This is a genomic window from Achromobacter sp. 1014246743 (assembly GCF_059760725.1).
Map to the genome: position 1 here is coordinate 1 of NZ_JCBANA010000016.1, position 57,671 is coordinate 57,671.

The 57,671-nt window shown below is 67.6% G+C and carries 42 protein-coding genes and 1 pseudogene (1 of these 43 running past the window's edge); 15 read left to right on the forward strand and 28 right to left on the reverse strand.

The window, feature by feature from the left end; genetic code table 11:
* The 9 genes from treZ to AC6LJ2_RS09035 form a co-directional block, all read right to left on the reverse strand.
* Positions 1-1,546: malto-oligosyltrehalose trehalohydrolase (gene treZ / locus AC6LJ2_RS08995; RefSeq protein WP_498151208.1), on the reverse strand; the 1,546-nt coding region annotated here is incomplete at its 3' end.
* Complete coding sequence (gene glgX / locus AC6LJ2_RS09000) at positions 1,543-3,654, reverse strand: glycogen debranching protein GlgX (protein ID WP_498151209.1); 2,112 nt, start codon at positions 3,652-3,654, stop codon at positions 1,543-1,545. The genes glgX and treZ, both read right to left, overlap by 4 nt.
* Positions 3,655-3,656: 2 nt before the next feature.
* Complete coding sequence (glgB, locus tag AC6LJ2_RS09005) at positions 3,657-5,615, reverse strand: 1,4-alpha-glucan branching protein GlgB (RefSeq protein WP_498151210.1); 1,959 nt, start codon at positions 5,613-5,615, stop codon at positions 3,657-3,659.
* The gene (gene treS / locus AC6LJ2_RS09010; protein ID WP_498151211.1) at positions 5,612-8,992 is read right to left on the reverse strand and encodes a maltose alpha-D-glucosyltransferase; all 3,381 of its coding nucleotides are present in this window, start codon (positions 8,990-8,992) and stop codon (positions 5,612-5,614) included. Before treS ends, glgB begins: the two co-directional genes overlap by 4 nt.
* Positions 8,985-12,209 (reverse strand): alpha-1,4-glucan--maltose-1-phosphate maltosyltransferase, encoded by a 3,225-nt coding sequence (locus AC6LJ2_RS09015; protein ID WP_498151212.1) that lies wholly within the window; start codon positions 12,207-12,209, stop codon positions 8,985-8,987. Before AC6LJ2_RS09015 ends, treS begins: the two co-directional genes overlap by 8 nt.
* A gap of 11 nt (positions 12,210-12,220) precedes the next feature.
* Complete coding sequence (gene glgA / locus AC6LJ2_RS09020) at positions 12,221-13,789, reverse strand: glycogen synthase GlgA (protein ID WP_498151213.1); 1,569 nt, start codon at positions 13,787-13,789, stop codon at positions 12,221-12,223.
* A gap of 158 nt (positions 13,790-13,947) precedes the next feature.
* Positions 13,948-14,976: a lysylphosphatidylglycerol synthase domain-containing protein gene (locus tag AC6LJ2_RS09025; protein ID WP_498151214.1), complete on the reverse strand. Its 1,029-nt coding sequence runs from the start codon at positions 14,974-14,976 to the stop codon at positions 13,948-13,950.
* Positions 14,973-16,175 (reverse strand): cardiolipin synthase ClsB, encoded by a 1,203-nt coding sequence (gene clsB, locus AC6LJ2_RS09030; protein WP_445657012.1) that lies wholly within the window; start codon positions 16,173-16,175, stop codon positions 14,973-14,975. Before clsB ends, AC6LJ2_RS09025 begins: the two co-directional genes overlap by 4 nt.
* A complete protein-coding gene (locus tag AC6LJ2_RS09035) occupies positions 16,172-16,942 on the reverse strand; it encodes an endonuclease/exonuclease/phosphatase family protein (RefSeq protein ID WP_263913602.1) in 771 nt (256 codons plus the stop codon). Before AC6LJ2_RS09035 ends, clsB begins: the two co-directional genes overlap by 4 nt.
* Positions 16,943-17,154: 212 nt before the next feature.
* Between AC6LJ2_RS09035 and ku the strand changes: the two genes are divergently transcribed.
* Together ku and ligD are read left to right on the forward strand one after the other, a co-directional pair.
* Positions 17,155-18,123 (forward strand): non-homologous end joining protein Ku, encoded by a 969-nt coding sequence (gene ku / locus AC6LJ2_RS09040; RefSeq protein WP_498151215.1) that lies wholly within the window; start codon positions 17,155-17,157, stop codon positions 18,121-18,123.
* A 2-nt stretch (positions 18,124-18,125) separates the two neighbouring features.
* The gene (gene ligD, locus AC6LJ2_RS09045; RefSeq protein ID WP_498151233.1) at positions 18,126-20,717 is read left to right on the forward strand and encodes a DNA ligase D; all 2,592 of its coding nucleotides are present in this window, start codon (positions 18,126-18,128) and stop codon (positions 20,715-20,717) included.
* Between the two features lie 115 nt (positions 20,718-20,832).
* Here ligD and mqo read toward each other — a convergent pair whose 3' ends face one another.
* Complete coding sequence (gene mqo, locus AC6LJ2_RS09050) at positions 20,833-22,545, reverse strand: malate dehydrogenase (quinone) (protein WP_263913605.1); 1,713 nt, start codon at positions 22,543-22,545, stop codon at positions 20,833-20,835.
* Positions 22,546-22,970: 425 nt separating this feature from the next.
* On the opposite strand from mqo, the gene galU reads away from it, so the two are divergent.
* From galU to AC6LJ2_RS09065, 3 genes are all read left to right on the forward strand, one after another.
* The gene (gene galU / locus AC6LJ2_RS09055; protein WP_263913606.1) at positions 22,971-23,804 is read left to right on the forward strand and encodes a UTP--glucose-1-phosphate uridylyltransferase GalU; all 834 of its coding nucleotides are present in this window, start codon (positions 22,971-22,973) and stop codon (positions 23,802-23,804) included.
* 87 nt (positions 23,805-23,891) lie between these two features.
* Entirely contained in the window at positions 23,892-24,107 is a 216-nt protein-coding gene (locus AC6LJ2_RS09060) for a hypothetical protein (RefSeq protein ID WP_263913607.1), read from the forward strand.
* A 48-nt stretch (positions 24,108-24,155) separates the two neighbouring features.
* Complete coding sequence (locus AC6LJ2_RS09065) at positions 24,156-24,587, forward strand: hypothetical protein (RefSeq protein WP_498151216.1); 432 nt, start codon at positions 24,156-24,158, stop codon at positions 24,585-24,587.
* A 22-nt stretch (positions 24,588-24,609) separates the two neighbouring features.
* Here AC6LJ2_RS09065 and AC6LJ2_RS09070 read toward each other — a convergent pair whose 3' ends face one another.
* Together AC6LJ2_RS09070 and AC6LJ2_RS09075 are read right to left on the reverse strand one after the other, a co-directional pair.
* The gene (locus AC6LJ2_RS09070; RefSeq protein WP_498151234.1) at positions 24,610-25,977 is read right to left on the reverse strand and encodes an amino acid permease; all 1,368 of its coding nucleotides are present in this window, start codon (positions 25,975-25,977) and stop codon (positions 24,610-24,612) included.
* Positions 25,978-26,254: 277 nt separating this feature from the next.
* Positions 26,255-27,289 (reverse strand): DUF1254 domain-containing protein, encoded by a 1,035-nt coding sequence (locus AC6LJ2_RS09075; RefSeq protein ID WP_445657006.1) that lies wholly within the window; start codon positions 27,287-27,289, stop codon positions 26,255-26,257.
* A gap of 508 nt (positions 27,290-27,797) precedes the next feature.
* On the opposite strand from AC6LJ2_RS09075, the gene AC6LJ2_RS09080 reads away from it, so the two are divergent.
* On the forward strand, positions 27,798-28,730 hold the full coding sequence (locus AC6LJ2_RS09080) for an N-carbamoyl-D-amino-acid hydrolase (protein ID WP_445657005.1): 933 nt from the start codon (positions 27,798-27,800) through the stop codon (positions 28,728-28,730).
* A 36-nt stretch (positions 28,731-28,766) separates the two neighbouring features.
* On the opposite strand, the gene AC6LJ2_RS09085 is transcribed toward AC6LJ2_RS09080, so the two are convergent.
* Positions 28,767-29,723, reverse strand: a complete 957-nt coding sequence (locus AC6LJ2_RS09085; protein ID WP_263913610.1) for a LysR family transcriptional regulator — start codon at positions 29,721-29,723, stop codon at positions 28,767-28,769.
* A gap of 330 nt (positions 29,724-30,053) precedes the next feature.
* A complete protein-coding gene (locus AC6LJ2_RS09090) occupies positions 30,054-30,953 on the reverse strand; it encodes a LysR family transcriptional regulator (protein WP_263913625.1) in 900 nt (299 codons plus the stop codon).
* A gap of 145 nt (positions 30,954-31,098) precedes the next feature.
* On the opposite strand from AC6LJ2_RS09090, the pseudogene AC6LJ2_RS09095 reads away from it, so the two are divergent.
* From AC6LJ2_RS09095 to AC6LJ2_RS09115, 5 genes and pseudogenes are all read left to right on the forward strand, one after another.
* Positions 31,099-31,944 (forward strand): annotated as a pseudogene (locus AC6LJ2_RS09095) (hydroxymethylglutaryl-CoA lyase); the annotation flags it as partial.
* 192 nt (positions 31,945-32,136) lie between these two features.
* Positions 32,137-33,312 carry a CoA transferase gene (locus AC6LJ2_RS09100; RefSeq protein ID WP_263913670.1) on the forward strand — a complete coding sequence of 392 codons (1,176 nt, stop codon included), beginning with the start codon at positions 32,137-32,139 and terminating at the stop codon, positions 33,310-33,312.
* Positions 33,313-33,353: 41 nt separating this feature from the next.
* A complete protein-coding gene (locus AC6LJ2_RS09105; RefSeq protein ID WP_498151217.1) occupies positions 33,354-34,355 on the forward strand; it encodes a Bug family tripartite tricarboxylate transporter substrate binding protein in 1,002 nt (333 codons plus the stop codon).
* A gap of 120 nt (positions 34,356-34,475) precedes the next feature.
* Positions 34,476-36,860 (forward strand): catalase, encoded by a 2,385-nt coding sequence (locus AC6LJ2_RS09110; RefSeq protein WP_498151218.1) that lies wholly within the window; start codon positions 34,476-34,478, stop codon positions 36,858-36,860.
* 146 nt (positions 36,861-37,006) lie between these two features.
* Positions 37,007-37,207 (forward strand): hypothetical protein, encoded by a 201-nt coding sequence (locus AC6LJ2_RS09115; protein ID WP_263913628.1) that lies wholly within the window; start codon positions 37,007-37,009, stop codon positions 37,205-37,207.
* Between the two features lie 99 nt (positions 37,208-37,306).
* Here the strand turns inward: AC6LJ2_RS09115 and AC6LJ2_RS09120 are convergent, their stop codons facing one another.
* The 7 genes from AC6LJ2_RS09120 to AC6LJ2_RS09150 all read right to left on the reverse strand — a co-directional run bounded on the left by AC6LJ2_RS09120 (position 37,307) and on the right by AC6LJ2_RS09150 (position 43,332).
* Positions 37,307-37,564, reverse strand: coding sequence for a hypothetical protein (locus tag AC6LJ2_RS09120; RefSeq protein WP_445657003.1), 258 nt, complete (start codon positions 37,562-37,564; stop codon positions 37,307-37,309).
* A gap of 213 nt (positions 37,565-37,777) precedes the next feature.
* Positions 37,778-38,788 carry a transketolase family protein gene (locus AC6LJ2_RS09125; protein WP_498151219.1) on the reverse strand — a complete coding sequence of 337 codons (1,011 nt, stop codon included), beginning with the start codon at positions 38,786-38,788 and terminating at the stop codon, positions 37,778-37,780.
* A complete protein-coding gene (locus tag AC6LJ2_RS09130; protein ID WP_263913631.1) occupies positions 38,785-39,648 on the reverse strand; it encodes a transketolase in 864 nt (287 codons plus the stop codon). The genes AC6LJ2_RS09125 and AC6LJ2_RS09130 overlap by 4 nt, the downstream gene beginning before the upstream one ends.
* Positions 39,649-39,676: 28 nt before the next feature.
* Entirely contained in the window at positions 39,677-40,936 is a 1,260-nt protein-coding gene (locus AC6LJ2_RS09135; RefSeq protein ID WP_263913632.1) for a TRAP transporter large permease, read from the reverse strand.
* 15 nt (positions 40,937-40,951) lie between these two features.
* Positions 40,952-41,482, reverse strand: a complete 531-nt coding sequence (locus tag AC6LJ2_RS09140) for a TRAP transporter small permease subunit (RefSeq protein WP_263913633.1) — start codon at positions 41,480-41,482, stop codon at positions 40,952-40,954.
* A 71-nt stretch (positions 41,483-41,553) separates the two neighbouring features.
* A complete protein-coding gene (locus AC6LJ2_RS09145; protein WP_498151220.1) occupies positions 41,554-42,546 on the reverse strand; it encodes a TRAP transporter substrate-binding protein in 993 nt (330 codons plus the stop codon).
* Between the two features lie 36 nt (positions 42,547-42,582).
* A complete protein-coding gene (locus AC6LJ2_RS09150; protein WP_263913635.1) occupies positions 42,583-43,332 on the reverse strand; it encodes an SDR family NAD(P)-dependent oxidoreductase in 750 nt (249 codons plus the stop codon).
* Positions 43,333-43,455: 123 nt separating this feature from the next.
* Here AC6LJ2_RS09150 and AC6LJ2_RS09155 point away from each other — a divergent pair, with 123 nt between their 5' ends.
* Complete coding sequence (locus AC6LJ2_RS09155) at positions 43,456-44,352, forward strand: LysR substrate-binding domain-containing protein (RefSeq protein WP_263913636.1); 897 nt, start codon at positions 43,456-43,458, stop codon at positions 44,350-44,352.
* A gap of 88 nt (positions 44,353-44,440) precedes the next feature.
* On the opposite strand, the gene AC6LJ2_RS09160 is transcribed toward AC6LJ2_RS09155, so the two are convergent.
* Entirely contained in the window at positions 44,441-45,355 is a 915-nt protein-coding gene (locus tag AC6LJ2_RS09160; protein ID WP_263913637.1) for a LysR family transcriptional regulator, read from the reverse strand.
* 232 nt (positions 45,356-45,587) lie between these two features.
* Here AC6LJ2_RS09160 and AC6LJ2_RS09165 point away from each other — a divergent pair, with 232 nt between their 5' ends.
* Complete coding sequence (locus tag AC6LJ2_RS09165) at positions 45,588-46,718, forward strand: MFS transporter (protein WP_498151235.1); 1,131 nt, start codon at positions 45,588-45,590, stop codon at positions 46,716-46,718.
* A 37-nt stretch (positions 46,719-46,755) separates the two neighbouring features.
* Here AC6LJ2_RS09165 and AC6LJ2_RS09170 read toward each other — a convergent pair whose 3' ends face one another.
* From AC6LJ2_RS09170 to AC6LJ2_RS09185, 4 genes are read right to left on the reverse strand one after another with little or no spacing between them, the layout of a single operon-like run.
* On the reverse strand, positions 46,756-47,775 hold the full coding sequence (locus tag AC6LJ2_RS09170; protein ID WP_498151221.1) for an XdhC family protein: 1,020 nt from the start codon (positions 47,773-47,775) through the stop codon (positions 46,756-46,758).
* Positions 47,762-48,349, reverse strand: coding sequence for a nucleotidyltransferase family protein (locus tag AC6LJ2_RS09175; RefSeq protein ID WP_498151222.1), 588 nt, complete (start codon positions 48,347-48,349; stop codon positions 47,762-47,764). The genes AC6LJ2_RS09170 and AC6LJ2_RS09175 overlap by 14 nt, the downstream gene beginning before the upstream one ends.
* Positions 48,350-48,359: 10 nt before the next feature.
* Positions 48,360-50,651 carry a xanthine dehydrogenase family protein molybdopterin-binding subunit gene (locus AC6LJ2_RS09180; RefSeq protein ID WP_445656998.1) on the reverse strand — a complete coding sequence of 764 codons (2,292 nt, stop codon included), beginning with the start codon at positions 50,649-50,651 and terminating at the stop codon, positions 48,360-48,362.
* Entirely contained in the window at positions 50,648-51,121 is a 474-nt protein-coding gene (locus AC6LJ2_RS09185; RefSeq protein ID WP_445656997.1) for a (2Fe-2S)-binding protein, read from the reverse strand. The genes AC6LJ2_RS09180 and AC6LJ2_RS09185 overlap by 4 nt, the downstream gene beginning before the upstream one ends.
* A 364-nt stretch (positions 51,122-51,485) precedes the next feature.
* On the opposite strand from AC6LJ2_RS09185, the gene AC6LJ2_RS09190 reads away from it, so the two are divergent.
* Positions 51,486-55,577 carry an autotransporter domain-containing protein gene (locus AC6LJ2_RS09190; RefSeq protein WP_498151223.1) on the forward strand — a complete coding sequence of 1,364 codons (4,092 nt, stop codon included), beginning with the start codon at positions 51,486-51,488 and terminating at the stop codon, positions 55,575-55,577.
* Positions 55,578-55,608: 31 nt separating this feature from the next.
* Here the strand turns inward: AC6LJ2_RS09190 and AC6LJ2_RS09195 are convergent, their stop codons facing one another.
* On the reverse strand, positions 55,609-56,358 hold the full coding sequence (locus AC6LJ2_RS09195) for an SDR family oxidoreductase (protein WP_263913672.1): 750 nt from the start codon (positions 56,356-56,358) through the stop codon (positions 55,609-55,611).
* A 187-nt stretch (positions 56,359-56,545) separates the two neighbouring features.
* Between AC6LJ2_RS09195 and AC6LJ2_RS09200 the strand changes: the two genes are divergently transcribed.
* Positions 56,546-57,451 (forward strand): LysR family transcriptional regulator, encoded by a 906-nt coding sequence (locus AC6LJ2_RS09200; RefSeq protein ID WP_263913643.1) that lies wholly within the window; start codon positions 56,546-56,548, stop codon positions 57,449-57,451.
* Positions 57,452-57,466: 15 nt separating this feature from the next.
* On the opposite strand, the gene AC6LJ2_RS09205 is transcribed toward AC6LJ2_RS09200, so the two are convergent.
* A protein-coding gene (locus AC6LJ2_RS09205) for an Hsp20/alpha crystallin family protein (RefSeq protein ID WP_263913644.1) crosses the window boundary here: on the reverse strand, positions 57,467-57,671 show its 3' portion. It continues 200 nt past the right edge of the window; only the last 205 of its 405 coding nucleotides appear in the window; its start codon lies beyond the right edge, outside the window; the stop codon is at positions 57,467-57,469.

Consider the following 57,671-nt stretch of genomic DNA (forward strand, 5'->3'; position numbering starts at 1 on the left):
TAAAGTGTTTATAAGTGACGGACGCCAGCCACTGCTGGCGCAATTGCAGCATCGCTTCGTAATACGTGCGCCAGGCCTGGGCGTCATCCAGATCTTCGTCCCCCCACGGCTGGCTGCGCAGATAGGTGGTTTCGGCGTTGGGGTCGGGCAGGGTGTCCGGGTCGTTGCCTTGTGCAAGGGCCGCGAATTCCAGCTGCCGGCCTTCGCGGACCGCATCGGCCAGGGTCGGGTCGGCATGGCTGGTGAAGTACAGGAAGGGCGCCTGGCTGCCGATTTCTTCGCCCATGAAAATCAGCGGCACCTGCGGGGCCAGCAGTTGCAGGGCCACGGCGGCGCGCAGGCGGTCGGCCGACGGCACCAGGGCGGTCAGCCGATCGCCCTGGGCGCGGTTGCCGGTCTGGTCGTGGTTCTGCAGGAACAGCACGAAGGCGGTGCTGGGCAGATGGGCGCTGGGCTCGCCGCGCGGCGCGCCGCCGCGATGGGCCGACGGCTGGCCTTGGTACAGCCAACCCTCTTGCAGGCAGCGGGCCAGCGCCCGGGCGGGGTGGGTGGCGTAGTCGGCGTAGTAGCCGTGGGCTTCACCCGTCACGAGATGGTGCAGCACGTGGTGGGCGTCGTCGTTCCACTGGGCGTCGTAGCCGGCCTGCAGCAACGAGGCGCGGTTGTCGTCGTTTTCCAGCACCAGGTGCACGTGGCGTGCGGGCAGTTGGCCGCGCACGTGGCGGGCCAGCTCGGGCAGCCATCCGTGGCCGGCAATGGCGTGCACGGCATCGAGCCGCAGGCCATCGAAGCGGAATTCGCTTAGCCAGTACAGCGCGTTTTCCTCGAAAAAGCGCCGCACGGCGGCCTGGCGAAAATCGATGGCCGCGCCCCAGGGCGTGCGGACGTCGTCGCGAAAGAAAGAGGCGGCGTAGTGCGGCAGAAAATTGCCGTCCGGGCCGAAATGGTTGTAGACCACGTCCAGCATGACCCCCATGCCCAGGCCATGGGCGGTATCGATCAGGTCCTTCAGCGCGTCGGGCGTGCCATAGGCGGTATCCGGCGCGTACGGCAGCACGCCGTCGTACCCCCAGTTGCGCGGGCCGGGGAAGTCGGCAATGGGCATGAGTTCCAGCAGCGTCACGCCCAGGCGAGCCAAGGCCGGCAGCCGCTGGCGCAGGCCCGCGTAGCCGCCCGCCAACCCGGGGTGCACTTCGTACAGCACCGTCTCTTCCCAAGGCCGGCCGGTCCAGTCGGGGTGGCGCCATGGGTAGGCGTCCGGGCCGACGACGACGCTATCGCCATGGGCGTCGCCCCATTGCAGGCGCGACGCCGGGTCCGGCACCGTCAGGCCATCGGCCAGGCGATAACGGTAGCGCGTGCCGGGAGGGCAATCCACATCGACCTGGGCGAAGCCCAGTGCGTCCGGTTGCAGCGCGATCGGCGCGCGCCCCTCGACCAGCAGGGCCAGCCCGGGCGAGGCGGTCGGCGCCCACAGGCGAAAGCGGGTGCGGCCGTCGGGCAGCGGCAGCGCGCCAAACGAATAGGGCTCGGGCCAGGCCGTCATGGCGCCTCCCCGGGCATGCGGGCCGCGGTCAGCAGCACCAGGCTCTGGGCTTCGACCGGCACCTCGCCGCCGTTGACCGGCACGGCCGCGGTGGGGGCAGAGGAATCCAGTTCACGGATCCAGGCCAGCGCCGGCTCGGGCAAGGTGAAGGCCACGGCTTCCTGGCCGGGATTCAACAGCAGCAGCGTGACATCGGCGCTGCCGTCTTCGCGCAACGCGGCGCGGCGCAGCGCCATGGGCTTGGCGCCGCCATCTTCCCATGAGGCCGCGTCGATGGGCTGGCCGTCGGGGTTGAACCAGCTGACCGCCGCGACGCCCGGGCAGATTTCGGCGGCGGCATCGCCATAGCGCGCCGCGCGCAGGCCTGGATGGCCGCGTCGCAAGGCCAGCGCGCGCGCCACGAACTGGCTCAGCGCGCGCCCCTCGTCGCTTTGCGCCTGGATCCAGTCCAGCCACGACAGGGCGTTGTCCTGGCAGTAGGCGTTGTTGTTGCCGTCCTGGCTGTTGCCGAATTCGTCGCCCGCCAGCAGCATCGGCGTGCCGTCGGACAGGCACAGCGTGGCCAGCAGCGCGCGTTGCACGCGGGCCCGGCGTTGCAGGATGGCCTCGTCGGTGGTGGGCCCTTCCTCGCCCCAGTTGTGGCTGTAGTTTTCCGAATGGCCGTCGGTGCCGCCTTCGCCATTGGCCTCGTTGTGGCTGCCGTCGTAGCTGACGATGTCCCGCGTGGTGAAGCCGTCGTGCGAGGCAATGAAATTGACGCTGGCCCAGGGGCGGCGATGACGCCGGTCGAACACGTCGCGCGACCCCGCCAGGCGGGCGGCCATGTCGCCGCGCTGGCCGTCGTCGCCGCGCCAATAGCGGCGCGTGGTGTCGCGGTAGCGGTCGTTCCATTCCGCGAACCCGGGCGGATGGTTGCCCAGCTGATAGCCGTCGGGACCGATGTCCCACGGTTCGGAAATGAGCTTGGCGCGCGCCAGCTGCGGGTCTTGCAGCAAGGCGTCGAAAAAGCCCGAGCCGGGATCGAAGCCGGTGCCTTCGCGGCCCAGGGTCACCCCCAGGTCGAAGCGAAAGCCGTCGACGCCGTACGACTGCATCCAGTAGCGCAGCGAGTCGGTCACCATCTGCAGCACCCGCGGGTGCGACAGGTTGACGGTATTGCCGCAGCCGGTGTCGTTGATGTAGTGGCGCTCTTCGCCCGGCACCAGCCGGTAGTAGCTGGCGTTGTCCAGGCCGCGCCAGGACAGGGTGGGGCCGAGCTCGTTGCCTTCGCAGGTGTGGTTGTAGACCACGTCCAGGATGACTTCCAGGCCCGCCGCGTGCAGGCGCCGGATGGCCTGGCGCAGGTCGTTCGGCCCGCTTTGCAGGTAGGTCGGCTCGGGGGCGAAGAACGACAGGGTGTTGTAGCCCCAGTAGTTGCGCAACCCCCGTTCGATCAGGAAGTGGTCTTGCAGAAACGCATGCACCGGCAGCAATTCCACGGTGGTGACGCCCAGGCGCTGCAAGTGTTCGATGAAGCGGGGATCGGCCAGCGCGGCGCAGGTGCCGCGCAGCGGCTGGCGCAGGTCTTCGCGCTGCATGGACGCGCCGCGCACATGCACTTCATAGATGACCGTGTCGGTCCACGGCGTGTCAGGCGCCTTGCTGCTGCCCCAGTTGAACGGCGCATCGTCGACCACGATCGCCTTGGGCATGGCGGGTGCGCTGTCGCGCCGGTCCAGGCTGAGGTCGGCGCGCGGGTGGTTCATGCGGTAGCCGAACAGCGCGTCGCTCCAGTTGACCGGGCCGGTCAGGTGGCGGGCGTACGGGTCCAGCAGCAGCTTGTGTGGATTGAAGCGGTGGCCATTGCGCGGATCGTACGGGCCGTGGGCGCGCAGGCCGTAGACCAGCCCGGGCTGGGCGTCGGGCAGGTAGCCATGCCAGATCTCGTCGGTGCACTCGGGCAGGTCGAAGCGGCGCAGTTCCTTGCGGCCACGGGCATCGAAGACGCAGACCTCCATGCGGGTGGCGTTGGCCGAGAACACGGCGAAGTTCACGCCCAGGCCGTCGCTCACCGCACCCAGGGGATACGGCTTGCCGGCGGTCATGCGAGTCAATAGGGAAGCGTCCATGGTCATTCGCCTTGATGCGTGAAATACAGGGTGGACAGGCCGGGCAGCGTCAGCGCCAGCGACTGCGCATGGCCGTGCGCCGGCTGGCCGTCGCTGGCCGCCTGGCCCAGGTTGCCGTGGCCGGCGCCGCCGTAGCTGCCGGCGTCGGTGTTCAGGACTTCGGCCCAGCGGCCGGGCAGCGGCACGCCGACGCGATAACCCTGCCGCGCCACGGGCGTGAAATTGCTGACCGCCAGCAAGGGGGCGGCGCCATCGGTGCGCAGGAACGCCACGACACTGTTGTCGGCGTCGTCCAGCACCAGCCAGGCAAAGCCGGCGGGGTCGGCATCGCGGGCGTGCAGCGCCGGCAGGTCGTGATACAGGCGGTTCAGGTCGCCCACCAATCGCTGCATGCCCTTGCGGGCCGGGTCGTCCAGCTGGTTCCAGTCGATGGGGCTGTCGTGGTTCCATTCGGCGGCCTGGGCCAGTTCGTTGCCCATGAAGAGCAGCTTCTTGCCGGGGTGCGCCCACATATAGCCCAGGTAGGCGCGCAGGCCGGCGTGGCGCGCGGTGAGATCGCCCGGCATCTTGTGCAGCAGCGAGCCCTTGCCGTGCACCACCTCGTCGTGCGACAGCGGCAGCACGTAGCGTTCGGCGTAGGCGTAGACCATGCTGAAGGTCAGTTCGGCGTGGTGGTACTTGCGATGCACCGGGTCTTCGCTCAGGTAGCGCAGCGTGTCGTGCATCCAGCCCATGTTCCACTTGTAGTGAAAGCCCAGGCCGCCGTCGGCCACGGGCGCGGTGACGCCGGGCCAGGCGGTGGATTCTTCGGCGATCATCATGGCGTCGGGCACCTCGGCGCGCACCGTGTCGTTCAGCGCCTTCAGGAAGTCGACGGCTTCCAGGTTCTCGCGGCCGCCGTGGCGGTTGGGAATCCATTCGCCGGGCTTGCGGCTGTAGTCGCGATACAGCATCGAGGCCACCGCGTCCACGCGCAGGCCGTCGACGTGAAAGCGTTGCAGCCAGTGCAGCGCGCTGGCGATCATGAAGGCGCGCACCTCGGTGCGGCCCAGGTTGTAGACCTGGGTGTGCCAGTCGGGGTGGTAGCCTTCGCGCGGGTCGTCGTATTCGTACAGGGCGGTGCCGTCAAAGCGCACCAGGCCATGCGCGTCGTCGGGAAAGTGCGCGGGCACCCAGTCCAGGATCACGCCCACGCCGGCGGCGTGGCAGCGGTCGACGAAATGCGCGAAGGCGGCGGGCGGCCCCAGGCGGGAACTGGGGGCGAACAGGCCCAGCGGCTGGTAGCCCCACGAGCCGCCGAAGGGGTGCTCCATGATGGGCATCAGCTCGATGTGGGTGAATCCCAGGGACGCGGCATAGGCGGGCAGCTTGTCGGCCAGCTGGTCCCACACGCAGGCGCCGTCGTCCGGCGCCAGCCACGAGCCGGCGTGGACCTCGTAGATCGTGATGGGGGCGTGTGGCGCGTGGCGGGCGCCGCGCGCCTGCATCCAGGCGTCATCCGTCCAGGGATAGGGGGCGGGGTCGTCCACCACCGACGCGGTGGCGGGCGGCAATTCGCTGCGGCGCGCCAGCGGGTCGGCCCGCAGCCGGATGGCGCCGGTGGCGTCGGTGATGGCGAACTTGTACAGCGCGCCCGGACCCACGCCGGGCACGAACCGCTCCCATACGCCCGCCTCGTCGCGCTTGTGCATGGGGTGGCGGCTGCCGTCCCACCCGTTGAAGTCGCCCACCACCGCCACCTGGCGGGCATTCGGGGCCCACACGGCGCAGCGCAGCCCGGCCACGCCGTCGACCGTGTCCGGGTGCGCGCCCAGCCATTGCAGCGCCGCACGCCAGTCGCCCGCGGCCAGTGCGTGCAGGGCGTCATCGGACAGCAACGCACGCCAGCCGGGCGTGTCGTCGACTTGCGTGGGCGCCGAGTGCCGCGCAGCGGCGGGCGGGGAGCGATCGCGGCGGTTCATGATGAGGCATCCTCGGCATCGATGGCCGCGTTCTGTACCAGGCCTTGCGCCTGACTGGTCAGGGCGCACAGCGGAATGGAGATCCAGTCGGGCCGATGGCCGGCTTCGTAGCGGATTTCATAGGCGGCCTTTTCCAGCTGGGCCAGGGGCAGCAGGGCGGCCGACGCCTGCGATGCGGGCGCGCCGGCCTCTTCGTAGCCTTGCAGGAAGGCTTCGGTGGCGCGGGCGCGAAAGCGCGCCAGCAACGTGTCGCGCAATTGCGCCGGCGACCCGGAGACGGCGGCGCCATCCGTTGCGGGGGCCGCGTTGGCGTCCGTCTGTGCGCCGCCCAGCGGATCGCTGCGGGCGATGGCCGCCGCGGCGTAGTCGAACGACCGCAGCATGCCCGCCACATCCTTGCAGGGCGACGCGCGCTGGCGGCGTTGTTCCAGCGGGTGGTCGGGTTCGCCCTCGAAGTCGATCAGGTACGCGTCGGTCTGCGCGACCAATACCTGGCCCAGGTGCAGGTCGCCGTGCACGCGAATGAGCGCCGTGCCGGTCAGCGCCTGCGCCAGGCGCTGCACTTGGACGACCAGGCGGTCGCGATGCGCGAACAGCCATTCGGCGCAGGCGCGCGAGGCGTCTTCAAGCGTGCCTTGCCGGGCTTGCAGCGCCTGGATGGCGCCATCGAGCTGGGCGATGACGCGCTCGGCCAGCGCGTCCGCGTCCGCCTGCGAGGCCGTGGCGGGCGCGAAGGCGGCGTCGTCGCTCGGACGCGCCAGGGCCGCGTGCATCTGCGCCACGCGGCAGCCGATCGTGGTGGCCATGACCGCGTAGCCTTCCAGGCTGGCCTCGAATTCCTGCGGGCTGTCGCCGCCCAGCAGGGCGCTGGCCAGCGTGCGCTTCAGGTAGTCCAGCGTCCAGCGCCAGGCGTCGCCCTCGTTGGCGATGTAGGCGTGCAGCACGGCCAGCGTGCAGGGCACGCCGTCCGCGTCCACCCGCTGCACCTCGCCCAGCAGGGCGGGAATGTTGGCATAGCCGGCGCGGGTCAGGTGGCGCGTCATCTCGACCTCGGCCGACAGACCGGGGTGGGCATTGCGCAGCAGTTTCAGGATGGCCTGGCCGCCCACGATGACCGAGCTGTTGGACTGCTCGCCGGTGACCCATTGCAGCGTGGATTCCGGCCCCAGGTCCAGGGCGGCAAGGCCGGGTTCGGCCAGGCCGCGCACCACGCCGGGTTTGTCGCCGGGCTTGCCGCCCTGGCGGCCGTCCCATTCGCGGCCGGCTTGCAGGGCCAGCACGATGCCGTGCACGAAGCCGGGTTGCAGGAAGGCATCGGCCAGCATGCCGACTTCGGGGCCGCGGCGCACCCGCGCGATGGGGTACTGGATCTGCGCGGCTTCGTCCCACACCAGGGCGAACGGCACCTGGACCCGCATGCCGGGGGCATCGTCGGCGGGTTCCGCCTCGGCCCAGTAGTATTCTTCGCCGCCTTCGGTCCCGAACGGCGTGGCGTAGGCCAGTCGCACCCGGGGCAGGACGCGGGCGTCGGGAAACCAGCGCTGGCGCGCCAGGTATTCGGGCAGCACCTCGGTTTCCAGCGTGTTGCGCGAGGCGTCGGTCAGCACGGCGTTGGCGTGGCCGCGCAGCACCAGCGTCACCAGTTCCGGCATCTGCGCCGGCCCGCTGGCGTGCCAGCCCGGCGGGGCCGCGTCGGCGCTCAGGTCCATCCAGTAAAAGCCATAGGGCGGCAGCGTCAGCAGGTAAGGCAGCGCGCCGATGGCGGGAAACGGCGTGCCGCCCAGCATCTCCACCGGCACGCGGTCCTTGAAGTCCTGCAGCGGCAGCTCGACCGGCTGTGCGGCGTTGGACAGGTTGGCCACGCACAGGATGGTGGTGTCGCGCCACTGCCGCAGATAGGCCAGGATCTTGCGGTTGCCGGCCTGGATGAAGCGCAGCGTGCCGCGGCCGAAGGCATGGCTCTGGCGCCGCTGGGCCAGCATGCGGCGCGTCCAGTTCAACAGCGAATGCGGGTCGCGCTGCTGGGCTTCGACATTGACGGCTTCATAGCCATACAGGGGGCCCATCAGCACGGGCAGCGGCAGGCGCTCGGGATCGGCGCGGGAAAAGCCGCCGTTGCGGTCGGGCGACCATTGCATCGGCGTGCGCACGCCGTCGCGGTCGCCCAGGTGCACGTTGTCGCCCATGCCCAGTTCGTCGCCGTAGTACAGCACCGGGGTGCCCGGCATCGACAGCAGCAGGCTGTTCATCAGCTCGACGCGGCGCCGGTCGCGTTCCAGCAGGGGCGCCAGGCGGCGGCGGATGCCCAGGTTGATGCGGGCGCGCGGATCGGCGGCGTAGACGCTCCAGAGATAGTCGCGTTCGCGGCTGGTGACCATTTCCAGCGTCAGCTCATCATGGTTGCGCAGGAAAATCGCCCACTGGCAATTGGCGGGGATGTCCGGCGTCTGGCGGATGATGTCGGTGATGGGAAAGCGGTCTTCCTGCGCAATGGCCATGTACATGCGCGGCATCAGCGGAAAGTGGAACGACATGTGGCATTCGTCGCCCGTGCCGAAGTATTCCTGCGCGTCTTCCGGCCACTGATTGGCTTCGGCCAGCAGCAGGCGGCCCGGGTATTCGGTTTCGATGACGGCGCGGATCTGCTTGAGCACCTGGTGGGTCTCGGGCAGGTTCTCGTTGTTGGTGCCTTCGCGTTCGACCAGATACGGCACGGCGTCCAGCCGCAGGCCGTCCACGCCCATGTCCAGCCAGTGCCGCATCACGGACAGCACTTCCTTCAGCACCTGCGGATTGTCGTAGTTCAGGTCGGGCTGGTGGGAGTAGAAGCGGTGCCAGAAATAAGCGTTGGCCACCGGGTCCCAGGTCCAGTTGGACGTTTCGGTGTCGCAGAAGATGACGCGGGTGCCGGCGTAGGTCTTGTCGCTGTCCGACCACACGTAGAAATTGCGGGCGGCGGACCCCGGGCGAGCCGTGCGCGCGCGCTGGAACCACGGATGCTGGTCGGACGTATGGTTCACGACCAGCTCGGTGATGATGCGCAGGCCACGCGCATGGGCCGCGCGGATCAGCCGGCGCACGTCGGCCACCGTGCCGTAGTCCGGGTGCACGCCGCGGTAGTCGGCAATGTCGTAGCCGTCGTCGCGGCGCGGCGATGGGTAGAAGGGCAGCAGCCAGATCGTGTCCACGCCCAGGTTGGCGATGTAGTCCAGCTTGGCGATCAGGCCGGGCAGGTCCCCCACGCCGTCGTCGTTGGAATCGAAGAACGATTTCACGTGCAACTGGTAGATGACGGCGTCCTTGTACCAAAGGCCGTCGTTCTGCGGGGGCTGGGTTTCGTTGATCATGGTGGCGGGCTCCCTGGCGGCGTCAGCCATGACGCGACAAACGCCAGATGCAATAGGGTTGATCGGGCGACAGCGCGACCGGGCGGGCGTGGGCGTGCCACGTTTGCCGGGTGCCTGCCAGCAGGTCTTCGGCCACCAGACTGTCGGGCCAGGGCGCACCGAACACGCCGAAGGGCGGTTCCAGCCATGCCGTCTGGGCATGGAAGGGGTCCAGGCTGATCGCGGCCAGGATCACGTCGCCGTTGCCGGGCGTGGCCTTGGCGAAGGCGATGACGCGGTCGTTGCCGCTGGCCGCCAGCGTCAGGCCGCGATGGCTCTGCAAGGCAGGATGGGCGCGGCGCAGCTGGTTCAGGCGGCCGATCTCGGCGCGGATGTTGCCGGGCTGGCGCCAGTCGCGCTGGCGCAGTTCGTATTTCTCGGAATCCAGGTATTCCTCTTTGCCCGGCACGGGGGCGGCCTCGCACAGCTCGAAGCCGCTGTAGACGCCCCACAGGCCCGAACCCAGCGCGGCCAGCGCGGCGCGGATCAGGAAGCCGGGGCGGCCCGAGGTCTGCAGGAACAGCGGGTTGATGTCCGGGGTATTGACGAAGAAATTCGGCCGGAAGAAATCCGCGGCCAGCGGTTGCGAGATTTCCTGCAGGTAGGCTTGCAGCTCGGGCTTGTCGTTGCGCCAGGTGAAATAGGTGTACGACTGCGTGAAGCCGATCTTGGCCAGGCGGTACATCATCTTGGGCCGCGTGAAGGCTTCGGACAGGAACAGCACGTCGGGATGGCGCGCGTGCACCTCGGCGATCAGCCACTGCCAGAAGGGCAGCGGCTTGGTGTGGGGGTTGTCCACGCGGAAGATGCGCACGCCATGCTCGGCCCAGAACAGCACGATGTCGCGCAAGGCGCGCCACAGTCCCAGCTTGCGGCCCCGCTTGGGCGGCCCGCCGTAGAACGCCACGTTGACGATGTCTTCGTACTTCTTGGGCGGGTTTTCGGCATAGCGCAGCGAGCCGTCGGGCCGCCACGAAAACCAGTCCGGGTGCTGCGCCAGCCATGGGTGGTCGGGCGAGCACTGGATCGCGAAATCCAGCGCCAGTTCCAGGCCGTGGTCCGCGGCGGCTTCGACCAGCCGCAGAAAGTCTTCCAGGCTGCCCAGCCGGGGTTCGATGGCATCATGGCCGCCGGCGGGCGAGCCGATGGCGTAGGGGCTGCCGACGTCGTCCGGCTCGGCGCGCAGGCTGTTGTTGCGGCCCTTGCGATTGGCCAGGCCGATGGGATGGATCGGCGGCAGGTACAGCACGTCAAAGCCCATCTCGCGAATGTCGGGCAGGCGCAGGATGACGTCGTCGAACGTGCCGTGCCGTCCCGGTTCGGCCGCCTGCGAGCGGGGAAACAGTTCGTACCACGCGGCGTGCGTGGCCTGCGGGCGGTCGACCCACACGGGGTAGACGGCCGACAGCGATTCGAACGGATGGAGGTCGTGGGCTCGCATGGCCGCGGCCAGTTCGTCGCCCAGCAAGGCATCCAGCAGCGCGGCGTCCGGTTCGGCGTCGGCGTCCCGGGCATTGAGCGCTTCGATGAGCTGGGCGATGGGGGTGTCCGCGGCGCTGTCCGGCATGGCATCGCGTCGGGCGGTCCGGGCGGGGCCCCGGCGGGCGGCCGGCATGGTGTCGTGCAGCAGCCGCAGCCCTTCCTGCATCTCCAGCCGCAGCGGCACGCCCGCCTGGCGCTTGACCCGCAATTCGTGCCGGAAGGTCTCCCAGGCGTCGAACCAGGCGGCGATCTGGAACGCATGCGGGCCGATCCGCCCGGGGCGGAAGGCGGCCTGCCAGCGGTCATTGCCGATGGCCACCAGCGGCACTCGCTGCCAGGCCGATTCGTCATCGGCGCGCCAGCGCAGTTCGGCGGCCAGCCGGTCGTGGCCGTCCATGAAGATATCGGCCTGCACGGCAATGGCTTCCTGCACGCGGCGTTTGACGGGATAGGCGCCGCCGTCGACCGCCGGGGTGACCTGTTCGATGGCGACGCGCGCCGTCACGCCACCTTCGCTGCGCACGCTGGCGGCCACGCGCGGCGGGGTGCGCACGGGCCGGGCGGGGTACAGGTCGTAGCGGACGCAGGCGCCGGGCGGCAGCGCGTCGTCCGCCGGCGCGCCGTCATGGGGCAGGACCTCGCCGGGCGGCAGCAAGCCGGCCGCCAGGTCCCAATCCACCCGTGCGGCGGCCGTGGCGTCCGGGTTCAGGGCCAGCAGCGAGGTGCCATCCGGCGTGTTGCTGTCGCCGTTGGCGCGCACGATCAGCGTGGCGCCGCCATCGCGGCCGACGACAATGGCCGGCGCGCCCTCGGCCGGCGTGTCGCGCAGCCAGTCGTTGACCTCGGCGGCGCCCGCCCCGCGGTCGGCCTCGCCGGCCAGCCAGCCCGCGCCGCTCAGGGCGGCGGCCCAGGCGCGGCGCGTGTCGGGCGCGCCGGTCACCGGTGCGGGGCCGTCGAGGTCGCAGGCGGGCGCGATGACCGGTCCGATGGCACGCAGCCGTTGCAGTTCATCGGCCAGCCAGGACGCCCGGTAATCCCACCAGGGCAGCGACGAAAACACGCCGTCGAAACCGGCGCCGTGCAGGCGGGCCAGCGCCTGCGGCGCCAGCCCCGGGGTCCAGGCCAGGCAGCACAGTTCGGGACGCGCCTGGCGCGATGGCGCAAACAGCGCGCGCCAGGCTTGCGGATCGAGAAAGGGGGGCGCCTGCACCACGTAGCCGGCCACGCCGCAGCGTGTCCAGCGCAGCAGGCGCGCGGCCCAGGCGTCGATGAACGCCGCGGGCGGCTCGGGCTGCAATTGGCGCACGCCGTGTTCGGCCAGCGGCAGGCGCGGGTCGCGGGCAGGGTCGTCCACGGGCGCGCGATACCAGGCGGGCGGCGCGGTGCTTTCCACGGCGTCCTGCGCGACCCGTTGCAGTTCCACCCGCAGCAGCAGCGCCAGGCCATGCTTGGACGCCGCGCCGGCATCCTGCGCCAGGCGCTGCGTCAGTGGCTGCACGCCGCCATCGGCCATCGGCGCCTGGTCCGCATCCCTAGGCGCCAACGAGCGGGCGCGTGGCGGGCAGAGCCAGGGCACGGGCACCAGCACGGCGTTAAAGCCCTCACGCCGCAATCCGGCCAGCAGCAGGTCGCGTGCGGACGTGTCCGCCGCCGAAGCGGCGGGCAGGCCGGCGCGGGCGTAGTGGATGCGCGGGTTTGCCAGGAGCGTGGCGGAAGGCTCTGCCATCGGCCGTTTCCTCACAGCGCCACGGGCGACGAGGCCCCCGATACCTGGCGCGCGGGTCGTTGGCGAGGCGTCACGGCATCGGGCTGCGGCATGGCAACGGTCTGCGTTCCGGCCGGGGCCAGTTCGCGGAACAGCGTCTGGTACGCGGCAACCGCGGGCCGCCAGCTGAAATCGGTGGTCATGGCGTTGCGCTGCATGGCGCGCCACAGCGTGCCATGCTGGCGCAGGTGCAGGGCGCGCGAGATCGCCGCGGTCATGTCGGCCGGATCGCAACCGTCGAACAGCACGCCGGTTGCCGTGGCCATCGCGGCCAGGGGCAGCTCGGGACCGGGATCTTCGATCGTGTCGGCCATGCCGCCGACGCGCGACCCGATCGGCAGCGTCCCATAGCGCATGGCGTACAGCGGCGTCAGGCCGAAGGGCTCGAAGCGGCTGCCGTGCAGCAGCACGTCGCCGCCGGCATGCAAGCGGTGGGCGCAGGCCTCGTCATAGCCGATGCGCACGGCGCAGCGGCGTGGATAGCGCGCGGCCAGGTCCTGCAACGCAGCCTCCAGATGCCGCTCGCCCTGGCCCAGCACCGCCACCTGCAATTCGGGATGCGCGTCCAGCGCCTGGGGCAGGGCTTGCGCCGCCACGTCGGCCATTTTCTGGCCGGTCAGGCGGCTGCACAGGATCATCAGGGCGGCATCGGGGTCTGCCTGCAAGCCGAACTCGTGCTGGGCGGCCGCCTTGCACAGGCGCTTGTTGGCCAGGTCCGCGGGGGTGTAGCGCAACGGACCCAGGTGGCGGTCGCGGGCAGGGTCCCAGAGTTCGGCGTCGATGCCGTTGGGAATGGCCAGCAGGTCGCCTGTGCGGTCGCGTTCGCGCAGCGCGGCTTCCAGTCCGCAGCCGAATTCCGGCGTCAGGATTTCACGCGCATAGCAATGGCTCACCGTGGTGACGCGGTCGGCGTAGCGGATGCCCGCCTTCATGAAGTTCAGGCGGCCCCAGGCCAGCGCGCCGGATTCACCGCGGTAGGCGGCCGGGATGCCCAGGCGCTCGGCATCGTCGACCGGCATCTGTCCCTGGAAGGCCAGGTTGTGGATGGTCAGCACACTTTTCACCGCGTGCACGCCGGCGGCGCGCAGCAGCATCGGCGTCAGCGCGGCATGCCAGTCGTGCGCATGCACCACGTCGGGGCGCGGCACGCCGGGCAGACCTTGCGCGATGCGCACCGCGGCATGGGCCAGCGCGGCATAACGCAGGCCGTTGTCCGCGTGCTCATTGCCGTTCTCATCCAGGTACAGGCCAGGGCGGTCATACAACGCATCATTTTCCAGCAGCAGGAAGGAAAGGCCCGATTGCGGGCACACGCCCGCCAGCAGCCGGGCGTTGCCGCCGGGCAGGCCGGTCAGGGCGGCCACGGGCCGGGGATTCGTCAGGCGCCGCGCCACGCCGCGATAGGCGGGCAGCAGCAGGGTAGGCGGGGTCTGCGCCTGGGTCAGCGCGCGGGCCATGCCGGTGATGGCGTCGCCCAGGCCGCCCGTCTTTGCCAAGGGAAAGGCCTCGGCTGCCACGATCAGGATCTTTGTTGTCGTCATGCTTGCTCCGGGGGGATGCGGAGCACCCGGCAATCGGGGTCATGTCCGCAAGACCTGCCTGTACGCAAGAGGCATGCCCAGGGTCGCTGCACTGCGGCAATCGGCGCCGGCGGGCCCGGCCGCGTGTCGTTGTTGCCGACGTTTGTAATCGGCGCGCTTCAGGGACGGACGGCTGGCGCATCGCGCGCCGCAGCGGCAGAACCGGCAGGGCCATGCCGCTTGCGCCAGCCCAGGCGCGCTTCCGCCGCGCCGAACGCCAGCAAGGCCAGGCAGAGCGGGCCGAAGGCGTACAAGGCGCGGTAGCTGAGCGCCGCGCCCAGCACCTCGGCGGCCGGCAGCCGCGGCGCCAGGACCGCGACAAAAATCGCCTCGGTGGTGCCCAGACCGCCGGGCACCCGCGTCACGACCGCGGCAAAGCTGGTGCACAGCAGAATGCCCAGCACCGCGGGATAGCTCACCTTGCCCTGCAACAGCACATAGATGATGGCGCCCATCAGCATCCAGGACAGCGCCGCGATGGCGCTTTGCAGCACGGCCATGCGGCCGCGCGGCAGGGTGATGCGCTGGCCCAGCCAGGTGGCGGACCGGCGCGTGGCGCGCGCGCAGATCCAGACGTAGGCGGCGGCCGCGGCCAACAGCGCCACGCCGATCCCGCGCAATACGCCGCCGCCGATCTCCCAGCCCGCCGGCACCGTCACGGCGCCGCTGGCAAACACCCCTCCCGCCACCCAGGCATAGCCCACCCAGTTCGAGAGGGCGGCAAACAACGCGACCCGCGTGGCCACCGACTTGCGGCATCCCAGGCGGGTGTAAAGGCGCAGGCGCGTGCCCAGCCCGCCCACCAGCACGCCCAGGTTCAGGTTCAGTGCATAGCTCAGCATGGCCACGCCCAGCACCTTGGCGCGCGGCAGGGCATGACCGGTGTAGCGTCGCCCCAGCAGATCCAGCGACGCATAGGCCAGGTAGGCCGGCACCACCAGGGCGGCGGCCAGCAGCACCGCATCGCGCGGGATGCGCCGCATGGCCTGCCAGACCTGCGGCCAGTCCACCGAACGGGCAAAGTACGCCAGCAGGCCCAGCGCCAGGGCCAGTACCACCCAGGGCAGGATCTTCTTGATGCGCGGCCAGCGGTGGCGCGCGGCGCGCAGGGCGCGCGATCGGTACAGGCGGGATCGGTACAGGCTCATGCGGCCTCGCTTTCGCCAGCATCGCTGGCGAGGACGGTGCGCAGGCGCGGCTTGTGCGCCGGCAGCGCCCCGGCCCAGGCCGGGAAGCGGCGCAGGAAATGGAACACCACCACGCCCACCCAGAAGCGGCGCAGCCGTCGGCGCGAGGCCGGGCCGCGCGACACCGGCCGGCAGTCTTCGGCGATCAGCCGTTCCAGGCTGGCGCGCAGCGCGGCGTTCAACCCCGTGTCGCGTGCCACGACGTTGGCTTCCAGGTTCAGGGCCAGGCTCAGCGGGTCCAGGTTGCTGGAACCCACCGTCGACCAGTCCTCGTCCACGCACGCGACCTTGGCGTGCAAGGGCCGCTTGCAGTATTCGAAGATCTCGACGCCCGCATCGATCAGGTAGTCGTACAGCATGCTGGCCGCCAGTTGCGCCACCAGCATGTCGGGTTCGCCCTGCAGCAGCAGGCGCACCCGCACGCCGCGGCGGGCGGCGTTGGCCAGGTCATGCAGCAGGCGGTAGCCGGGAAAGAAATAGGCGTTGGCGATCAGTACGTCCTGCCGCGCCGAACGCAGGCCGGCGCGGTAGTAGCGTTCGATGTCGGTCGGGTGGCTCAGGTTGTCGCGCACCACCAGCCGCCCGCCGCCATCGCCGTCGGGCACGGCCTCGACGCGGGCGGGCCGCTGGCGGCGAGGCCGCGCCGCGTCCAGCGCCGCGCGCGCGTAGTCCGCGATGTCGGCGGCCAGTGGACCCTGCACGCGCAACGCGTAGTCCTGCTTGGCTTCGGGACCATAGTCCGGCAGATGGTCGGCCGAAAAATTGATGCCACCGACGAATGCGCAGGTCCCGTCCACCGCCACGATCTTGCGGTGCATGCGTCGAAACACATTGGTGCGCACCCCCAGCAGCCGCGGCCGCGGGTCGAACAGGTGCACGCGCACCCCGGCACCGGTCAGCGCGGCCAGGAAGGCCGGTGGCAGCTCGTCCGACCCGAAGCCATCCAACAGCAGGTCGACGCTGACGCCGCGTCCGGCGGCGGCGATCAGGGTCTGCTGCAGCGCCTGGCCGACCTTGTCATCGAACAGGATGAACGTTTCGATCAGCACTTCCCGGCGCGCGGCGTCCACCGCGGCCTGCACCGCCGGGAAGTAGGCCTCACCGTTTTCCAGCAGCGTGTAATGGTTGTCGCTGCGCCAACCGAGGGGCGGGGTCGTCATAGCGCGATCTCCGCCGAAATCGGCACGTGGTCCGACAGCCGCGACCACACCCGCGCCGCCAGCGGCACCGGCTGCCAGTCATGCACGTCGCGCACGTAGATGCGGTCCAGGCGCAGCACCGGCCAGCGCGCGGGAAAGGTGCGCGCGGGGCGTCCCACCCGCGAGGTGTACACCTCGCGCGTGCCGCAGCCGCGCATCAGGCCGTCGGCCCGCAGGCGCCAATCATTGAAGTCGCCCGCGATCAGCAGCGGCTCGCCGGCCGGGACCTCGCGTTCGACCAGCCGGCACAGGCTGCGCAATTGCTGGCCGCGGTGGCGCTCCAGCAGGCCCAGATGCACGCAGATGGCGTGTACCGCCTGCGCATGGCCGGGCACCTGCAGCACGCAATGCAGCAGCCCGCGGCTTTCGTGCCGCCCCACGCTGACGTCGTGGTTCTGGTAGCGCGCGATCGGGTAGCGCGACAGGATGGCATTGCCGTGGTGCCCCGCCGGGTAGACGGCGTTGCGGCCATAGGCGAAGTCGCGCCACAGGGTATCGGCCAGGAATTCATACTGCGATGCCGGGGGCCAATGCTGCGCGTGGCGCGCCGCCATGCCCTGGTGTTCGCCCACGACTTCCTGCAGGAACACTAGGTCGGGCGCCGCCGTGCGCAATGCATCACGCAGCTCGTGCAGCATGAAGCGGCGATTGAAGCTGGTGAAACCCTTATGGGTATTGACGGTAAGCACCGTCAGGGTCGTTCGGGGCGGATCGGACGGGACGGACATGGGGTCTCCAGTGGCAGGGCCGGGGCACGCAAGCAATTCCCGTTCCCGGGGCGCCGCGACCGCCGCCGTTTCCGCCCGGGCATGGCATTTGCTGGCGTGTCCGGCTGGTCGCCGGGCAGCAGCGAGCGCTATGCTGGGAATCCATCCCGCCCGGGCGATCCACCCTCCGGCATGCCCGCCGCGGCGCGCCGGTCACAAGAAGGAGCGGCATCATGGCGACACGAACCATCTGGAAAGGGGCGATTTCGTTCGGGCTGGTGCATATTCCCGTCGGCCTGCACACGGCCACGACCGAATCGGGCGTGGATTTCGACTGGCTGGACAAGCGATCGATGGACCCGGTCGGCTACAAGCGCATCAACAAGCGCACCGGCAAGGAAATCGACAAGGACAACATCGTCAAAGGGGTGGAATACGAAGACGGCCAGTACGTCGTGATTTCGCCGGACGAGATTGCCGAAGCCTATCCGCGCACCACGCAGACCATCGAGATCCAGCAGTTCGTGAACGCCGCCGAGGTGTCGTTCGTGTACCTGGAACGGCCGTACTATGTGGCCCCCATCAACAAGGGGCAGAAGGTCTATGCGCTGCTGCGCGACACCCTGGCCAAGACCGGCAAGATCGGCATCGCCAAAGTGGTCATCCAGACCAAGCAGCACCTCGCGGCGCTGATCCCGTCGGGCGATGCGCTGGTGCTGAACCTGATGCGCTGGGGCGACGACGTCAAGTCCACCGAGGAACTCGATCTGCCCAAGGCCGGCAGCAAGGCCTCGGCGCCCAGCGCCAGCGAACTGAAGATGGCCAGGATGCTGGTGGACGACATGACGGGGCAGTGGGACCCGGAGCAATACAAGGACGAGTTCAAGGCCGTGGTGATGGACCTGGTGGCCAGGAAGGTCAAGGCCGGCAAGACGGAAACGGTGGTCGAGCCGCAAGAGGAATCGCCCGCCTATGCGGACAATGTGATCGACCTGACCGAGCTGCTGCAGCGCAGCTTGAAGGGGCGCTCGGCGGGCAAGCCGGCGTCCGGGGCGGCCAAGACGGCGACGCGTAAAACGGCCGCCAGGACCGCAGCCAAGGCAAGCGGCAGGACCGGCAGCAAGCGCGCCGCCAGGGCCACCCCCAAGCGCCCCGCCAAGACGGCCGCGAAATCCGCGTCCAGGACCCGCAAGGCGGCATGACGATGGCGGGCACCGACACCCTGGCCAAATACCGCGCCAAGCGCAACTTCGACGTCACCGCCGAGCCCGCGGGGGGCGGCGAGGCCAACGAGGCGGCGCGCGCCTTCGTCATCCAGAAGCACTGGGCCAGCCACCTGCACTATGACTTCCGGCTGGAACTGGACGGCGCCATGAAAAGCTGGGCCGTGCCCAAGGGGCCCAGCTTCGATCCCGCCGTCAAGCGCATGGCGGTGCAGGTCGAAGACCACCCCATCGCCTACAACCAGTTCGAGGGCGAAATCCCCAAAGGCCAGTACGGCGCGGGCAAGGTCATCATCTGGGACGAAGGCACCTGGTCGCCGGTGGGCGACCCGGCGGACGGCTACCGGCGCGGGCACCTGAAATTCGACCTGCATGGCGTGAAGCTGAAGGGCCGCTGGGCCCTGATCCGCATGAAGGGCAAGGAATCCGACAAGCAGCCGCCGTGGCTGCTGGTCAAGGACCGGGACGACTACGCCCGCGATGCCAGCGCGTTCAGCGTCGTCGACGAACAGCCCAACAGCGTCGTGCCGCTGCGCCAGGCACAGCGAAAACCCAAGTCCCAGCCCAAGCCGGCCGCCGCGCCCCGCCTGCCGGGCCAGGCGGCCGACTGCCCCGGGATGCTCAAGCCGCAGTTGGCCACCCTGGTCGAGGGCGTGCCGGACCCGTCGCCAGAATGGCTGTACGAAATGAAATTCGACGGCTACCGGCTGATGGCCCGCATCGAAGCGGGCGACGTCCAGCTGTTCACCCGCAACGGTCACGACTGGGGCCCCAAGCTGCCGCACCTGGTCCAGGCCTTTGGCCGGCTGCCCGTGCAGAACGCCTGGATCGACGGCGAAATCGTGGTGCTGGCCGACCACGGCGCGCCCAGCTTCCAGGCGCTGCAGAACGCCTTCGATGGCGAACGCACGGGGGGCATTCTCTTTTACGCCTTCGACCTGCTGTACGTTGCCGGCCGAGACCTGCGTCACGAGCCGCTGCGCGTGCGCCGCGGCCTGCTGGCGCAACTGATGGACGCCATCGACGAAGACGCCCTGCGCTTGAGCGAGGCATTCGACGCCGCGCCGGCGGACCTGGTGGCGTCGGCCTGCAAGATGGGGCTGGAAGGCATCATCGCCAAACGGCTGTCGTCGCCCTATGTCTCGCGGCGCAGCGACAGCTGGATCAAGCTCAAGTGCGCCCGCCGCCAGGAATTCGTCGTCGTCGGCTACACCGACCCCAAGGGCACGCGCGTCGGGCTGGGCGCCTTGCTGCTGGCCTATCATGGCGACGACGGCCAACTGATCTACGCCGGCAAGGTCGGCACGGGCTTTGACGACCAGGGCCTGGCCGCGCTGCAACGGCGCCTGGCGGCCCTCGAAACCGCCGAGCCCGCGGTCAGGATTCCCGGCAGCGGACGCGGCACGCATTGGGTCAAGCCCCAGTTGGTCGCCGAGGTGTCGTTTGGCGAATGGACCGGCGCGGGCCATGTTCGCCACCCGGTCTTCCAGGGCCTGCGCAAGGACAAGCCCGCCCGCGCCATCACCAAGGAGACGCCCGTGAGCGCAGACGCCGTGACATCCGCTCGTGCCGCCCGGCGCACGAAGAAGACCCCGGCCGCGACCAAGGCCGCCGCAAAGACTGCCGCGCAGCCCGCCCGAACATCCGCCAGCCGGTCCACGCAGACGCCCGCCACCCGGGCCGCCAAGCCCGCCGCGACCGGCAAGCTGTCGCATCCCGAACGCGTCATCGACGCGTCCACCGGCCTGACCAAGCTGGACCTGGCGCGTTACTACGCCCTGGTCGCGCCGCTGTTGCTGCGCCACCTGAAGGGCCGCCCGGTTTCCTTCCTGCGCGCCCCGGACGGCATCGAGGGCGAACGGTTCTTCCAGAAGCACCTGGAAGCGCCGATGCCCGGCGTGCGCGCGTTGCCGCAATCGCTGGACCCCGGCCACGCGCCGCTGGTGGAATTGCCCACCGCTCAGGCCGTGCTGTCGGCCGTACAGATGAACGTCGTCGAGTTCCACACCTGGAACGCGGTCAAGACGGCCATCGCCAAGCCGGACCGCATGCTGTTCGACCTGGACCCGGGCGAAGGCGTGCCCTGGAAATCGGTACAGCGCGCAGCCCGGCTGCTGCACGTGATGCTGGACGAGATCGGCCTGCAAAGCTGGCTCAAGACCAGCGGCGGCAAGGGCCTGCACATCGTCGTGCCGCTGCGCCGGCAATACGACTGGGACACGGTCAAGGCATTCTCGCAGGCCATCGTGCAGCATCTGGCCAAGACGCTGCCGCAGCTGTTCGTGGCCAAGAGCGGGCCGAAGAACCGCGTCGGCAAGATCTTCGCCGACTACCTGCGCAACGGCTTCGGCGCCACCACGGTGGCGGCCTGGTCGGCGCGTGCGCGGCCCGGCATGGGCGTGTCGGTGCCGCTGGCCTGGGATGAACTGGACGATGTGCCGGCCAGCGACGCGTGGACGGTCGCCAACATCCACACCCGGCTGGACGTCGGCGATTCGCCTTGGGACGGCTATCGGCCGCAAGCGCTGCGGGCGGCCATGCAGGCCATGGCCTTCAAACCGGGCGGAAAGTGAGGGGCGCCACGCGGCCCCGGCCACTGCCGGGCGCCGCCGTCGCAAAGCAATCGGGGGGAAGCCGGCGCATGCCGGCCTCCCCCCGAGGCTTTCCGAAGATGCCGTCTTGATGGGCCTACAGCGCCTGCATCTCGGTGTTGGCGTTGCGGGCCGGCTGCGGCGCGGCCGGCTTGGGCGCCACCGGCGGGTTCACCACCGGCACGCCGGCGTTGGCCGAGGCGTTGTCCGTCACCGGCACTTCCACGTAGGGCAGGTGCAGCGTCTGGCTGGTCATGGCGCGAATCCGGTTGGTCAGCGCGGGGCTGTCATTCAGCTTCTGGCCATACGACGGGATGATCTCCTTCAGGCGCGTCTTCCAGCCGGCTTCCATCTGCTGCGGGAAGGCCTTGGCCAACAGGTTCAGCATGATGGGGGGCGAGGTCGATGCGCCGGGCGAGGCGCCCAGCAGCGCGGCGATGGTGTTGTCCTTGTCGGTCACCACTTCGGTGCCGAATTGCAGGATCGGGCCCTTTTCCGGATCGCGCTTGATGACCTGCACGCGTTCGCCGGCCGTCACCAGGCGCCAGTCTTCACGTTTGGCCTGCGGGAAGTACTTCAGCAGCTGCGCGTGGCGGTCGTCGTCGGTCAGGCGGGCCTGGTTGACCAGGTACTTCACCAGGTCCAGGTTTTCCAGCCCGACGTCGACCATGCTGGTGACGTTGTTGTGGTTCACCGACGAGAACAGGTCGAACGCCGAGCCTTCCTTCAGGAACTTGGTCGTGGCCAGCGCGAACGGGCCGAACAGCACCACCGGCTTGCCGTCGAGCTTGCGCGCGTCCAGGTGGGGCACCGACATCGGCGGGGAATCCGTGTCGGCCATGCCGTAGGCCTTGACGTCGTGGCGGCCCGCGATGGACGACGCGTCAAACGCCAGGAACTGGCCGCCCACCGGGAAACCGGCGTATTGCTTCGATTCGGGGATGCCCGACATCTGCAGCACCTTCAGCGATGCGCCGCCGGCGCCGATGAACACAAAGCGCGCCTTGGTCGTGCGTTCCTGGTTGGTCTTCAGGTCCTTGACCGTGACGTTCCAGGTCTTGTCATCGTTCTGGCGCAGGGCGGTGACTTCATGCTGCAGCTGCAGCTTGAAGTTGGGGTTGCGCTGCAGGCCCTGGGTGAGCTGGTTGGTGATGACGCCGAAGTTCACGTCGGTGCCCAGCGGCATGTAGGTGGCGGCGACCTTCTGGCCGGGATCGCGGCCTTCCATCAACAGCGGCGCCCATTGCTTGATCTGGGCGGGGTCGGTGGAATATTGCATGCCGTAGAACAGCGGGCTCTTGACCAGCGCGTCGCGGCGCTTGCGCAGGTATTCGATGCGGTCATCGCCCCACACGAAGCTCATGTGGCCCGTGGGATTGATGAAGTCCGAGGGCTGGCCCAGGCGGCCGGCCTTGACCTGATGCGCCCAGAACTGGCGCGAAATCTCGAACTGCTCGGCAATGTTGATGGCGCGCTTGATGTCGACCGAGCCATCGGGCATTTCGGGGGTGTAGTTCAGTTCGGCAAAGCCCGAATGGCCGGTACCCGCATTGTTCCAGCCGTTGGAGCTTTCAAGTGCCACGCCGTCCAGCCGCTCGAACAGTTCGACGTGCCAGTCCGGCTGCAATTCCTGCAGATAGGTGGCCAGCGTCACGCTCATGATGCCGCCGCCGACGAGCACGGCGTCGACGGGTTTGTCGTTCTCGGCTGCCGGGACTGACCGCTGGTGCAGCGGCCAATAAAGAAACAGCGCCGCCGCAATGACCAGCAATGCAGCCAGGCTGCCCACGATTTTGAGGAACTTTCTCATGGGTTAGAAACCTTTTTGGTTCAAAGGATTATTTTTTTCTTATGGGGACTTGCAGGAAGACAGGGGTGGGCACCTCCGTGGCGGTCAAGCACGCGAAAGGCCGCCCGGGCGTCGGGAGACAGGGGCCGGGATCAGGCAATCGGGCAAACGTGGATCAAACGCCGACCGGGTCGACGTGGGGGGCGCTGCACCGTCGAACACGGCCAGGCCGCTCAAAGACTAGTCGATTCTTGTTCCGAGTAGGGGAATACCCTGACAAAGGGTATTGGTTTCCGGGGGGCGCGAGGGCCGGTTGTTGGTCACCCGCCACAATGCGCCCGCCGTCGGCAGCCTGACCATGCGTCCCCCTGGCCGGGCACGCCAGTTGCTAGGCCCAGGCACGGCCATCCGCCCCGGATGTGACCGACCCACCGAGGCCGTTCTCCATGCTTCCCATTCGTAAAGCGGTATTCCCTGTCGCGGGCCTGGGCACGCGTTTTCTGCCGGCCACCAAGGCGATGCCCAAGGAAATGCTGCCCATCGTCGATCGTCCCTTGATCCAGTACGCCGTCGAAGAGGCCGTGGCCGCCGGCATCACGGAACTGATCTTCGTCACGGGCCGCAACAAGCGCGCCATCGAAGACCATTTCGACAGCATGCCGGAACTGGAACGCGACCTGGAATCCAAGAACAAACTGGCCTTGCTCGATACCGTGCGCAACGTCATTCCCGACAGCGTCAAGTGCGTGTACACGCGCCAGCCGGCCGCGTTGGGGCTGGGGCACGCGGTGATGTGCGCCGCGTCCATTGTCGGCAACGAGCCGTTTGCGGTGCTGCTGGCCGACGACCTGATCGACGCCGACGCGCCCGTCATCGGCGAAATGATGCAGGTGGCGCGGGAATTCGGCGGCAGCGTGCTGGCGATGCAGCAGGTGCCGGCCGCGCATACCCGCCAATACGGCATCGTGTCCGGCAGCGAGGTGGCGCGCGGCGTGCTGCGCCTGTCGGGCATGGTGGAAAAGCCTGCGCCCGACGAGGCGCCATCCAATCTGGCCGTGGTGGGCCGTTACATCCTGGAGCCGGAGCTGTTCGATGCCCTGGCGCGCACCGCGCCGGGCGTGGGCGGCGAAATCCAGCTCACCGACGCCATTGCCAGCCTGCTCACCACCCGCCGGGTGTTCGGTTATGCCTACGAGGGCGTGCGCTACGACTGTGGCAGCAAGGAAGGCTTTTACCGGGCCACCATGGAAATCGGACGCAAATACCACGGACTGGGGTGAAGGCGGGCCGGTCCGGCACGCCGGTTGCTGACGGCAGGCAAGGGCCGCATGAGCGGCTTGCCAGATCCATGAAGGAGCCGGACCACCATGCGCACCGCATCGAACCACCGAAACGCCACCGTCCCGGGCCGCGACGCGCCGCCCCGGCGTGACCCTGCGCCGGACCCATCCCCCGCCGAGACGCCCGAACCCGTGCCGGGCAAGGGCCAGACCGACGACAAGGGCCGCTCGCCGCCCGACAGCCTGCCCAACCCCATGCCGGATGTCGATCCGCAACAGACACCGGGTATCGACCGGTTGTGAATGGCCGGTCTCGTCCCTCAACCCGCCGTTGCCTCCTGGAGGCCTCTCATGAAAACCCGACACACCGTAGCCGCATTGATGGCCCTGACGGCCTTGGCTGGCGCCAGCAGCTGGGCGCAGACGAAACAGCCGGCGCCGACCCCGCCACCGCCCGCGGGCACCTCGATCATTCCCGAGAAGATGGCGCCCACGCCGCCTGCGACGCCGGATCGGCGCGACAGGCAGGAAAAACAGGACAGGCAGGAAAAGCAGGACATACAGGGCAAGCAGGACAAGCTGGACAAGTCCCGCAACGACGACAAGCCGAACAAGCCTGCCACCAGCCCGTCCAGCCGCCCGCCCGCGTCATCCGGCGGAGAAGGCGGCACGGACAGCCGCGGCCCTTCGTCCGGCCAGGGCGGCACCGGGTCGACGGGGCAGGGCGGCATGCCCGGGTCGGGCGCGTCGGCCGGGTCCGGCGGCGCCGCGGATACCCGTTGACCGCGTCCGGGCGCGCCGCGCGTCAGGCGTTGTTCTCTGACAGCCGCGGCGCGGCCGCGTCGGGGGTGTCCACGCCGCGCTTGCCGATACCGGCCACCTGCGCCACGATGCCCATGGCCACGATCACCGCGGCCAGGATCGCGGTGTACAGCACCTCGTTGCGGTACGTGCCTTCCAGCACCATCGTCACCAGCGCCGCGATGATGCAGACGATGACCGCGTAGGTCAGCCACGGAAACAGCCACATCTTGAATGTCAGTTCCACGCCCTGCGCCTGCAGGCGCTGGCGCATGCGCAGCTGCGAGCAGGCGATGGCCAGGTAGACGAACAGGGCGATGGTGCCGGTGGCCTGCATCAGCACGTCATACACGTCCATCTTGGACGTGGCCATCATCCACACCGCGGCAAAGGCGAAGACGCTGGAAATCAGCACGCCGACATACGGCGTGCCGGTATCGCGGCCGGTGATCTGCATGATGCGGTGGGCGTCGCCGCGTCTGGACAGCGAATAGAGCATGCGCGAGGCCGTGTACAACGCCGAGTTGAAGCAGCTGCACACCGAGGTCAGCACGATGAAGTTCACGATCAGCTGCGCGTGCGGAATGCCCAGCGCGTCCAGCGCCACGTTGTAGGTGCCGTGGGTGGGGTCGGTCAGGCTGGGGGCGTTGTAGGGCACCAGGCACACGACGATGAAGATAGACCCCACGTAGAACAGGCAGATGCGCCAGACCACCGAGCGCGTGGTCTTGATGATCTCGCGCCCCGGGTTGGCGGATTCGGCGGCGGCGACGGTGACGATCTCGGCGCCGATGAAGGCGAACATCACGCCCAGCAGCGCCACCACCACGGCCTTGGGCCCGTTGGGCATGAAGCCCTGGCTGGTCAGGTGCGACCAGCCATTGGCATTGCCCCACGGCCACACGTGCACCAGCGCCAGGCTGCCGATGACGAGGAAGATGACGATGGCCACCACCTTGATCAGGGCGAACCAGAATTCGAATTCCCCGTAGTTGCGCACGTTCAGGAAGTTGACGACGATGAGCGACACGGTGACCAGCAGGCCGTAGCCCCAGGCCGGCACCATGGGGAACCAGCCGTGCAGGATCTGGCCGGCGACGTAGGCTTCCCAACCCATCAAGAGTGCCCAGAAATACCAGTAGAGCCAACCGATGGTAAAGCCCGCCCAGCGCCCGATGGCACGGTCGGCGTAGGTGGAAAACGAACCCGTGTCGGGCTGCGCCACGGCCATTTCACCCAGCATGCGCATGGCCAGGATGACCAGCAGGCCGCCGCCGATGTAGGCCAGGATGACGGCCGGGCCGGCCAGTGCGATCTGCTTGCCCGAGCCCACGAACAGCGCCGCGCCGATGACACCCGCGATGGACATCATCGTGAGATGGCGCGATTTCAGGCCGCCTTTGAGTTCCGTGTTGGGGGTATTGGCCAACGTCTTCTCCTCTCCGAATGGCAGGGGCCATGGCGTGTCCGCCATCGGAATGGAAAAGAGGCCTGTCCCCAGCCGGTTTATCGCTATTGATTGTGCGAAAGAGGATACGTCAGCAGGCGGGCGGACAGGCGCCCGAGCCATGCTCTGTTGCAAGTGCAAGAATTTTGTTGCCGTGCCGGCCCGCGTGGGTTCGCGCTGGCGATGCGCGGGCCTGCTGGGCTTATTGCGCGATGGCTTGCGGGTCCGGAAAGCGCCACGAGCCATTCAGGATCTCGTCACCGGGCTGATAGAGCCTGACCGTGTAGTTCCAGCCCGGCATGGTGGGCAGGCAGTTGGCGATCTTGCCGTCGCAGCCGCCGAACTGGATGACGATCGAGCCGTCGTCGCCTTGCCGGGCGGTCAGGTTGTTCAACGAGTAGGCGTCGTACGCATTCTTCTGGAAGTACCCTTCGGCGTTGTACACGCTGACCGACCAGAAGCTCTTGACCGGCACCTTGTCCACCTTGAGCCGGTAGATGACCTTGCCGTCGTTCTGCGCGATCTTGCCGTTCAGGTAGGTGGCGTCCTTGGCCGGGTTGCCGCCCCAGCCGGCCGCGGTGCCCAGCAGATGCTGGATCGGATCGACGCTGGTCGGGGTGCCGAAAGCCTTGTCGTAGTTCGGCATGGTGGCGGCCAGCACCAGCAGGGCGTCGCGCACCTTGTCCTGGCTGGCCTTGTCCCATTTGGGCACGGCGAAGGTGCCGGGCTGGGCCTGGCTGACCTTGATGGCGTCCTGCAGCGCGTGCACCTGCGCCAGGTCCTTCGGGTCCGCGGGGTCGACCAGGGTGCGGATGGCGACGAACACGTAGCGGGTGCCGACATCCTCTTTTTTCAGCGTGTGGGTGCCGGCGCCGTAGAACACGGCGGGAACGTAATGGTTTTCGTCGACGACCAGGGTCGACATGAAGCGCTTGCCGGCTTCGGGCAGCGTGATCGTGACGGGGCCGGCGTCCAGGTCGAAGACGGCCTGCGAATACAGCGTGTCGCGATTCATGCGGATGACGTTCTGGGCGTCGATGGCCACCATCGCGCGGCTGTGCACGAACTTGCCCAGGCCGCCGTCGGCCACCATCTTGCCCAGGTACAGGTCGGATTCGGCGCGGGCGAAGTTATCGACCGTGACCAAGGTTGCCGCGTCGGGAGCGGGCTGCGCGTGGGCGCTGGCAAATGCCGCCAGCGTCAGGGCGACGATGCGGGACGCGGAGGAATACGACATGGGAAAAGCCTCTTGAAGGGGAAATCGCGGCGACTGTACCCCGAGGCTCCGGGCGCAAACCGCTGACAACGGCGAGTCGAGACAGATCGCCATGAACAATGAGACGTCGCTGCGGGACGCGTTCGTCCTGCGCGCCCGTCCTGCCCGCCGCGAAGACGTCGGCCAGGCCGGCGCGGCGCGGGCAAACCCGATATAAAACTTTGCATGGTCTCCATGATCCAGCGTTATGCATGGTGCCGTGGGGCTGCGCCGGGCGGGGCGCCAATAGTCATTGGAATCAAGGGGTTGAGACGTTCTTGAAATGGCCGCGCCGTACCCGGCGCAAAGGGGGCGGGGCCATTTCGGATTTGTGGCGACGCATGCATGATGGGGCCTTGCGCCAGGCGCGCCGCCGCGTGCCTGCCCATGCATCGGACCCTGTGGAACCACTGTTCAGCATGGTCCTTGATCCATCCCGATAACCCCCCCGGAGACCGATATCGTGAGCAACACAAAACCCGCGCGAAAGATGGACCTTGCGGTCGCCCAGATGGGCGCCGTCAACCTGGCCGACAGCCGCGCGGTGGTGGTCCGCCGCCTGGTCGACATGATGCGCGAGGCCGCGGCCCGCAAGGCCGAGTTCGTGGTGTTTCCCGAACTGGCGCTGACCACCTTCTTTCCGCGCTACTGGATGGAAGACGCCGAGGCGGTGGAACGCTACTTCGAAAAGACCATGCCCAACGCCGACGTGCAGCCGCTGTTCGACACGGCGCGCGAGCTGGGCATCGGCTTTTACCTGGGCTATGCCGAACTGACGCCGGAAGGCCGGCAGTTCAATACGGCCATTCTGGTGAACCGCCAGGCCAGGATCATCGGCAAGTACCGCAAGATCCACCTGCCGGGCCATTCCGACCACAAGCCGGATGCGCCGTTCCAGCACTTGGAAAAGAAGTTCTTCGAAGTCGGCGACCTGGGTTTTGGCGTGTGGGACACCCATGACGTCAAGATCGGCATGTGCCTGTGCAATGACCGGCGCTGGCCGGAAACGTACCGCGTGATGTCGCTGCAAAGCGCCGAGCTGATCGTGCTGGGCTACAACACGCCGTCGCTGAACATCCACTGGAACGAGCCGGCGCACCTGCGCACCACCACGCATGAGATCGTGCTGCAGGCCAGCGCCTACCAGAACGCCGTGTGGGTGGCTGCCGCCGCCAAGTGCGGCTTTGAAGACGGCCACCACATGATCGGCAGCTCGATGATCGTGGCGCCGTCGGGCGAGATCGTGGCGCGTTCCAGCGGCGAGGAAGACGAAGTGATCACCGCGCGCATCGACCTGGCCATGGGCCAGGCGTTCCGCGACCACGTCTTCAATTTCGCCAAGCACCGCAGCCCGCAGCACTACAAGCTGATCGTCGAACGCACGGGCGCCGGCGACCCGCTGCCCGTGGCGGAAATCAGCTAGGCCGACGCCGGGCTGGGCGCCGTGTCACCGCAAGTGTCAGGCCCGCTGGAGAATGGCCTGCGTCATCGCAGGCAGTTCTTTTTTGACGATCTGCGAGAACTGCGTCAGGAAGGCCTTGGCAATCGACGGCGGGGGGTCGACGCGGGACTGCGACACGTGCACGAACAGCGGTATCGCCGGCTCGATGCGGCGCACCACCAGGCCATGCAGCAGGGTATCGGTCAGGCCGTAGGAATCGACCAGCGCCACGCCCACGCCCTGGCGCACGAACGAGCACGCCGTCTGCGACGAGCGCACCTCGATCGCCGGGGTCAGGATGTGGCCCAACGGGTCCAGGTGTTCGAACAGCGTGTCGCCCAGCGGCGTGTCGCGGCTGTAGCCCACCAGCATTTCACCGGCCAGCATCGCCGGCGCAATCACGCGTTCGCGGGCCAGGCGGTGGCCCGCCGGCAGCACGCAGACGACTTCGCCCTGCGCCAGTTCGGTGGTGATCAGGTTGGGGTGTTCGGGCTTGAAGATCGAAATGGCGATGTCGGCATAGCCCAGCAGCAGCTGCGGCAGCAGGGCGTCCATGCCCAGCGGTCGGTAGCGGATGCGCACGCCAGGGTTGCGGGCGCAGAACTTGGCCGTCGCCGCGGGAATCAGCCATTCGCCGAAGCTGGGGCTGGACACCACGCTGACCAGGCCGCCGCCGTGGCCGGCCAGGCCGGCGGCCATGTCGTTCAGGCGGTTGACGCCCGCCTGGATGGATTCGACTTCCTGGAACAGCTTGCGCGCTTCCTTGGTGGGATGCAGGCGGCCCTTGAAACGCTCGAACAGCGCATAGCCCAGCCGCAGTTCGATCGAAGCCAGCACGCGGCTGATGGCCGGTTGCGTCACGTGCAGCAGCCGGCCGGCTGCGCTCAGTGAGCCCGTGATCATGATGGCGTGGAAAACTTCGATCTGGCGCAAGTTCAACGGCGCAGACCGGACCTTTCCGGGTAATTGAGACATGCTGCGTGATTTCCTCTTGACCGGGGCGGTGCCCGGATGCCTGCCGTCCCGCCTTTACTGACGAAGAATTCTACCCAATGGCGACGAACGCTCGCGTCACCCCGGCAAACCCGGCATCCAGGCCAGGCCGAGGCCGACGCCAGCATCGCGCCCCGGGTGCGGCCGGTGCGGCAGGAAGCCGCCGCGACCGATGCCTTCTCGTGGCCTGCTTCAGCGATCCCGGCCTGCGCGACCTGGTGCCGGCGCCCGTGCTGGGCATCGGTGCTTGTTCGGTGCTGACCGCCATGGGTATCGGCACGCACGTTGGCATGATCGCCATCGCAAGCCCCCTCAGGCGGCCACGCCGGCCAGATGGTCCAGCAGCACCCGCGCCGCGGGCGAAAGGCTGTCTTCGTCGCGAAAGCAGATGACGAAGCTGCGCGTGGCCCAGGCGTCGGTCAGCGGTATGACCACCAGGCCGTTGGCCTCGGCATAGGATTGCGCGACCTGTCTCGGAACGACCGTGATGCCGAGGTTGGCGCGCACCACGCGCAGGGCGGAGTCGAAGTTCGACACGATCACCCGGTGCAGCAGCGGCTTCCCTGCCTGCGCCGCGGACAGGTGCAGCTTGACCTGCACGGAGCTGGCCACGGGCATGCCCACGTGTTCATAGTCCAGCGTCTGCTGGAACTGCAGCGTGCGTTCGCGGGCCAGCGGATGGCTGGGATGCACCACGATGGCCAGGTGGTCGTTGCGGTAGGGGCGCGACCGCAAGCCATCGAGCGGCGAGGCATCCCAGCACAGGCCCAGCGATGCCACGCCCTCCTTGATGCCGCGGATCACCTGGTGGCTCAGGCCCTCTTCCAGGTCGATGCGTATGCTGCGATGGCGCTCATCCTGCAGGAACACGGCCACATCCTCGGCCAGGGATTCGGCGAGCACCGACGAGGTGGCCAGCACGCGTACCTGACCGCGCAGGCCATGGGAGTACGCCGACATGTCGCGCTCGATGCGGGCCGTGCTGGTCAGGATGGCGCGGGCGTGTTCCAGCAGCGTTTCGCCGGCCGGGGTCGGTTCCACCCCGTGGCGGCGCCGCGTCAGCAGCTTTGCGCCGACGGTGTCTTCCAGTTGCGCCAGTCGCTTGCTGATGGCGGAACCGACGATATTCGCATTGGCGCCCGCGCGGGCGATGTTGCGCGTTTCGCAGACGGCCACGAACAGGCGCAGGGAAGTCAGATCGAGATCGCGCATGGGAAGGTCCTCGGTCGCGTCGGGTCAGGGAGGAACCCATAAGATATTCCAATATGGAACTTGATGCGTTCCAAATTAGCGACGCCGCGATGATTGGAGAAATCTAAACTGGGTCTATTCCTGTCTACCTGGACGACTGCTCTCTATGTCTGCAAATGCGTTTCCTGCTGGCTGGCCCGCGCGCGTGACCGTGCGCGAAGTGGGCCTGCGCGACGGCCTGCAAAGCCTGGCCCGTGTGGTGCCCACCGATATCAAGCGCGACTGGATCGCCCAGGCCTATGCCGCCGGCCTGCGTGAAATCGAGGTCGGCTCTTTTGTGCCGGCGCGCCTGCTGCCGCAGCTGGCCGACACGGCAGCGCTGGTGGCGTATGCCAGGACGCTTCCCGACCTGCATGCCTCTGTGCTGGTGCCCAATCTGAAAGGCGCCGAACACGCCATCGCCGCGGGGGCGGACTTGATGATCGTGCCGCTGTCGGCCAGCCGGGCGCACAGCCTGGCCAATCTGCGCAAGACACCGGACGAGGTGGTCAAGGAGGTCGGGCGGATCCGCGCGGCGCGTGACGCCGCGGGGTCGCGCATGCTGCTGGAGGGCGGGGTGGGGACGGCCTTTGGCTGCACCCTCCAGGGGGCCGTGGACCCCGCCGAGGTGCTTGCCCTGATGCAGGCCTTGCTCGATGCCGGCGCAGATCGCGTCAGCCTGGCCGATACCGTGGGATACGCCGACCCGCTGATGGTGCGACGCCTGTTCGAGGCCGCGCGCAAGATCGCCGGCGACCGCCTGGCCTGCGCGCATTTTCACGATACGCGTGGCCTGGGCATGGCCAATGTCATGGCGGCGCTGGAAACCGGCATGACCCGGTTCGATGCCTGCCTGGCCGGAATAGGAGGGTGTCCGCACGCGCCCGGCGCCAGCGGCAACGTCGCGACCGAGGACGTGGCGTATCTGCTGGGAAGCATGGGCGTGGCGACCGGCGTGGACATGACGCGCCTGCTGGCCCTGCGCGAACAGGCGGGCGTGTGGCTCGAGGGCGAAACCCTGCGGGGTGCGATCGCCCGGGCCGGCTTGCCCAGGACCTGGCCGGCGGCCGCCCCGGCCGCACCCCTGCCGGATGCGGCAGCGGAACCGGCGCCGGTCGATGCCACGCCCGCCGTCCCGGCGACGCCCGCGGCTGCCACGCGCCGCCTGCCCTTGGCCGGCCTTCGCGTCGTCGAGTTCACCCACATGGTCATGGGGCCGACCTGCGGCCTGGTGCTGGCGGACCTGGGCGCCGAGGTGATCAAGGTCGAGCCTGTCGACGGCGACCGCACGCGTCATCTGCTGGGCGCCGGGGCGGGGTTTTTTCCGATGTTCAATCGCAACAAGAAATCCATCGCCCTCGATCTGCGCAGCGCGGAAGGGGCGCAGGCCGCGCGCAGGTTGTGCGCCAGCGCCGACATCGTCGCCGAGAATTTCAGGCCGGGCGTCATGGCCAGGTACGGGCTGGACTATGCCTCGCTGGCGCCGGGCAACCCGGGCCTGGTCTACGTCAGCTGCAAGGGCTTCCTGCCTGGGCCCTACGAGCACCGCACCGCGCTGGACGAAGTCGTGCAGATGATGGGCGGCCTGGCGTACATGACGGGACGTCCCGGCGACCCCCTGCGGGCGGGCACCAGCGTCAATGACATCATGGGCGGCATGTTCGGGGCGATCGGGGCGTTGGGGGCGTTGCTGGAACGCAAGGTCACCGGACGCGGCCAGGAAGTGCAGTCTGCCCTGTTCGAGAACAATGTCTTCCTGGTTGGGCAACACATGCTGCAGTATGCGATCACGGGCGAGGCCGCGGCGCCCATGCCCGAACGCATTTCGGCCTGGGCCCTGTACGACGTATTCAACGTCAAGGACGGCCAGATCTTCCTGGCCGCCGTCAGCGATGCGCAATGGGTCACGTTCTGCGACGCCTTCGGCTTCGACGACCTGAAAAACGCGCCGCACCTGAAAACGAACAATGAGCGAGTGCGGGTGCGAGCGGCCTTGCTGGCCGATCTGCGGGTCCGCCTGCAGCACTACGAGGTCGACGAACTGGCCCGCCGCTTCGAACGGCACGGACTGCCGTTCGCGCCCATCGTGAAGCCGGAGGAACTGTTCGCCGATCCCCACCTGCAAGCCACGGGCGGCCTGGCGGACATCCGCCTGCCGGACGGCGAACGCGCCGGACAGACGGCGCAGGCCACGCTGTTTCCCATCACGATGGGCGGCGCGCGGCTGGCGGTGCGGCTGCAACCGCCCACCGTGGGCGAACACACCGGGCAATTGCTCAGGGAACTGGGCTACGGGGATGACGATATCCGCGGGCTGCGAGAGCGAGGGGTCGTTCACTGATATTGCGCGACCCCCATACCTATAAATCAAGGAGACAGAAAATGAAGACAGGTGAAGGTTCGACCTCGCGCCGCGCATTGCTGGGCGCGATGGGGGCCGGCTGGCTGGGGGCGGTGCTGCCCTGGCCCGTGGCCCAGGCGCAAGGGCAGGGGGGCCGGCCGCTGCGCTTGATTCTGCCCATCAGCGTGGGCTCGGGCGTGGATACCATCGTGCGGTCGGCGGGGCCGGCCCTGAACCAGGCATTCGGACAGTCGGTGGTGGTGGAAAACCAGCCGGGCGCGGGCGGCATCCTGGGCACGTCAGCCATCGTGCGCGCCACGCCGGACGGCAACACCTTGGGCGTGGTCTCGAACAACCATGTGATCTTTCCCAGCGTTTTGAAGTCGGTGCCCTTCGACCCCATCAAGGACATCACGCCGATATCGCTGATCGGCACGACGCCGATGCTGCTGGTGGTGAATCCGAAAAAGCTGCCGCAAGGCAATGTGCGCGATCTGGTGGCCGCCTTGCGGGCCAAGCCGGACGCCTACAACTACGGTTCATCGGGCAACGGCACGATCCTGCACCTGGGCTGTGAACTGTTTCTGCAGCAGAACGGCCTGAAGATCCGCCACATTCCCTACAAGGGCACCGGCCCGATGGTGGCGGACATCATCAGTGGACAGGTCGATTTTGGCGTGACGTCGCTACCGTCCATCCTGCCGCACCTGAAAAGCGGCGCGCTCAAGGCGATCGGCACGGGCAGCAGGACGCGCAGCGCGGCCGCGCCCGAGATTCCGACGCTGCGCGAGCAGGGCATGCCGGACTACGAGGTCGAGGGCTGGTTTGCGGCCGTCGGCCCGGCGCACCTGCCCGGCGCGCAAGTGCAGCGCGCCTACCAGGCCTTCGCGGCCGCCTACCGCGATCCCGACACCCGCAAGGCCATGGACGTGCAGGGCAATGTGATCACGCTGCGCGACCCGGCAGACACGGCGGTCTATTTCGCCAGCGAGATGCGCAAGTATGCCCAGGTGGTGAAAAACGCGGATATCGAGGCCCAGTAGGACAGGGCATGCACGCCAGGGGGCCGCCGTACCCGTGTCAGGTATGGCGCTTGCTGGATGACTCCGATCAAGCCGTTCGCGGCGGGCACCGGCTGATCCGGTGTGTACAAGGAGATATCCATGGCAAGCAAGAAACCCGGCAAGACCCAGACCCAGGGCCCCGTCGATACCGCCTTCAACAATACCGACAGCGGGCCCGCCACGCCGCCGGCCGCCAGCGGCGGTTCCGCGGCGATGCAGCGGGCGGCGGCGGTGGCCGCCACCGTGCAGGCGATGCCGCACAACCCGTCCAAGGCGCAGGAATATGGGGACGAGGGCGCCCGCTGCCCTTACCGGGGCGAACAGGCCCCGCCGCCCGATGCCTCGGTGGGTGCCAGCACCCTGTCCGAGCCGCAGCAGAACGCCAAGACGGGCGAGCCGGCCGAGCCCGGCGTGAACGCGGTCGCCGGCCAGCTGGCGCGGGTGCGCGCCGATGCCCAGGGGCAGGCGCTGACGACGAACCAGGGCGTGCCGGTGAGCGACAACCAGCATTCGCTGAAAGCGGGCTTGCGCGGCCCCGCGCTGCTCAAGGATTTCATCCTGCGTGAAAAAATCACCCACTTCGACCATGAACGCATTCCGGAACGCATCGTGCATGCGCGCGGGTCGGCCGCGCATGGCTACTTCGAGTGCTATGAACCGCTTGCCGATCTGACCCGGGCGTCGATTTTCGCCAAGAAAGGCAAGCGCACCCCGGTATTCGTGCGTTTTTCGACGGTGGCCGGGGAGCGGGGGTCGAAAGACACGGCGCGCGACGTGCGCGGCTTCGCGGTCAAGTTCTACACCGATGAGGGTAATTGGGACCTGGTGGGCAACAACATGCCCGTGTTCTTCATCCAGGACGCGATGAAGTTCCCGGACCTGGTGCATGCCGTCAAGCCCGAGCCGCATCACGGCATGCCCCAGGCGGCGTCGGCGCACGACACCTTCTGGGACTTCGTGTCGCTGATGCCGGAATCGACCCACATGCTGATGTGGCTGATGTCGGACCGCGCCATTCCCCGCAGCTATCGCATGATGCAGGGCTTTGGCGTGCACACCTTTCGCTTCGTCAACGACCAGGGCGAGTCGCACCTGGTGAAATTCCATTGGAACCCGGTGGCCGGCACCCACTCGCAGGTGTGGGACGAAGCCGTGAAGATATCGGGCGCCGATCCGGACTTCCATCGCCGTGACCTGTGGGAGGCCATCGATGCCGGCCATGGGCCGGAGTGGGAATTGGGCGTGCAGGTCTTCACCGAAGAAGACGCCGAGCGCTTCAGCTTTGACGTGCTCGATGCCACCAAGATCGTGCCGGAAGAACTGGTGCCGGTTCGTCCCATCGGCCGCATGGTGCTGGACCGCAACCCGGACAACTTCTTTGCCGAAACCGAACAAGTGGCGTTCTGTGCGGCGCATGTGGTGCCGGGCGTGGACTTCACCAACGATCCCTTGCTGGCCGGGCGCATCCATTCTTACGTCGATACGCAGATTTCGCGGTTGGGCGGCCCCAATTTCCACGAGATTCCGATCAACGCGCCGCTGGCGCCCGTGCACAACAACCAGCGCGATGGCATGCACCGGCAGGCCGTGCACCACGGGCGCGTGGCGTACGAGCCCAATTCGCTGGGCGGCGGCTGCCCGTTCCAGGCCGGCATGGAAGGCTATGTCTCGTTTCCCGAGCCTGTCAGCGGCGACGAGCTGCGCGGCCATCCGGAACGGTTTGCCGAACATTACAACCAGGCGACCCTGTTCCTGAACAGCCAGACAGACTGGGAACGGCGCCATATCGTGAACGCCTTCGCCTTTGAACTGAGCAAGGTCACCGTCGCCGCCATCCGGCAGCGCATGGTGGCGTCGCTGCGCAATGTCTCCGATGACCTGGCGCAGGCGGTGGCGGACAAGCTGGGCATGGCGCTGCCCGATCCCATGCCGCGTGCCCTGCGCGACGTGCCCCAGCCCGAAGTCGAACAGTCGCCCACGTTGTCGCTGACCGCGCGGCCCGGCGAGGTGGGCGTGGTCACGCGCAAGGTGGCCATCCTGGTCGCCGAAGGCGTGGACGGCGCTGCCGTCTCGGCGGTGGCGCAAGCCTTGATCAAGGCCGGCGTCGTGGTGCGGCTGGTGGGCCAGCGCATCGGTCCGGTGGGGACGGCCGGCAGTGGCGCGTTCGACGCCGACGCGTCGCTGGACAACCATCCGTCGGGCCTGTTCGACGGGGCCGTGGTGCCTGGCGGGGCGGCGGCGGTCGCACGCTGGAACCAGGACGGGCGCGCGCTGGAATTCATCCGCGACAGCTACCGCCATGGCAAGACGTTGCTGGCGGTGGGCGACGGCGCGGCGCTGCTTGAAGCCGCGGGTATCGATCTGGCACAGGAGGATGGCGGCCTGGTCGTCGGCGCCACGCCGGCCAAGGCCACGGCCGCATTCATCGAGTCGTTGGCGCGCCATCGGCACCCCGAACGGGAAACCGACCCGGCACGCCTCTGACGGCGCGGTACACGGCGGTTCCGGCACTGGCCACGAACCGCCCTGGCGCCAGCCTGGCGTTGTCGGGTCCGCCTCAGGCACGCCACTTGCTGGAGATGGTCGGCCATGCCTGATGGCTCTCCTGGAGTACACCCATGCTTACCGCTATGTCTGGAACCCTCGCTGCGCCGCAACAACCCGTGGTCACCGAAGCCGAACGGTGTGCCCGCCGAACGCTGGAGGCCGCTCAACGGCTGCTGCATCCCCAATCCGCCGTCACCACCGCCACCTCGACGATCGAGCTCGAGCTGGCGCGGTATGTCAAGGAAGCCTACGTGCCGCGCAAATCCGTCTGGGCGGAGCGTTGAGCGACGGGCGTCAAGCCCTCGAACGCCATCAGCTATTTCTTCGATCATTTCGCCGCCCGCAGGCGCGCCCGCCAAGGCACGCGCCCGGCGGGCGGTGGTTCATGACGCCAGCACCCGAGACGCCAGATTGAGCAGCGTCAGCAACGCCGTCCCGATCAACCACAGCATCAAGGCTGGCCATAGGCGGACCAGCCGCACGCGCAGCGTCGAGGGCGACGCGGCCGCGGACGGCGGCGCGGCGGCCTGAAGGCGTTCAGCATTGGCGGCGGCAAGGGGGCGTAAAGGCGTGCCGGGCTCGGGGGACACCAGCGTGTTGCCGATCAAGGTAGAGGACGAAGCAATTTCCGGGGAGATCACAGTAAATCCTGCCTTCCGCGTCGGTAGTAGCCCGCAGGGAGAGTTGAAGGGGGATTGCCTGGAGCAAACGGCGTGCCGCGGGGCAGGCGCGGTTGCGGATTGTCACCAAGTCAGCGGGCGTATCCCCCTTCCAGGCCGTGGCCTTGCCCGATAGCGGCCCGCACGGGGCGGGCGCGGCGCGCAGTGTCCGCAATGCGCGCCGCCTCGCATCGTTCAGGCCAGCCAGCGCTTGATGCGGCCGGCCAGCGCCTCTCGGCTGATGCCGTAGCGGTCATGCAGGGTGGGCAGGGCGCCGGCGTCGAGAAAGGCGTCAGGCAGGCCGGCCATCTGGAACCCGGCCGGCTGCACCCGGTGCCGCAGCAAGGCCGCGGCGACGGCTTCGCCCAGGCCGCCGATCACGGAATGGTTTTCGGCCACGACCACCAGCCGGTGCTTGTGGCGCACCGCCTCGACCAGGCTGGCCTCGTCCAGCGGCTTGATGGTGGGGCTGTGCATCACCGCCACGTCGATGTTGTCGCGCGCGAGGTCTTGCGCGGCTTCCAGCGCCCGCATGGTCAGGATGCCGCTGGAAATGACGAGGACGTCTCTGCCTTCGCGCAGCATTTTCGCCTTGCCCAGCTCGAAACGGTAACCCTCGATCTCGTCCAGCACCAACGGCACCTGGCCGCGCAGCAGGCGCATGTACACCGGCCCCGCATGCTCGCCAATCTGCGCGACGGCCTGCTCGATGTCCAGCGCGTCGCAGGGGTCGACGATCGTCAGCCCCGGAATGGCGCGCATCATCGCCAGGTCGTCGGTTGCCTGGTGGCTCGGCCCATAGCCGGTGGTCAGGCCCGGCAGCGCGCAGCAGATCTTGACGTTGAGGTTTTCTTCGGCGATCACCTGATGGATGAAGTCATAGGCCCGCCGCGTGCCGAACACGGCGTAGGTCGTGGCGAACGGGACGAGACCTTCCTTGGCCATCCCGCCCGCGGCCCCCATCAGCAGCTGCTCGGCCATGCCCATCTGGAAAAAGCGCTCCGGGTGGGCTTGGGCGAACAGGTGCAGGTCCGTGTATTTGGCAAGGTCCGCGGTCAGCCCGGCGACGTCCGGGCGCGATTGTGCATACGCGACCAGGGCCTTGCCGAAGGGCGCGGCCCGTACGCGTTGCCCTTCGGAGGCGATCGACGCAATCATGGCCGACGTCGTCAGGCGGGGTTTTTGCTGGGTGCTGGCATTGCTCATTGCCGGGCTCCTTCGATCAGGGAAGCGGGGCGGTTCTGGTCCAGGATGTCCAGAGCCTGTTGCCATTCGGGCGGATCGACCCGGATGAAGTGATTCTTCTCACGCTGCTCGAGAAACGGGATGCCCTTGCCCATGCGGGTGTCCAGCAGGATCACGCGCGGCTTGCGATCCGGCAGATTGCGTGCGGTGTCGAATGCCTCGACAACGGCGGCCAGGTCGTTGCCGTCCACGCGCTGCACGTGCCATCCGAAGGCGGCCCACTTGTCGGCCAGCGGCTCGAATCCCAGCACCTTGCCTGACGGGCCATCGGCCTGCTGGTTGTTGATGTCGACCAGGCAGACGAGGTTGTCCAGTTCATGGTGGGCCGCACCCAGCGCCGCTTCCCAGGTCGACCCTTCGTCCAGCTCGCCATCCGACATGGAGTTGTAGACAAAGGCGGGGTTGCGCTTGTGCTTCAACCCCAGTGCGATGCCGACGCCGATGGCCAGGCCCTGGCCAAGCGAGCCGCCAGAGATTTCCATGCCCGGCGTGTAGCTCGCCATGCCCGACATGGGCAGGCGGCTGTCATCGCTGCCGTAGGTGTCCAGCTCGCTTTCCGGGATCACGCCCGCCTCGATCAGCGCCGCATAGTGGGCGATGGCATAGTGGCCGTGGGACAGCAGGAAGCGGTCGCGGCCTTCCCATTGCGGGTCGCCTGGCCGCAGCGTCATGGCGTGGCGGTACGCCACGGCCAGCACGTCGGCCCAGCCGAGCGCCTGCCCGATATATCCCTGCCCCTGCACTTCACCCATGCGGACCGCATACCGGCGGATGCGCCACGCGGCGGCCATCAGGCCGCTCAAAGACCCGGATTGCTCCATTTGAAGTTCCCTTTTGTTTGACAAGTTTTCAATGCAGGATGCTCGCCGGCACGTAGGACACGAGCCCCAGCACGGCAAACGCGACCAGATAGAAGGGCACCAGTTCGCGAACGGTCTGGCCGACCTTGACCTTGGCCAGGGCGCTGGTGATGAACAGCGTGGTGCCTACCGGCGGCGTGTACAGGCCGATGGCCAGGTTCACGACCATCATCACGCCAAGCTGCGTCATGTCCATGCCGATGCTCTGCGCCAGCGGGACGAAGACCGGCGCCAGCAGCAGCACGGCCGCCGGCAGGTCGATGAACATGCCCAGGAACAGCATCATCAGGTTCATCAGCAGGATCACCAGCCATTTGGCATGCACGTTGTCCTGTACCCAGTGGGCGATACCCTGCGGCGTCTGGTCGAACGTCAAGAGCCACCCGATCGCTGACGAGGCCATGATCACCAGCAGCACCACGCCGGTCGCCAGGCCGGCATGGACCACGGCGGCGTTGAGCCGCTTCCAGTCCAGGTCGCGGTACAGCACCGCGGAAACCAGGCCGGCGTACAGCGTCGACAGGACGGCAACCTCGGTCGGCGTGGCGATGCCGAAACGCAGGAAGACGATGATCAAAAGCGGCAGCACCACCGCGGGCAGGGCGTAAAGCAGATGCCGGCGAAAGGCCGCGCCGTCGAAGGGCGCCGTGTCCCGCGGGAAGTTGCGGCGCCGGCCTACCCACCAGCATGCCGTCATGAATCCGGCGCACAGCAGCAGGCCCGGCAGTATCCCCGCCACGAACAGCGACGCGATGGACGCGTTGGCCGTCAAGGCAAACAGGATCAACGGGATCGAGGGGGGAATCAGGATGTCGATCGTTGCCGCGGCGGCCAGCGTGGCGGCCGAGAACGCGGCAGGGTAGCCCAGCCGCTTGTGCCACGGAATCATCAAGGAACCGATGGCCGAGGCGTCCGCCACCGCCGAGCCCGATACACCGCCGAACAGCGTGGACGAGAGCACGCCGACCTGCGCGGGTCCGCCGTGATAGCGGCCGATCAGCGCCGACAGCACGCCCACCAGCGCTTCGCCGAGCTTGCCGCCCATCATGAGCGAACCCGTCAGCATGAAAAAGGGGATGGCGATCAGGGGAAAGCTCTGCACCTGCGCGACCATCTGCTGCACCAGCACGTCCAGGGGCACGCGGTCCGTGGTGGCCACGGCCGCCGTGGCGGCGATCAGCAAGGCGTGGGCGATGGGCATGGCGGCCACGGCCGCGCCCATGAACAAGACAAGTATCAATGCACTCATGTCGGGTCTCCCTGTTTACCAGTGCACGGCGGGCGCCTGCGGCTCGCCTTCGGGCTGCGCCGCGGCCTTGCAGCCACGCCAGCTCTGCCATGCGGATTGCGCCGCCAGCACGGCGAGCAGCAGCATGCCGCCCATGACGCACGCATAGGTGAGCGAGCCGGGCATCTGCAGGATGGGAGACTTCTCGTCGTGGACGATATCGAGCATATTGAACGTCGCCCACGACAGGGTGGCGTACAGGGCGGTGACGGCCGCCCAGCTCAGGGTGGCCACCACGCGGCGCGTGCGGGCCGGCAGCGCGTCCATCATGAAAGTGGTGGCGATATGGGCGTTGTGCAGCGCGGCCAGCACCACCCCCGACATGACGAGCCACGGAAAGAGCAGCTCGGGTATCTCGTTGGCCCACTCCAGGCTTGATCCGGTCGCGTATCGCAGGCCGGTGTTGATGACGAGGATCACGAAGATCACCGTGGTGGATAGCCAGAGGATCAGGCGGCACAGGCCGTCGATGATCCTGCCGACCAGTCCGTGTGGATCGGTATTCATGTTGTCTCCTGCCTTGTGCGCGGTCCGCCGGCGTGCCCGCCGGGGCGGGACGCGGGCGGCCGAAGGACGTGTCAGTTGCCGCGCGCCGCGGCCAGAACCTTCTTGACGTAGGGGCCGATGGGACTGGCCAGCCATTTCTCGTCCACCGAGGCGGTGGCCTTGGCGAAGCCCGCCGTGTCAGGCGTCGTGACCAGCACGCCCTGGGCCTTCAGTTCCGCCAGCAGCCTGACGTCGGCCTCCTGGCTCAGCTTGCGCTGCAGCGCCGACGCTTCGTCGGCCGCTTCCTGCACGACTTTGCGGTCGGACTCGCTCAGGCGATCCCAGGTGCGCTTGCTCATCAGGAAAGGCGTCATCTGGAACTGATGATGGGTCATCGCCAGATGCTTCTGCACCTCGTACAGCTTGCTGGCCTGGAAGTTCACCAACGGGTTTTCCTGGCCGTCCACCACGCCTTGCTGCAACGCCACGTAGAGTTCGGCGAACTTGATCTGCTGCGCCTGCGCACCCAGGGCATTCATGATGTCGACCAGCGTGGCGTCAGGCGGCACGCGCATCTTCAGGCCTTTCATGTCCTCGACCGTGTTGATGGGGTGCTTGCTGTTGGTCATCTGGCGGATGCCGTTGTCCCAGGTTCCCAGCAGGATCAGGTTCTTGCTGGCCGACTTCTCGGCGAGCTCCTTGCCCAGGGGGCCATCGAGCAGCTTGAAGGCGGCGCCGGCGTTCCGGAACAGGAAGGGCATGCCGTAGGCGGCGTATTCCGGAACCGCGGCCGCGACGGCGCCTTGCGAATTGGCGCTGATGTCCAGGGCGCCGGTGCGCAGCGCCGTCACCATGGCGGCGTCATCGCCCAGTTGGCCGGACGGCGCGACCTGGACTTCGATGCGTCCGCCGGTCTTGGCCTTGAGCACCTGCGCGAATTTCTCCGACGCCTCGTGGCGCGGATTGCCCACGGCCGCGCCATGCCCCAGGGTCAGCTTGATGTTCTGCGCCTGTGCCGCCAGCGGCAGCAGTGCGGCGGTGGCGAGGGCCGCCAGGCCCGTGCGAAGCAGTGTTCTGCTTTTCATGATTGGTCTCCTCCGATGGTGATGGGGTGCTGCGGATCAGTGAATCAACATGCCCCCGTTGACGTCGAGTGTGATACCCGTGCAGTAGGCCGACAGGTCGCTGGACAGGAACACGCAAGCGCCCGCCACGTCGTCGGCCCTGCCCAGCCGCGCCAGCGGGATGGTGCCTTCGATATCGGCCTTGCGCTCGGCCGACAGTTTGCCCTGCGTGATGTCGGTCTCGATCAGGCCGGGGGTGATGCAATTGACGCGGATGCCGTCTGCGCCGAATTCGCGCGCCATGGCGCGGGCCAGCCCCAGGACGCCCGCCTTGGCGGCCGAGTAGTGCGGTCCGCCGAAAATGCCGCCGCCGCGTTGCGCGGACACCGACGAAATGCACACGATGGCGCCGGCGCGTTGCGCCTGCATGGCCGGCAGCGCGGCCTGCGACAGGTAGAGCGTGCCGCGCAGGCTGACGTCCAGGATCCGGTCGTAGTCCGCACCCGTGATTTCCAGCGTCTTGACCGGCTGCGTAATGCCGGCGTTGTTCACCAGGATGTCGATCCTGCCGTAGGCGTGGATGGCTTGTTCGATGGCGGCCACGCAGGCGGCCTTGTCGGTCACGTCCGCCACCAGGCCCAGATGGCCGTCGCCCAGCCGGGCGGCGGCGGTGGCCGGCTCCGCGCGCGCCAGGTCCAGGATCACGACGCGCGCGCCGTGGGCGGCCATCTGGCGCGCGGTGGCAAATCCCAGTCCGTTGAGCCCTGCGCCGCCGGAAATCACGGCAACCTTGTCCTTGAGCAGCATCTGTCGTCCTCCTGTCGTTGTCATGTCAGTGCGGACTATTCTGGGTGCCTGCTAGCATTAAGACAAACGATGTGTCATCAGTCTAAGATGACAGATCTTCATCTGAAGTCAGGGTCTACCCCCATGCCTGCTCTGCCGCCCATCGCCAACCTGCTGGCGTTCGAAGCCGTCGCGCGCCGGCGCAGCTTTGCGATTGCCGCGACCGAGTTGCATCTGACCGCATCGGCGGTCAGCCATCAGATTTCCCGGCTGGAAGCGGACCTGGGCGTGCGGCTGTTCGAGCGCAGTGCCCACGGCGTGCGCCTGAGCCGCGCGGGCGAACAGTACCTGGCGCGCATCGGCGGCGCGCTCGCGGCCATCTCGACGGCCACGGAAGACCTGCGCCAGGGCGTCAGCAACAGCGTGTACGTGCATTCGGCGCCCAGCATCGCGAGTCTCTGGCTGGTGCCCCGGTTGCGGCGCTTTGCGCTGGCGCATCCGCAGGTGGCGCTGAATCTGTCGGCGGCTCATTCGCACAGCGATTTCGCGCTGGGCCAATCGGACGTCGACATCCGCTATGGGGTACCGCAATGGGACGACGTCGTGGTGGAACCCCTGTTCGAAGAGCGCATCCTGCCGCTCGCGAGCGCGGCGTTCATTCGCGAGCATCGCATCAAAAGGGTGGATCAATTGCTGGACGTGCCGCTCATCCAGAGCAACGTCAGCGTCATCCAATGGTCTGACTGGTTCGGCCGCTATTCCGAGCGACGCGCGCCGGACCACTTCACGATCCGCTTCGATCGGGCGCAGATGTCCCTGGACGCTGCGGCACAGGGGCTGGGCGTGGCGCTGGAAAGCGCCACGATCGCGGGCTCGCACCTGGCCGCGGGCGGGCTGCGGCCCATCTTCGGCATGGCCAGGTCCATCGCGGTGAAGGCCCATTTCCTCGTCTACCCGGCCCGGCACGCCAAGCGTCCCTCCGTGGAGGCTTTTCTGGCCTGGATTCACGCCGAGGCGGCCAGGACCGTGGCGCAGGAATGAGTGCCGGGCCGGTACAGGGGGGCGATGCGGGTCGGCGAGCAGGTGCGAGGAAGGCGCGGGCCAGGCAGTCCCTGTCCCGCACAACCGGCTAACGCTTCTCGGGGGCCGGCGCAGGCGTCAATCGCAGCGCGTTGAGCACCCGCGAGAACGCGGGTGAAGGTTGCCGCCGGCTCGGGTAATACAGGTAGTAGCCGGGGAAAGGCGGGCACCAATCTTCCAGCACGCGCACCAGTTGTCCGTTCTCGAGGTGGGGCGCGAACTCTTCTTCGGGCAGGGACGCGATCCCCAATCCCGCCACCGCCGCGTCCACCATGCCGGGCGAGGTGTTGAAGATGAGCTGGCCATCCACACGCACGTTCACGGTCTGGCCGCGGCGCTCGAAGTCCCAGGTGTAGAGACCGCCCGCGGTCTGCATGCGCATGTTGATGCAATTGTGCTGGAGCAGGTCGCGCGGCGTCCTGGGAACCGGGCGTGTCTTGAAATACGCAGGCGATGCCGCGATCGCCATGCGCAGCTTCGGCCCGATCGGCATGGCAATCATGTCCTTGTCGATCGTGTCACCCAGCCGCACGCCCGCGTCGTAGCGGTCGGCCACGATGTCCCGCAATCCGTAATTGATGTCGAACTCGATCTTGATGTCGGGGTAGTCGAGCATCAGGGGCGTGAGCTTGGGCAGCAGCGTGGTGCGCAGGATGTGCTCGCCACAGGTGATGCGCACCGTGCCGGCTGGCTTGTCCCGCATCTCCGTCAGCTCATCCAGCTCAGCGCCGATTTCATCGAATCGATGGCCGATGGCATTGAGCAGCCGCTCGCCGGCGGCGGTGGGCGACACGCTGCGCGTGGTGCGCGTGAGCAGCCGGATATCCAGGCGCGCCTCCAGGCCGCTGATGGCCTGGCTGAGGGCCGACTGCGTGACGCCCAGCAGCGAGGCGGCGCGCGTGAAGCTGCCTTCGCGCGCCACGGTGACGAAATACAGAAGATCGTTGAGGTTGCGTTTGACCATGGCAGCAGTTTTTCACGAACCATTCATTAGTACAACTAATAGCGTCTTTAAGTTTTCATTAGCTAGTCAATCTGGTGCCGACGCCGCAACATGCAGGGTGTGGTCAATGCCGTTGCGCCTGCCGACCCTGGCACGCGCATGCAATGTCCGAATCGAGAGGGTCAAGTCCTTGGCACATGCCTGTTTCGCTCCATCGCGAGCACAACCCGCCCATTGGAGTGGCGTGTTCGCCATGTCGCTGTGCGTGTTTGCATTGATCGCGTCCGAATTCATGCCGGTCAGTCTGCTGACGCCGATAGCGGCCGACCTGTACGTCACCGAAGGCCTGGCCGGGCAGGGCATCGCGATCTCCGGCGCATTCGCCGTGTTCGCCAGCCTGTCGATCTCGTGGCTGGCCGGCGGCATCAACCGCAAGACGCTGCTGCTGGCGCTGACTTCGCTGATGGCCATCTCCGGCGCCGTGGTGGCGCTGGCACCGAACTACCTGACCTACATGGCGGGCCGGGCGCTCATCGGCGTGGTCATCGGCGGCTTCTGGTCTTTGTCGGCGGCTACGGCCATGCGCCTGGTGCCCGCCGACCAGGTGCCACGTGCCCTGGCGGTCTTCAATGGCGGCAACGCGCTGGCGACGGTGATTGCGGCGCCGCTGGGCAGCTACCTGGGGTCGGTGGTGGGCTGGCGCGGGGCGTTCTTCTGCCTGGTGCCGGTGGCCGCGATTGCCTTGGTCTGGCAGGGGATCAGCCTGCCGGCGATGCCCGCCCAGGCACGCGAGGCGGGCTCGGGCAACGTCTTCAAGGTGCTGGCAAGCCGGCCGGTGGCATTGGGCATGGCCGCCTGCGGCGCTTTTTTCATGGGACAGTTCGCGCTGTTCACCTACGTGAGGCCCTTTCTCGAGACCGTGACGCACGTGAGCGTATCCACGCTGTCTCTGATCCTGCTGGGGATCGGCGTGGCCGGCTTCATCGGCACGGCACTGATCGGCGCCGTGCTCAAGCGCAGCGTGTACGGGACGCTGATCGTCATTCCCGCCCTCATGGCCGTGATTGCCCTGATGCTCATTCCCTTCGGCGCCCGGGTCGCCGGCGTGGTCGTGCTGCTGGGGCTGTGGGGCCTGATGGCGACCTCGGCCCCCGTAGGCTGGTGGAGCTGGATCGCCGAGGCGATGCCGCACAACGCCGAGGCAGGCGGCGGCCTGATGGTCGCGGTGATCCAGCTGGCCATCGCCCTGGGGTCGACCGTCGGCGGCTTGCTGTTCGACTCGGCGGGCTACGCCAGCACCTTCATGGCCAGTGCCGCCGCGCTGCTGTTGGCGGCCTGCCTGGCTTTTCTCACCTCGCGTTCGCCCTTGCGGCAGGCAGCCTGAACCGTAACGCCGACGGGACGCGGCATGCGGGTGAGGGCTAGTCGCAGGTCAAGGAATCCCGCTGGTGCTTGACTTGCTCGACGGACAGCGTCGGCGGTAGCGCGACGCCATTCTTGACCGCAAGGATTTCCGCCATGATGCTGACCGCGATTTCCGCGGGCGTCCGGCTGCCGATGTAGATACCGACAGGCGCGTGCAAATGGGCGAGAGATGCCGGGGTTTCGCCAAAATGTTCTATGAATCGCTGCTTGCGGCTGTTCGTGTTGCGACGCGAGCCTATGGCGCCGACATAGAAGGCGGGGCTGTGAAGGGCTTCCAATAGCGCAAGATCGTCCAGCTTGGGATCGTGGCTCAGGGCGACGATGCACGTGCGTGCGTCAGGCTGCAGTGCCTGAACGGCGTCATCGGGCATTTCACGGGTGATGGGTACGCCCGGAACCGACCAGCTGCCCAGGTGCTCCACGCGCGGATCGCAGACCGTCACTGAAAAATCGTTGAACAAGGCCATGGTGGCCAGGTATTCCGCCAGTACCCCGGCGCCGATGAGCAGCATTCGGTATTGCGGCCCCAGGGTGTGGGTCAGGGTCGCGCCGTCAAAGCGCAACGCTTCGGGCGCCGAAGTGGGCGTCAACGTCACCGCGCCAGTGGCCACGTCGACGGTGCGCTGGACGAGCTGGCCCGCTTCCAATTGCCGGACCAGGGCGTCGAGCGTGTCGAATGCCGGCTGGAACTCCAGCAGCAATTCCAGCGTGCCGCCGCAAGGCAAGCCGAAGCGGTGGGCTTCGTCCGCCGTCACGCCGTAACGCACCCGTTCGGGAGCCTGTCGGGGAATGCCCCCCGCGCTGCAGGCAAGGGTGTAGCGATGTATCAGGTCATCTTCGATGCAGCCGCCAGACACCGAGCCGACACACCGCCCGTCTCCCCGCAGCGCCATCATCGAGCCGGCGGGGCGCGGCGAAGACCCCCAGGTCTTGACGACCGTCGCCAGCAATAGCGGGTGCCCCTGCGCATGCCAGGCGCGGGCTTCCCGCAGTACCCGGACGTCAACGGTTTCCATGCGAATGTTCCTTGGCAAGGCTGCGCACCGAGAGCATGGCCTGGGCGCGGTTCAGATCGTCCGGTGTGTCCACGTCCATCACGATTCCCGGGTCGTTCAACTGCAGTTCCAGCACGCCGTCATGCTGGCGGTATGCGCGCACGATGGAGGCCGCGCCCGTGTCCCCGCGAAGCGCCATCAGCGCCTGTGCGCATTCAGGCGCAAATCCGACGGGATGCCCCTGCCGGCCGTTCCAGAGCGGAACGACCACGGGCTGGGAGGCCAGGCCTTGCGCCACCCGGCGCAAACTGTGCGCCTCTACCAGGGGCAGGTCGCCAGGCAGGATCAGCCAGCCGGCGGCGTCTTGCGTGGCCATGACCCCGCGGGCAATCGAGCGGCCCATGCCGTTCTCGGGGATCGCTGGCCCGGGCCGCACCACGTGGCATGGCAGGCCGGAATCGGCCACGGCTTGCAGCACATGCTCAAGCACCGGCAAGCCTGCCAGCAAGGCGTCGAGTTTGTGCGTTGCACCGCCCGACTGGCGAAATCGCTCACCCTGGCCGGCGGCCAATACGATGATGGTCGGCTGTTTCATGGTCCGCGGGTCAGGCGAGGGTGCGCACGGGCAGGCTGCGAATCCGCTTGCCGGTGGCGGCGAATATGGCGTTGCAGACGGCGGGCGCCACGGGAGGCACCGGCGGCTCGCCCACGCCGCCAGGCGGCAGGGCGTGATCGTCGTTGACCAGATGGGTCCGGATCACGCGGGGTGACGCGTTGTGGCGCAGCACCTCGTAGTCGTGGAAGTTGCTTTGCTTCACACGGCCCTTTTCAAAGGTGATTTCGCTGGTGAGCGCCAGGCTCAAGCCCATGATTGCGCCCCCTTCCAGTTGCGCGCGGATGCGCTCGGGGTTGACCTGCGGGCCGCAGTCTATCGCCATGTCGACGGAAACGATGCGCACCTGGCCCTTTTCATCTACCGCGACCTCGACCACGGCGGCGGTGTAGCTCATGAAGCTGTAGCAGAATGCCAGGCCCAGGCCGTGTCCCTTGGGCAGGGTCCTGCCCCATTCTGCGCCAGCGCATGCCGCGTCGATGACACCACGAAGGCGGCCCGTGTCGTAAGGGTAGCGCTCGGGAGATTCGGAGTAATTCCAGGTATCGCCCAGCGTCCCCGGGTCGATCCGGCGGGCCGGGCCGATGAGCTCGAGCGCGAAATCCTTGTGGTCCTTGCCCGCGCGCTCGGCCAACTCGGCAATGAAGCATTGCGCTGCGAAGGCGTGCGGAATGTTGGCGACAGAACGGAACCATCCGATGCGGGCATGCGCCTCGACTTCGGCCGTTTCCACCCGCACGTTCGGTATGCGGTAGGGCATGTTGATCGCAGACATGGCCGATTCGAACATCTGCTGCCCTTTGGCCCCTTCGGAGAAGAGCGACGCAATGGTGGGGGCGGCGCTGCGGTGCAGCCAGGATTGCACCTGACCCGTCTTGTCCATGACGGCTTCCAGCCGCTCGACCGATACGGTATGCAGGTAATCGTGATGGATGTCGTCTTCGCGCGTCCATACCAGCTTGACTGGCGTGCCTTCGGGCATGGCGCGGGCGACGATGGCGGCTTCATCGACGAAGTCGGGCTTGGACTTGCGGCCGAACCCTCCGCCCAGCAGCAGCACGTTCACTTTCACGTTGGCGGGATCAAGCTTCAGGCGGGCAGCCACGGCATCGCGCGCCGCCACCGGGTTCTGGATCGAGGTCCAGACATCGGCGTGGTTGCCGTTGATCTGCACCGTGGCCACTGGCGGCTCCATCGAGGCATGGGCCAGATGCGGCACGTAGTACTCCGCCGCCAGGCGGTCGGCCTGCGGCGCCTGGGCCCAGGCTTGCCCGGCATCCCCTTGATTGCGTATCGACTTGCCGGGTCGGCGCGCCGCCGCCTCCAGGGTCTGGCGGTAGGCCGTGGAATCGTATTGGCCATTCGGGCCGTCGTCCCATTCGAGCTCCAGGGCATCGCGGCCCTGGCGGGCGGCCCAGGTGTTGCGGGCGACGACCGCGACCCCCCCCAGTGGCTGGAACGCGGGGGCCCCCTTCATCGCCGGGATCTCGACGACTTTCAGCACGCCGGGCACGGCCAGCGCCTTGGCGCTGTCGAAGCGACGCAGTGTGCCCCCGACGACGGCAGGGCGCGCCACCACGGCATAGACCATGCCGGGCAGGTGCATGTCCATGCCGTAGCGTGCCTGGCCTTTGCCGATGGCCTCCAGGTCCACCAGGCGCACCTGGTCCTTGCCGATGTACCGGAAATCGGCCCGATCCTTGAGCTTGAGCGCATCGCCGGTGGGCACGGGCTGCCTGGCCGCGTCGGCCGCCAGCTCGCCGTAGGTCAAACGGCGCCCGGTGGGCGGATGCAGCACCTCATGCTGCACTGCCTTGACCTGAGAGAGGGGAACGGACCATCGTGCGGCCGCGGCGGCCTCGAGCATCTGGCGGGCGGCCGCGCCTACGCGCCGCATGGGCATCAGGAAGTGGCGGACGCTGCGGGAGCCGTCCACGTTCTGGTTGCCGTAGCGCACCTCGTTGGCTTCTGCCTGGATGACTTTCACGCGATCCCACCGCGCTTCCATCTCGTCGGCCACCACCATGGGCAGGCTGGTGCGAACGCCCGTGCCCATTTCGGCTCGGTGCGCCACGATGGTGACGGTGCCGTCGGCGGCAATGCTGACGAAAACCAGCGGGTCCTCGACCGTGCCGCCCGGCATGCTGTCGGCGCCATACTGCTTGTCGGTGCCGTCGGCCGCCCAGGCGGTCGTGATGAATCCCTTGGCCGAGACGGCCAGGGTCAGGGCGCCCAGACTGCCCTGCAGGAAGCCGCGGCGGGAAAGTTGAGCGGTGCGCGTCATTGTTTGCCCCCTTGGGCCAGGCGGTTGGCAGCCTGCCGGATGGCGGCGCGGATGCGAGGGTACGTGCCGCAGCGACAGATATTGCCGCTCATGGCGTCTTCGATATCCTGATCGGTCGGCTGGGACGTGGCTTTCAGCAGGCTTACCGCCGTCATGATCTGGCCCGCCTGGCAGTAGCCGCATTGCGCAACGTTCTGTTCTATCCAGGCTTGTTGCACCGCTTGGCCGATGGCGTCGGCCTCGATCCCTTCGATGGTGGTGATACGGTGACCCGCCGTGGCCGAAAGGGGGGTGACGCAGGAACGAATGGGGGCGCCATCCATGTGCACCGTACAGGCGCCGCACAATGCCATGCCACATCCGAACTTGGTGCCGGTCATGCCGAGCTCGTCCCGCAGGGTCCAGAGCAGCGGTGTTTCGCCGGGAACGTCGACATCCTTGACTTGGCCGTTGATGTGAAGTTGGGTCATAGCGGATTCCAGGTTGCAGGTTTGGAGACTCTACGGGATGTGCGTCCCGGGCGGGAGGACAACGCCTGATTATTCCTCAGCGCGTGCATTAGCGCACCTCATAACCCCTATAAGCGAACCGAGCCTGCCTGGCGACGGTACGCCGTCGTTCGCGGCCCACTTCCGTCGGCGTTCAGCGTCGCGCCCCGCAAGGGGGGTAAGACGATTCTGAAAATGATCGTGCTGATGTCGACGCCCGGGTCTGCCACGACATAATCCGCGAGTCGTTGCAAGACATTGCGCGATGTTCCTTGTTGTTCGATTCCAGCTGTTCTTCCAAAAAGTGGCTCCCTGTCGGGATTGATGTCGTATTGCCCGGCGGGACATGACGCAGACCCAAGAGGGAAAAATGAGAACCAAGCAGTCGCATCACCAAGTAGCGCCGGGACCTGGCCTGCCTTACCTGCCGCGGGCGCGTCTGGCCGTCGTGGCGACGCAGGCCGCCTTGCTGGCGCTGGCTCAGGCAGCAGCCGGGCCGGCGCAGGCGCAGCCTTACGTCAATTACGATGGCACCCGTACCCGCGATCGGGACGCGGCCGTGGCAACCTGGGCGAATCACCCGGAATTCAAGGCGGACTGGGGACTGGGTGCCATGAATGCCCAGCACGCCTATGCTTTGGGATTCAGCGGTGCGGGCGTCAAACTCGGTGCAGTGGACTCCGGCTATTTGTCGTCGCACCAGGAGTTCGCGGGACGCGTCAATGCCCTGAGCGTTACGGGTACCTATCTGAACGATGGCGAGCAACTGGACCGATCGGGTCTCTCCTGGCGTGCGGGCGAGCGCTTCGATCGACCCGGCCCCTACATCGGCACGGCGGATCCCGCCAAGTTGATCGGGAAGAACGACAACCACGGCAACCACGTATCCGGGAGCATCGCTGCCGCCAAGAACGGCGTGGGCATGATGGGCGTCTCGTTCGGCAGCCAGTATTACACCGTCAATTCCAACGGTACGGACGCGGCCGAGTATGGGTCCAATATGGACTACAACTACTTCAAGGCCGCCTATGGGGGGCTGGCTGCTGCGGGCGTGCGAGTCATCAACAGCAGCTGGGGATCGCCTCCAAAAGCCGACAACTACGACTCGGTCTCCGGGCTGACAGAGGCCTACACGCGACTGAACAGCGCGGGCAAGAAGACGTGGCTGGATGCCGCGGCGGACGTATCGCTGCAATATGGCGTGCTGCAGGTCTGGGCCAACGGAAACGCGGGCGTGAGGAATGCGTCGGTACGCGCCGGCACGCCGTACTTCCGCCCCGAACTGGAAAAGTACTGGATCGCGGTAACGGGGTTGCAAAAGAATGGCGGTCAACAATTCAACCATTGCGGGGTGGCCAAGTACTGGTGCCTTGCCGCGCCTGGGGTCGATATTCTCAGTGCCAGCGTGAAAGGCGATGACCAATATCAGTCTTCCAGCGGCACTTCGATGGCGGCGCCGCACGTGACGGGCGTGCTGGGCGTCTTGATGGAGCGGTATCCCTATCTCGGTAACGAGGAGATCAGGACAATATTGCTGACTACCGCATCGCATCGCGGCAAGGGGCCTGCCGATGTCCCCGACGCCGTGTACGGATGGGGCGTACCCGATATGAAAAAGGGCATGGACGGTCCATCGCAACTATTGGGCCGCTTCACCGCCAATCTTCCAGCCGGCGTGTCGGACACCTGGAAGAATGATATTTCTGAGCGTGCCTTGATTCAACGCCGGAAGGACGACGCGGCCGAGGTCGCAGCCTGGGCAGCCGACAAGTCGGCGATACAAGGGCGCGAGCGTCCCGTGCCCGATGTCGTGTCCGCGGCAGGCGCGATTGCGGGCATGGCGCAGGCCCGCGTGTTGCTGAAGGAAGTTCTCAACAGCAATACGCGGGCACTCTACCGGCCCGCAAGACTGCTGGCCGCGTTGAACGCGCTGAAGGCCAATCCCGAAGGCGCGCTGTTGCTCGACCTGTACGAAGGCACCCATCCCCGCTGGGAGGAGGGCTATAGCGAACCGGACGACTATGACGATTTCGTCGAGGGCAAGAGCGATAGCGATCTCGCGTCGGCGGCGCTGAACGGCAAGCGCACAAGCATCCTCTCGGCCAATGCAGCCGCCCAGGGAGAGATCGAATTGCGCCAGCGCCGCGTCGCCGCGCTGGCCGTCAAGCCCGAGGCCAGCTACCAGGGCAGCCTGGTGAAGGCCGGCGGCGGCACGCTGGTGCTGATGGGCAACAACAGCTATTCGGGCGGCACGCAATTGCAGCAAGGTGTGCTGGGCGTCGGGCACAGCAGCGCGTTGGGGACCGGGACGCTGGCCGTGTCGAACGGCGCAACCCTGCTGGCCGTGGCCGATAACCTGAACCTCGGAAACGCCGTCACCCTGGCCGGACTGGCCAACGTCGATACCCAGGCCTACACGCTGGCGTTGTCCGGTCAGGTGACCGATGGAGAAACGGGCGGCGGGTTGGCCAAGCAGGGCGCCGGCACGCTGGTGCTGTCAGGCATCACCCGCTATTCGGGGCCGACTTTGGTGGAGCAGGGAACACTGCGGGCCGGACGCGCCGACGGCTTGTCGCCGCGCAGCGCATTCCTGCTCGGGGCGGGTACGCAGCTTGACCTGGCCGGTCTGGATCAGACCATTGGTTCGCTGGCCGGAAGCGGCAACGTTGCATTGGGCCAGGCCACCCTGACCACCGGCGCCGACAATGGCCACAGTCTCTATACCGGTCGGTTCAAGGGAGAGGGCGGCCTGACCAAGGTCGGCGCGGGCATGCTCACATTGGGCGCCAACAACAGCGCCTATACCGGCAAGGTCACGCTGGCGGGGGGCGGCCTGTGGCTGACCGAGGGGGCAGGGCTGGGCGGTAGCGTGAGGGCGCAGAGCGGCACCTTGCTGGGTGGCGCCGGCAGCCTGGGCGCTACCACGATCGACTCCGGTGCGGTGCACGCGCCCGGAAATCCTGCCGGCGCCCAGACTATCCAAGGCGACTACGTCAACCGCGGCACGCTGCGCATCAGTGGCGCACCGTCCGCGCTTGGCCGCGTAGAGGTCGCAGGCAACGTGGACATTGCCGGCAGCACGCTGGAACTGCTGCTGTCGCCCCAGGATGCCGCGGACTGGCAGCCAAAGAATGGGCCATACGTGCTGATCGACAATCAAAGTGCCGGCGCCGTGACGGGCACCTTTTCGAACATACGCAATCCCTTGCTCTTCTTGAGCGCACCCGTCAGCACCACTGGAGGCACGGGCAATGATGTGACGCTTGCGCTCGTACGCAATGACCGCAGCATGGCCAGCTTTGGTGCCAGCCCCAACCAGGCAGCGGTGGCCGGCGCAATTGATCGGCTTGCGCAGGGCCATGAGGTCTGGCGCACCATCGCGCTGAGCAATAACGTGGCCGACCTGGGTTCCGCGCTGGCCCAGTTATCCGGCGACACGCACGCGAATGTGGCGTCCGCGCTGACGAGCACCACCATGACGCCCGCGGCGTTCAATGGGCTGGCCGCAATGCGTGGCAATTTGTCGGCGCCGATGATCGCGGGGGCGCCCACCGCTGCGGTCGACCGAGGAGGGCCGCCGCCTGCGGGGGCCCTGCCGCGCATCGACGCTTCGCCGCTGTGGGTCCAGATCGGCGGGGATTGGCGCAATCTTGCAGGGGATGGCAATGCCTCGAGCCTGACCCAGCACAGCACCAACCTGACGCTCGGGGGCGATGCCGCCATTGGCGGGGGATGGCGCGCGGGCGGTGCATTCGGCTACACCGATGCGCGGCTGAGTGAGCGGTCGGGCAGCGGCAACGCCACGATCGGCAGCTATACCGCGACCGTATTTGGCGGCAAGGCCTATGGACTGGGTGCGGGCAAGCTCAAGCTGATGGCCGGTGGCGCCTACTCCTGGCACGATATCGACTCGCGGCGCAGCGTGCGCTACGGCAGCTTGAATGAAACGCTCACGGCGGGCTATCGCGGCGGCACCACGCAGCTCTTCACGGAGGCCGGGTACGCACTGGCGCTGTCCGATCTGGCCACGATCGAGCCTTTTGTCGGGGCGACCTGGAGCCAGCTCCGCATGCAAGGGTTTTCGGAGTCAGGGGGCGCGGCCGCGCTTTCCAGCGAGGGGCTGCGCCAACGTAACCTCAGCAGCCTGGCCGGGCTGCGCGGCAGCTGGCAATTGCCGGGCTATGCCATCGCATTGCGCGGCATGCTGGGCTGGCGTCATGTCTATGGGAGCACGCTGCCCGTCGCCTCGATGGCATTCGACCAGGGCCCCGCGTTCAGCGTGACGGGCACCCCGATCGCCCGGGATGCCGCCCGGGTGGAGTTTGGCGCCGACCTGATGACCGTACGCAATTTGACGGCCGGTCTCAGTTATGGCGGCGAGTTCGGGGGGGGGAACCGCCAGCACGCCGGAACGCTGGACATGCGCTGGCGGTTCTGAAACAGGCTGCGCTGCGGCGCGCCGCCGCGGCTCAGACCTGTGCCATGCCGCCGTCGACGAAGAGCTCGACGCCATTGACGAAGCTGGCGGCATCCGAGGCCAGAAACGCCACCACCTTGCCAATCTCTTGCGGCTCGCCAAGACGACCCAGCGGCACCTGTGCGGCCAGGTGATCGAACAATCCCTGACGGGCCTCGTCCGGGACCAGGCCGCCCAGCCCCGGCGTGCGGACCGGCCCCGGGCTCACGACATTCACGCGGATGCCGCGGTCTTTCAGATCCAGCGCCCAGGAGCGCGCAAAGTTGCGCACCGCCGCCTTGCTGGCGCTGTAGACGCTGAAATTCGCCGTGCCCAGGATGGAAACCGTCGACGCCGTGAGAATCACCGAGGCGCCATCGACCAGAAGCGGCAGGGCCTTTTGCACCGTGAACAAGGTGCCGCGCACGTTCGTGCCGAAGATGCGATCGAAATGCGCTTCGGTGATCGCGCCCAGCGGCAACATGTCGCCGCCGCCGGCATTGGCAAACAGGATGTCGAGCCTGCCGGCGCTTTCGGCGATCTGTGCGTAGACGCGATCAAGGTCGCTCAGCACCGAGGCGTCGGCGCGAATGCCCGTGGCTGCGCCACCGAGACTGGCCACGGCGGCATCGAGTTCCGCCTGGCGGCGTCCGGTGATGAAGACGCGCGCGCCTTGTGCCGCCAATTCCTGAGCGGTGGCCAGGCCGATGCCCGTGGTGCCGCCGGTGACCAGTGCGATCTTGCCATTGAGTTGCTGATTCATGATGAGCTCCAAGTCCTGATAAGAAAGGTTTCAGTCCAGCCGTTCACCGGACTCATTTCCGTGTGAAGCGTTGTTGCTGACTGGCATGGAGGTCACTTTATGGGCAAGGCGGTATGAGAGTTAGTATGTAAAATTGAAATAACTATCCATGGTTGTGGATAATCTGATTTCTGGAGGAGACCCGGGCATGGATCAGTTGACCGCCATTCGCGGCTTTGCCCGCGTGGTTGAAGCCGGCAGTTTCACCCGCGCGGCGGACTCGCTGGACATGCCCAACGCGACGCTGAGCAAGATGGTGCAGGACCTGGAAACGCACCTGGGGGTCCGCCTCTTGCAGCGCACGACCCGGCGCGTCACCGTCACGCCGGAAGGCCGCGACTACTACGAGAAGACCCTGCGCATCGTGCGCGACCTCGAAGACATCGACAGCGCGTTCAACGCGGTGCCGGGCCGACCCAAAGGGCACCTGCGCATCGATGTAGGAGGATCGACCGCACGCGACGTGCTGATCCCGGCGTTGCCTGACTTTCTGGCGCGCTATCCGGACATCCGTATCGACCTGGGCGTGTCCGATCGGGCTGTCGATTTGATCAGCAACAACGTCGATTGCGTGGTCCGTGGCGGGCCGCTCGACGACTCCTCGCTGGTGGCGCGGCACCTGGGCACCGCCGCCCTGATCACCTGCGCCACGCCGGGATACCTCAAACAGTTCGGTACGCCGGCGTATCCGGATGAGCTGAAAAACGGCCACAAGTTGGTGAGTTACCTCTCGCCGCAGAACGGCCGCGCGGTTCCCTTTCGCTTCGAACGCGAAGGGGAAAAGCAGGAGCTCAAGGTGGACCGCCACGTCGGCGTCAACGAAAGCAATGCCCATCTGGCCGCCGCGCTGGCGGGCCTGGGTATCGTCCAGACCTTCACCTACGCCGCGCGCCCGGCACTCGACAGCGGGGCGCTCGTCGAAATCCTGAAACCGTGGCGGCCCCAACCCTATCCGTTCCACGTCGTGTATCCGCACAATCGCCATGTCACGCAGCGGCTGCGCGTCTTCATCGACTGGCTGATGGAGCAGGTTCCGGCGCGACTGGGCGCCTAGCTCCATGCTTGACATTCAAGTCACGGTGACCGAGATCTTGCGCGGCTGCGCTTCCCGCAGGCGCGGGATCTGCAGCGTCAGCACGCCGTGTTTCAAGTTGGCCGTGATGTTGTCTTTGTCCAGGTCGTGGCCCAGCGTGAAGCTGCGGCGAAACAGCGGTTCGCGCAGTTCGTTATGCACCAGGCGCACCTCGGCCGGCACCTGCACCGCGGCTTCGCCT

What these genes read in the sequence shown, in the direction of transcription:
- glgX (WP_498151209.1), bottom strand. Translation starts at nt 3,654, where the DNA reads ATGGACGCTTCCCTATTGACTCGCATGACCGCCGGCAAGCCGTATCCC.
- glgB (WP_498151210.1), bottom strand. Translation starts at nt 5,615, where the DNA reads ATGAACCGCCGCGATCGCTCCCCGCCCGCCGCTGCGCGGCACTCGGCG.
- treS (WP_498151211.1), bottom strand. Translation starts at nt 8,992, where the DNA reads ATGGCTGACGCCGCCAGGGAGCCCGCCACCATGATCAACGAAACCCAG.
- AC6LJ2_RS09015 (WP_498151212.1), bottom strand. Translation starts at nt 12,209, where the DNA reads ATGGCAGAGCCTTCCGCCACGCTCCTGGCAAACCCGCGCATCCACTAC.
- glgA (WP_498151213.1), bottom strand. Translation starts at nt 13,789, where the DNA reads ATGACGACAACAAAGATCCTGATCGTGGCAGCCGAGGCCTTTCCCTTG.
- AC6LJ2_RS09025 (WP_498151214.1), bottom strand. Translation starts at nt 14,976, where the DNA reads ATGAGCCTGTACCGATCCCGCCTGTACCGATCGCGCGCCCTGCGCGCC.
- clsB (WP_445657012.1), bottom strand. Translation starts at nt 16,175, where the DNA reads ATGACGACCCCGCCCCTCGGTTGGCGCAGCGACAACCATTACACGCTG.
- AC6LJ2_RS09035 (WP_263913602.1), bottom strand. Translation starts at nt 16,942, where the DNA reads ATGTCCGTCCCGTCCGATCCGCCCCGAACGACCCTGACGGTGCTTACC.
- ku (WP_498151215.1), top strand. Translation starts at nt 17,155, where the DNA reads ATGGCGACACGAACCATCTGGAAAGGGGCGATTTCGTTCGGGCTGGTG.
- ligD (WP_498151233.1), top strand. Translation starts at nt 18,126, where the DNA reads ATGGCGGGCACCGACACCCTGGCCAAATACCGCGCCAAGCGCAACTTC.
- mqo (WP_263913605.1), bottom strand. Translation starts at nt 22,545, where the DNA reads ATGAGAAAGTTCCTCAAAATCGTGGGCAGCCTGGCTGCATTGCTGGTC.
- galU (WP_263913606.1), top strand. Translation starts at nt 22,971, where the DNA reads ATGCTTCCCATTCGTAAAGCGGTATTCCCTGTCGCGGGCCTGGGCACG.
- AC6LJ2_RS09060 (WP_263913607.1), top strand. Translation starts at nt 23,892, where the DNA reads ATGCGCACCGCATCGAACCACCGAAACGCCACCGTCCCGGGCCGCGAC.
- AC6LJ2_RS09065 (WP_498151216.1), top strand. Translation starts at nt 24,156, where the DNA reads ATGAAAACCCGACACACCGTAGCCGCATTGATGGCCCTGACGGCCTTG.
- AC6LJ2_RS09070 (WP_498151234.1), bottom strand. Translation starts at nt 25,977, where the DNA reads ATGATGTCCATCGCGGGTGTCATCGGCGCGGCGCTGTTCGTGGGCTCG.
- AC6LJ2_RS09075 (WP_445657006.1), bottom strand. Translation starts at nt 27,289, where the DNA reads ATGTCGTATTCCTCCGCGTCCCGCATCGTCGCCCTGACGCTGGCGGCA.
- AC6LJ2_RS09080 (WP_445657005.1), top strand. Translation starts at nt 27,798, where the DNA reads ATGGACCTTGCGGTCGCCCAGATGGGCGCCGTCAACCTGGCCGACAGC.
- AC6LJ2_RS09085 (WP_263913610.1), bottom strand. Translation starts at nt 29,723, where the DNA reads ATGTCTCAATTACCCGGAAAGGTCCGGTCTGCGCCGTTGAACTTGCGC.
- AC6LJ2_RS09090 (WP_263913625.1), bottom strand. Translation starts at nt 30,953, where the DNA reads ATGCGCGATCTCGATCTGACTTCCCTGCGCCTGTTCGTGGCCGTCTGC.
- AC6LJ2_RS09105 (WP_498151217.1), top strand. Translation starts at nt 33,354, where the DNA reads ATGAAGACAGGTGAAGGTTCGACCTCGCGCCGCGCATTGCTGGGCGCG.
- AC6LJ2_RS09110 (WP_498151218.1), top strand. Translation starts at nt 34,476, where the DNA reads ATGGCAAGCAAGAAACCCGGCAAGACCCAGACCCAGGGCCCCGTCGAT.
- AC6LJ2_RS09115 (WP_263913628.1), top strand. Translation starts at nt 37,007, where the DNA reads ATGTCTGGAACCCTCGCTGCGCCGCAACAACCCGTGGTCACCGAAGCC.
- AC6LJ2_RS09125 (WP_498151219.1), bottom strand. Translation starts at nt 38,788, where the DNA reads ATGAGCAATGCCAGCACCCAGCAAAAACCCCGCCTGACGACGTCGGCC.
- AC6LJ2_RS09130 (WP_263913631.1), bottom strand. Translation starts at nt 39,648, where the DNA reads ATGGAGCAATCCGGGTCTTTGAGCGGCCTGATGGCCGCCGCGTGGCGC.
- AC6LJ2_RS09135 (WP_263913632.1), bottom strand. Translation starts at nt 40,936, where the DNA reads ATGAGTGCATTGATACTTGTCTTGTTCATGGGCGCGGCCGTGGCCGCC.
- AC6LJ2_RS09140 (WP_263913633.1), bottom strand. Translation starts at nt 41,482, where the DNA reads ATGAATACCGATCCACACGGACTGGTCGGCAGGATCATCGACGGCCTG.
- AC6LJ2_RS09145 (WP_498151220.1), bottom strand. Translation starts at nt 42,546, where the DNA reads ATGAAAAGCAGAACACTGCTTCGCACGGGCCTGGCGGCCCTCGCCACC.
- AC6LJ2_RS09150 (WP_263913635.1), bottom strand. Translation starts at nt 43,332, where the DNA reads ATGCTGCTCAAGGACAAGGTTGCCGTGATTTCCGGCGGCGCAGGGCTC.
- AC6LJ2_RS09155 (WP_263913636.1), top strand. Translation starts at nt 43,456, where the DNA reads ATGCCTGCTCTGCCGCCCATCGCCAACCTGCTGGCGTTCGAAGCCGTC.
- AC6LJ2_RS09160 (WP_263913637.1), bottom strand. Translation starts at nt 45,355, where the DNA reads ATGGTCAAACGCAACCTCAACGATCTTCTGTATTTCGTCACCGTGGCG.
- AC6LJ2_RS09165 (WP_498151235.1), top strand. Translation starts at nt 45,588, where the DNA reads ATGTCGCTGTGCGTGTTTGCATTGATCGCGTCCGAATTCATGCCGGTC.
- AC6LJ2_RS09170 (WP_498151221.1), bottom strand. Translation starts at nt 47,775, where the DNA reads ATGGAAACCGTTGACGTCCGGGTACTGCGGGAAGCCCGCGCCTGGCAT.
- AC6LJ2_RS09175 (WP_498151222.1), bottom strand. Translation starts at nt 48,349, where the DNA reads ATGAAACAGCCGACCATCATCGTATTGGCCGCCGGCCAGGGTGAGCGA.
- AC6LJ2_RS09180 (WP_445656998.1), bottom strand. Translation starts at nt 50,651, where the DNA reads ATGACGCGCACCGCTCAACTTTCCCGCCGCGGCTTCCTGCAGGGCAGT.
- AC6LJ2_RS09185 (WP_445656997.1), bottom strand. Translation starts at nt 51,121, where the DNA reads ATGACCCAACTTCACATCAACGGCCAAGTCAAGGATGTCGACGTTCCC.
- AC6LJ2_RS09190 (WP_498151223.1), top strand. Translation starts at nt 51,486, where the DNA reads ATGACGCAGACCCAAGAGGGAAAAATGAGAACCAAGCAGTCGCATCAC.
- AC6LJ2_RS09195 (WP_263913672.1), bottom strand. Translation starts at nt 56,358, where the DNA reads ATGAATCAGCAACTCAATGGCAAGATCGCACTGGTCACCGGCGGCACC.
- AC6LJ2_RS09200 (WP_263913643.1), top strand. Translation starts at nt 56,546, where the DNA reads ATGGATCAGTTGACCGCCATTCGCGGCTTTGCCCGCGTGGTTGAAGCC.